Source organism: Halomonas sp. DP3Y7-2, from assembly GCF_019800795.1.
GTDB lineage: Bacteria > Pseudomonadota > Gammaproteobacteria > Pseudomonadales > Halomonadaceae > Halomonas > Halomonas litopenaei_A.
The window spans coordinates 1-55345 of record NZ_JAHVKJ010000014.1; the positions used below are offsets into that span (position 1 = coordinate 1).

The window sequence follows — 55345 nt, forward strand, 5'->3', positions numbered from 1 at the left end:
GGCTCGAACGGGCGAGGGATGTAAAGCCGCTTGCGGCGCCCCGAGCCCAGGCTCAAGGCCACGAAGTGGCCGCAGAGGCGTCAGGCATTTATTCAGAAGAACCCCGATTATCGAGAGATAGTCGGGGTTTTTCGCATGCATGGGGAGACCCGCTCTTTATTTGTGGGGCCGCACTGCGTGCGGTCCGGCCACTCGCAGGCTCGTGGCGTTCGCCACCCCTTGCAGCTTCGCTGCAAAAGCCAGGGTGGCTCACCCCCATGCAAGAGTTGCTGTAGCCACGGCGTCATCGGCAGGCATTTATTCAGAAGAACCCCGATTATCCAGAGATGGTCGGGGTTTCTTAATTTAAAAAGCCGCATGCATGGGCTCTTGATACGTTCAGCCGCTTTTTATGTGTGGGGCCACGCCGAATACCCCCTCGGCGTGGTCCGGCCTAGCTCTCCTCAGGGGCGGGCTCGTGGCGTTCGCCACCCCTTGCAGCTTCGCTGCAGCCCTTGTAAAGAGCTCGAGGTTGGCTCACCCCCATGCGACTCCCCTGTAGGGAACAGGGGAGAACCGCCGCAGGCGGGCCCTGAGGAATGAAGGGCGAGTCTCAGGGAGGAGGCGAGTAGAAACATGGATATCTAAGCGTCATCGTCAGGCATGTATCCAAAAGAAGCCCGGTCATCGAGAGATGACCGGGCTTCTTTATTATCAGGCAGACCGCGCTATAGGCGATAACGTTCTGGCACCAGCTGGCCTCTCTCGAAGGCGTTCAGGCTTTCCATGGTCGTGGAAGCAATCTCGGCAAGGGCTTCCTGGGTGAAAAAACCTTGGTGCCCGGTAACGACGACATTCGGGAAGCTGATCAGCCGGGCAAAGATATCGTCCAGTGGTATATCGTCGCTATGATCCTCAAAGAACATACCCGCCTCTTGCTCGTAGACGTCGAGCCCCAGGTAACCAAGCTTGCGCGTCTTCAAGGCATCGATACAGGCACGGCTATCGATCAGGGCACCGCGACTGGTGTTGATCAACATGACGCCGTCCTTCATGGCGGCGAACGCCGCCGCATCGATCAGGTGATGCGTCTCTGGCAACAAGGGGCAATGCAGGGAAACGATATCGCTCTCCTTCAGCAGTTGCTCCAGTGCCACTCGTTCGATGCCAGGGGGTACTGGATGTGCATCTGTCACCAACACACGGCAGCCGAAGCCTCTCAGGATGCGATCCAGTGCCTGACCGATCTGGCCGTAGCCGACGATGCCGACTGTCTTGCCCGACAGGTTGAAGCCGAGCAGGCCATTGAGGTCGAAGTTATCTTCCCTGACTCGATTGTAGGCCTTGTGAATCTTTCGGCTTAGCGAAAGCATCAGTGCCACACAGTGCTCTGCTACCGCTTCAGGACTGTAGGCGGGGACGCGACACACCTGAATATTGAGACGTTTCGCTGCCTCGAGGTCGATGTTGTTGAAGCCTGCACAGCGCAACGCCACAAGCCGAACGCCAACCACGGCGAGACGCTCCAGCACCGTGCGGCTCAGGTCATCATTGACGAACACGCAAACAGCGTCGAGTCCCTGGCAGAGGGTGACCGTGCGAGCGCTGAGGCGCTGCTCGAAGTGAACGAGCTCGACGGATGATGAAGGTGAGTCAGGAAAGAACGGTCGCTCGTAAGGCTGTGAACTGAAGAAACCTACCTTGATCATGCAGCGTCTACTCCCAGCGTTGGGTCATGAGTGTCGGTCAGGCGGTGGTCTCATAAAGCTCTATCGGTGTGCCGTCCGGGTCGCTCAGAAAGGTGAAGCGTGCGCCTGTAAACTCGTCGACTCTTACCGGTTCGGGAGTGGCCCCCCGTTCTTTCAGGATCTCAACGCAGGTATCCAGGTCATCCGTCGCAAAGGCTATGTGCCTCAGGCCACAGGCTTCAGGGTAACTTGGACGGGCCGGGGGAGAGGGAAAGGAGAAAAGCTCGAGTTGAATGTTGCCAGGCAACAGAAGATCCAGCTTGTAGCTATCGCGGTCACTGCGATATGCCTCATTCAAGACGTGTGCGTCGAGTACCTCGATATAGAAACGCTTGGCACATTCATAGTGGGCAGTGATCAGTGCCACATGGTGAAGACGACTCAAGGGTAGACGAGCGGTCATGGACAACCTCGGAACGGTGGGCGCCGTGACGGCGCCCTGTTCAACTCAGCGGCACAGAATTTCCAGCACTTCGACCAGGGAGTCCATCTCATCGTCGGTGCCGATGGAAATGCGCAAGTAATGGCGAAGGGCTTCGGTATTGAAGTGACGCACCAGCACGCCGCGCTCACGCAGGCCCAGAAAGAGCTGCGCTGCATCGTGCTCCGGGTGTGTGGCGAGGACAAAGTTGGTCTGTGAAGGCAGCACCTCGAAACCAAGCTGCGCCAGGCGCTGACGGGTGCGTTCCCGCGTGGTGATGACGGCTTGCCGAGTGGCTTCGAAATAGTCGGTATCTTCCAGTGCGGCGATCCCGACCGCGCTTGCCAGCGCGTCGACCGGATAGGAATTGAAGGAGTCCTTCACGCGAATCAGGCCTTCGATCAGTTCCGGGGAACCGACGGCATAGCCAAGCCTCAGTCCCGCGAGGCTGCGCGACTTGGAGAAGGTGCCTGTTACCAGCAAGTTGGGGTAGCGCTCCACGAGGGGCACCGCACTTTCTCCACCAAAGTCGACGTAGGCCTCGTCCACCAGCACGACCCGGTCCGTCACCTTCTCGAGCAAGGCGGCAATGGCCTCACGTCCGTGGCCATGTCCGGTGGGAGCGTTGGGGTTGGCGAAAATGACGCCACCGCTATCGCTGGCCAGCGCGTCCAGGTCAACGCTCCAGTCATCGTTCAAGGGAAAGGTGCGGCTGTCGATGCCGTACATGCGGCAATAGACAGGGTAAAAACTGTAGGAAATGTCCGGCATGGCCAGTGGCCGCTCTTGCCGGAAAAACGCCTGGAAGGCCAGCGCCAGTACTTCATCTGAACCATTGCCGGCGAACACGTGGTCAGCCGTAGTACCGAGCGCATGGGCCAGGGAGTCCCGCAAGGCACTCGAGGTAGGATCCGGGTAGCGTCTCAAGTGGTCTGGCGAAAACTCACGCAGCACACGCTCCACCCCAGGTGCGGGAGGGTAGGGATTCTCGTTGGTGTTGAGCTTGATCAGCTTCTCGCGGGGCTGCTCACCCGGTACGTAGGGGGTTAGCTCCCTGACGCTTGGACTCCACAACTTGCTCATGGTCTCTCGCTTGGCAGAGGTAGAAGGCGTGTTTACCACTTTGGTCATGGTGACCGCTGCCACCGCCCTGCGCAAGTCGCCGGCATGATACGCTGCGCTTGCTTAGCCATTCGCCGCCTAAGGGATTCCATGACTGCCCAGATCCTTGCCACCTTGCTGCCGGTCTTTTTGATATCTGGCGCCGGGACCCTCTATGGGCGCCTGCGCTCCCCCGATATTCGGAGCCTTAACACCCTTAACATGGAGCTTTTCGTTCCCATGCTGGTGTTTGTGGTGCTGGCAGATCGAAAGGCGCCGCTGGAAGAGTATGCGTGGCTGGCTCTGGCGGGCGCCATCATTGTGGTGGGGTCTGGCTTGCTGGTCTGGCCGATCGTCAAGTGGCTGAAACTCGACGCCAAGACGGTCGTGCCCCCGATGATGTTCAACAACTCGGGCAACATGGGCATACCTTTGCTCATTTTGGCATTTGGCGAGGAGGCGCTGCCGGCCGCGGTGGTGTTGTTTATCGTCGAGATGGTGCTGCATTTTTCACTGGGGCTGAAGATGCTCAGCCCGCATACGCCGCTCTGGCGTCTGATGAGAATGCCCATCGTGCTGGCCAGCCTGGCCGGGCTTGCGGTCAACCTGTCTGGCTTGGCGCTGCCAAGCTGGTTGCTGGAAGCCATGCACATGCTGGGCGGCGTCTGTATTCCGCTGCTGCTGTTCGCCTTGGGTGTGCGTATGCTGGATATCGACTTTGGAGACTGGAAAATCGGGCTGTTGGGCGCGCTGCTGTGCCCACTGTCAGGACTTGTGCTGGCATGGCCATTGATCGCACTGTTCGAGCTGGAAGGACTCAAGGCAGCGTCACTGTGGGTCTTTGCAGCACTACCGCCGGCGGTGCTCAATTATCTGGTGGCCGAGCAGTACCGCCAGCAGCCACATACCGTGGCGTCGCTGGTGCTGATCGGCAATCTGGGTAGCCTGATCGTCATGCCGATCGTACTGGGACTGATCTTTGCCCATGTGATGCCCCCAGTGTCCTAAGTGCAGGACAACACAGGGCTGTGCGCAGGGAAGCAGGGAGGTTATGCTGTCGTCAGGCTGCCGATTCGTCGGTTCCATGCTCAATGGTTAGGAGGACTTATATGCAACTCAGGACTTTGCTGGCGGGATCCGCCATGCTCGCCCTTTTGGCCGGCTGTGCGAGTGGCCCCAGCGATGACACTGCCGGTGGTGAAGCCATCCAGGCAACGTCTGCGACCTATCAGGGTACCCTGCCGTGCCGCAACTGCGACGGCATCGCCCTGACTGTCACCATGGACGGTGAAGAGCAAGGTGCTCCGGCACAGCGCACCTTCGATCTGACCGCTGCCTACCAGAACCACCCCCAGAATCCGCCGAACGAGAACTACTCCGGCAACTGGGATGTGTTGACCGGTACCGCAGACAACCCGGAAGCCACCGTTTACGAACTGGTGCCTAACGGAGAAGGTCAGACCTACTACTTCATGCGTGTCAATCCGCAGACGCTGGAGCTGATCGATCCGCAGCGTCGTCGTTTCCAGAACAATGACATGCTGCAGCTGACTCGCCAGCAGTAAGCGCGACGGCCAGTGACAAAAGGGCAGCCTTTGGCTGCCCTTTTGCGTGGTACGGTGCGGTTAAGCCAGCGCTGTCGCTTGAGAGTCGCCCTTGCGCTGATCACCTAGGCGGCGTCGCAAGCATCGGTCGGTCCCCTCGGCTCCCTATTACGACCTGTTTGGCAGGCCGTTGACCGTTGACGGCGAGCCCGCCAGAGAATGAGAGAGAACGTCTATGGCCAAGGCCAAGAGCGCCTTTGTATGCACTGAGTGCGGTGCCGAGTATCGCAAGTGGCAGGGCCAATGTTCCGCGTGTCAGGAGTGGAACACCCTGAGCGAGGTGCGCTTGTCGTCACCGGCCCGCAGCGGAACAAGCGCTGGTACAAGTGGCCGAGGCGGATATAGCGGCAGCCTGTCGACGGAGGTGATCGATCTTGCCAACGTCGACCTGTCCGAAGTGCCCAGACTGTCGTCCACCTTTGCCGAATTTGACCGGGTGCTGGGTGGCGGTCTGGTGCCCGGATCGGCCGTGCTGTTGGGCGGACACCCGGGGGCCGGCAAGTCGACGCTGCTACTGCAGACCGCCTGCAAGTTGGCCCAGCAGCGCAGCGTGCTGTATGTGACCGGCGAGGAATCGCTATCTCAGGTCGCCATGCGGGCCCACCGTCTGCAGCTGCCAACCCAAGGGCTCAAGATGCTGGCGGAGACCAGTATCGAGACCATTCTGGCGGTGGCAGAGCGTGAGCGTCCCGAGGTGCTGGTGATCGACTCTATCCAGACCATGCACCTTGAGGACATTTCGTCTGCGCCTGGTGGCGTTGCCCAGGTGCGTGAGTCCGCGGCGGCGCTCACGCGCTTTGCCAAGCAGTCGAACACGGTGCTGCTGCTGGTGGGGCACGTCACCAAGGATGGCACCCTGGCCGGGCCGAAGGTGCTTGAGCACATGATCGATGCCTCATTGTTGCTCGAAGGTGGCGCCGACTCGCGCTTTCGTACCTTGCGCGGCCAGAAGAACCGCTTTGGTGCGGTCAACGAGCTGGGCGTCTTTGCGATGCTGGAACATGGCATGAAAGAGGTGAAGAACCCCAGCGCCATCTTTCTGTCGCGTCAGCAGGAGCAGGCGGCGGGCAGTCTGGTCATGGTGGTATGGGAGGGTACCCGGCCCATCCTGGTGGAAGTACAGGCCTTGCTGGACGAGTCGGCACTGGGCAACCCGCGCCGCGTTGCGGTCGGGCTCGACGCCAATCGCCTGTCGATGCTGCTGGCGGTGCTGCACCGTCACGGCGGCCTGTTCACCGGGGATCAGGACGTGTTCCTCAATGTGGTCGGAGGCGTCAAGGTCCTGGAAACCAGCGCCGACCTGGCCGTCCTGCTGGCGGTGGTGTCCAGCCTGCAAGGGCGCGCGCTACCGCGGGAGCTGGTGGTGTTCGGCGAGGTGGGGCTGTCTGGGGAGATTCGTCCGGTGCCAAGTGGCCAGGAACGCATTGTCGAAGCTGCCAAGCATGGTTTTACCCGCGCCATCGTGCCGCGAGGAAACGCGCCCAAGACCTCTCCCCAGGGCATGGAAGTGGTGCCCGTGGACAAGCTATCCGACGCGCTGGAAGTGCTGTAGCCCGGCGGCTTGCACCAAAGACAGCTCGAATACATCGCGCAGGGTTGCCTAGGCGCCGCATCAGCACGTTCCCGCAGCGCCGCAAGGCAGGCCCTGAACCCGTGGCAGGCTTCCTCGTGGCGCAGATGACATGCCAGGGGCCAGCCACACGCAGGGCCGCGTTGTGCGGTTCGGCTGGTGTAGAATGGGCCTATCACTGCCAAGGAGGTTTACATGAGCGCCATCCGCTTGACCCAATACAGTCACGGTGCCGGCTGTGGCTGCAAGATCGCCCCTGACGTGCTCGATGGCATCCTGGCCAAGGCAGGCCCGGGGGCGAGTCACTCGCAGATGATCGTGGGCAACCAGGGGCGTGAGGATGCCGCTGTCTTCGACCTGGGGGATGGGCGTGGCATGATCAGTACCACCGACTTCTTCATGCCGATTGTCGATGACCCCTTCGATTTCGGGCGTATCGCCGCCACCAATGCCATCAGTGACGTCTACGCCATGGGCGGCGACCCGGTGATGGCGCTGGGCATCCTGGGCTGGCCGCTGGACAAGCTTGGGCCGGATATTGCCGGTGATGTCGTGGCGGGCGCTCAAGCCGTGTGTCGGGAGCTGGGCCTTGCCCTTGCCGGAGGACATTCCATTGATGCGCCTGAGCCCATCTTTGGCCTCTCCGTCAACGGGTTGGTAGATCTCAAGCACCTCAAGCTCAACAAGGGAGCCAAGCCGGGGGACCTGCTGTTTCTGACCAAGCCCCTGGGGGTTGGCATGCTGACCACCGCCGAGAAACAGGGCCTGTTGCAAAGTGGTCATCATGGCCTGGCGCGCGAGACCATGCTGGTCAGCAACAAGATTGGGGCGTCGCTGGCGCGTATCGAGGGCGTCAATGCGATGACGGATGTCACCGGCTTCGGCTTGGCAGGCCATCTCTCTGAGGTATGCGCGGCCAGTGGCGTAGCGGCTCGCATTGATTTCCGGCGGCTGCCTCGTCTGGCCGAGGCCGAAGCTTATCGCCGCCAGGGGGCCGTGCCCGGCGGCACCCGCCGCAACCGCGAAGCCCTGGGCGCCAGCTTGCCAGCGATGGACGAGGCACACTGGCAATGGTTGTGCGATCCGCAGACCTCCGGTGGCCTGTTGATCTCCGTACACCCCTCCTGGGAAGACGACGTGGAGCGCGTGGGTCGCGAGTTCGGCATCGAACTGGCCCCCTTCGGTGAGGTGGTCGAGGCCCGTGGCGACGCCTTGATCGAGGTGCGCGGATGACACTGCCGCAGGTACCGGCAGATCTCGGACTGCTGGTCGAGGGAAGAACCTTGATCGACGTGCGGGCGCCGGTCGAGTTTGCCCAGGGGAGCCTGCCTGGCGCGGTCAACCTGCCGTTGATGAATAACGACGAGCGCCACCGGGTCGGAATTGCCTACAAGGAATCTGGCCAGGATGCGGCCATCGCGTTGGGTGAGCGCCTGGTGTCCGGCGAGGTCAAGCAAGCCCGCATCGATGCCTGGCGGAACCAGCTGGCGTCCACGCCGGACGCCATCATCTATTGCTTTCGCGGTGGGCTTCGCTCCCAGATCGCGCAGCGCTGGCTGATGGAGTCAGGGATTGAGCGCCCGCGCATCGAAGGCGGTTGGAAGGCCATGCGCCAGGGACTGTGCGCGCGTATCGACGAGGCCGCCAGTCAACCGATGCTGGTCGTGGGCGGGCTGACCGGATGTGCCAAGACCGCCATCGTCCAGGCGCTGGACAATGGGCTGGACCTTGAAGGGTGTGCCCGCCACAAGGGCTCTGCGTTTGGCCGGCATCCCTTGATCGCACCCAGCCAGATCGACTTCGAACATGACATGGGGCGGCGCCTTCTCTCGTTGCACGGCCCTATGGTGCTGGAAGATGAGTCGCGCCACATCGGTGCCGCCAACATACCCTTGACGTTCTGGCGAGGCATGGAAGTGGCACCGCGGATCCGGGTGGAGATGCCCCTGGACTGGCGGCTGAATCAGATCCACAAGGACTACATCGACGACCTGTGGACGGTTTACCGCCAGCAGTTCGGCGAAGTGCTGGGCTGGAAACTGATGCGCAAGCAGCTGTCTTCGGCCCTCGGGCGGCTCAAGAAACGCCTGGGAAGCGCCCGCCTGGCCAGGCTCGAGCGCTTGCAGGCGCTGGCGTTTCGCGAGCACCAAGCCGGCAATCGCCAGGCCCATGAGGCTTGGCTGGCGCCCCTGCTGACCGAGTACTACGATCCGATGTACCGCTACCAGCTTGAAAAGCACGGGGAGCGAGAGTTCCTGCACGTTGGCGATTGGGACAGTTGCCTCGACTTCGCCCGCCACTGGAGCCAGCAGCGGGCAGCGGCAAGCTGAAGGTGCTTCAACCGGCCGGCGCGCTGCGCAACCACTGGCTGAGCAGGCGATCCAGCAGCGGTGCCAGTGTATCGAGCCGCTGGGTGGCGTCCACGATATCCTGGCCTGAGGGTGACGCGGGAGGTGGCTCAGCCCCTTCCGGCGGTGGAATCTGGGACAGCAGCGCCTGCAGGCTCTCGCTATGGTGATGCAGATGGCAGGCGAGTCCTACGACGCGGCCCGCGTCCCAGGAAAATCCCAGCACGGGGCTCGACGCCGTGCCGCCTAGGGGCAAGGCATCGTCGGGTAGGCCAAAGACTTGGCGGTGCCATAGCAGAGCGGAAAAATCGTCGGGTAGGTCGAAGGGGCTGTCATCGGCGAGGTGAACGACGTGCCAGCCGATCTCGGCACGGGTGCCCCGGCCCACCGGTGCGCCCAGTGCCGCAGCGATACGCCGGGCCCCGCTACCCAGGCCAAGCAAGGGTTTCTGGCCGTCCAGCGCCTGGTCGATCAGCTTGCGTTCAGCCTTGAGCCATGGCGCAGAGGTCCGTTCCTCCAGGTCATCGAGAATGATCAGGGCATCGCAATCGCCGGGGCGTGGGACCAGTTCTCCGTCGTAGAGATGGAAGATGGTGAAGCTGTGTCCCATGCTGGTCAGCCAGTCGCCGATGCGTGCGGGGCCCAGGTGTGGATGGTGCTGCAGCAGATGAAGGTGCATGGGGCCTCGCTCCAGTGCCGGGCCGAATCCTTCGGCCCTCGATGAAAATGCAACCAGAACCAAAGGTTACATGAATCCGAACGTTCGAGAACAGATCCTCACGATCATCAGTGAGATTCCCCCTGGTCGGGTGACCAGTTACGGTCGGATTGCTGCCATGACCGATGGCGCGACCGCCCGCATGGTGGCGAGGGCGCTGCGCGACCTGCCTTCCGGGCATGGCTTGCCCTGGTTCAGGGTCGTTACCGCGTCGCGTAAGCTGGCAGACCATGGGGGCGCAGACGAGCAACGCAATCGATTGATGGACGAAGGGGTGGCGTTTGATGCCCGCGGACGCATTGCCCAGGATCGGTTCTGGCCATAGCCTGGAGCCGTAAGCCCCAGCAGTGACGTTCAGCCGTGAGCCCCAGCGATAAATTAGCGTCAACATTCCCAGGCCATGACGTCGAGACGCGACGTCAGCCGTCGAACTCTCGAGATTGAGGCCATACAGGAGCCGTCATGGCGAAACCAGGATTTCACCAGCGCTTGCAAGCGCTGTCCCTCCGACAGCAGCAGGGCTTCATGGCCGCGCTGACCGAGCGCATGTTGCCCAACTATGCGCTCTATGCCGATACCAGTGGCCACGGAGATATTTCCGGCATGCGCGTGATTCTGGACCTGGTCTGGGAGCAGTTGACCGTCAAGGACGCGCGGATCGACTTCGACCGTCAGGCCGAAAAGCTGGCGGAGCTTGAACCGCCGGCGGATGACGACAGCTTTGGTGCGCGGCGTGCACTGGATGCCGTGGTGGCACTGTCGGCGATACTCGACACCATGCGGGGTGATGCTCCGGACGCCGTGCTTGAGGTGAGCCGGGTGTCGCGCGCCGCGGTGCGTGGGTTTATCGAGCTGACGGAAGGCGAAGATGATGCCGAGCGCTTGGCGCAGGTGGTCAAGACGCATCCGCTGATGGAAGACGAAAACGATTTTCAGGATGCCGCGTTGGAGGAGGCCGAAGCAGAGCCCTCCAAGAAACAGATGAAAGTATTGAAGAAGTTGGGCCGCAATGGCGGTGTCAGCAATCTCGGGCTGACGCTGGACTGAGCCTGTCGGCGGTCCAGGCAGACCGCCTCTTGCATGTCGCCCCCGCCAGTGACTACCTGACGGGGGCGACATGCTTAGGGCACCTTGTAGCACTTATCTTGCCGTGCCCCTTAGAGGCTATCTCGCGGGCCGGCTGTTGGCAGGCCACGCCAGGCCTGTACCGGGCGAGGAGGCACCTAGAGGCGCATGGTGATGCCTCTGTCGGCCATGTAGCGCTTTGCCTCAGGGATGGTGTACTCGGCAAAGTGGAAGATACTGGCGGCGAGCACAGCGTCGGCATGACCTTCGCTGACGCCCTCGACCAGGTGATCCAGATTGCCGACGCCACCGGAAGCAATGACCGGCACGGCCACGGCGTCGCTGATCGCGCGGGTCACGCCCAGGTCGAAGCCAGCCTTGGTGCCATCCCGGTCCATGCTGGTAAGCAGCAGTTCACCGGCGCCGTACTCCACCATCTTCTTTGCCCACTCGACCGCATCCAGACCTGTCGGCCGGCGACCGCCGTGGGTGAAGATCTCCCAGCGGGCGGGTTCGCCGTCGGCGCTGACCCGCTTGGCATCGATGGCCACGACGATGCACTGGCTGCCGAAGCGCTCTGCGGCTTCCCTCACGAAGTCGGGATTGGTCACCGCCGCAGTATTGATCGAGACCTTGTCGGCACCAGCGTTGAGCATGGTGCGGATATCGTCACAGGTGCGAATGCCACCACCCACGGTAAGCGGGATAAAGACTTCGCCAGCGATGCGCTCGACCATGTCGACGGTGGTATCGCGATCCTCGTGGCTGGCGGTGATGTCGAGGAAGGTGATCTCGTCGGCGCCCTGCTGGTTGTAGCGCTGGGCCACTTCCACCGGGTCGCCGGCGTCACGAATGCCGACAAAGTTGACGCCCTTGACCACGCGTCCGGCATCAACGTCGAGACACGGAATGATGCGCTTGGAAAGTGCCATGGAGCCTCCTCAGACCTGGGTCAGTTCGTCGCACAGGCGCTGGCCTTCAGCCACATCCAGACTGCCTTCGTAGATGGCGCGGCCGGTAATGGCACCAAGGATACCTGGCTCGCCTGCCGCGATCAGGGCACGCAGGTCATCCAGGTTGGTGACACCGCCCGAGGCGATGACCGGGATACCACCATCTCGCGCCAGGGCGGCGGTGGCTTCCACGTTGACGCCATTCATCATGCCGTCGCGCGCAATATCGGTGTAGACAATGCTGGAGACGCCGTCGTCGGCAAAGCGCTTGGCCAGGTCCACGGCCAGCACTTCCGATACCTCAGCCCAGCCATCGGTCGCCACGCGTCCATCATGGGCGTCGAGGCCGACGATGATGTGGCCAGGGAAGGCGCGGCACATCTGCGTGACGAAGTCCGGTTCCTTGACCGCCTTGGTGCCGATGATGACCTGGGAAACGCCAGCGGTCAGATAATGCTCGATGGTCTCCGCACTGCGGATACCCCCGCCGATCTGGATAGGCAGGTCGGGATAGCGCCGCGCAATGGCGGTGACGGCTTCGCCGTTGACCGGACGTCCCTCAAAGGCGCCATTGAGATCGACCAGATGCAGACGGCGCGCGCCAGCCTCGACCCAACGGGCGGCCATGGCGACCGGATCGTCACCGTAGGTGGTGGCCTCATCCATGCGGCCTTGCTTGAGACGGACGCACTGCCCATCCTTGAGATCGATGGCGGGAATTACCAGCATGTTGTGTCCTCGGGGGGGGTGCCTAAAGTGTGCCTAGAGTGTGCCTAGAGTGTGCCTGTAGAGCTGCGTGAGACGAAGACCAGGGGAGCGCGTGCCGCCATGCCACCACAAACGCTGTGGGCGGGGTGGTTGGGCGGTGCCGAATCGCGACCCGGTCAGGGCGTCCATTGCACAAAGTTCTCGAGCAGCCTCAGGCCGTCACGAGCGCTCTTTTCGGGATGGAATTGCACCGCAAAGGTCGCGTCACGGCCGACGGCCACGTGCGCGCTGACGTTGCCGTACTCCGTGGTGCCGAATACCTGCTCGTCCTGCTCTGCGGCGACATAGTAGCTATGCACGAAGTAAAAGTGTGCGCCGGGCTCGATACCGTTCCACAGCGGGTGGGCGTTAGGCTGCTGGACCAGGTTCCATCCCATGTGCGGCACCTTGAGGCGAGCCCCTTGGGTGTCCTGCATGTCCAGCGGGAACTTGCGGACCTGACCGGACAGAAAGCCCAGGCAGTCGACGCCACCATTCTCGTCGCTGTGGTCCATCAGCATCTGCTGGCCCACACAGATACCCAGCAGAGGCTTCGACTGGTTAGCCAACAGCTCCCGTACCAGTCCGCTCAGCTCGGTCCGTTCAAGCTCTCCCATGCAGTCGCGGATGGCGCCTTGGCCTGGCAGTACGACGCGAGTCGCCCCCTGGATCGAGCGGGCATCGCGGGTCACCAGCACATTTTCGTGGGTGACGTGTTCCAGTGCCTTGGCGACAGAATGGAGATTGCCCATCCCGTAGTCGATGACGGCAATGGTCATGAAGCGCTCCTTGATGGTTGGCCCCGAGGCGCCTCCGTCGGAGATCACCTCAGATGTTGTGATTCTGGCGGAGTTGGCCGCAGGCGACCGAGTTACAGGCTACCCTTGGTAGAAGGCATCTTGCCCGCCATGCGAGGGTCTTCGGCAGCGGCCATGCGCAACGCTCTACCAAACGCCTTGAAGATGGTCTCGGCCTGGTGATGGGCATTGAAGCCTTTCAGGTTGTCGATGTGCAGGGTGACCTGGGCATGGTTGACGAAGCCCTGGAAGAATTCCCAGAACAGCTGGGTGTCGAAGCGGCCAATGTTGGCGCGGGTGAAGTCGACATTCATGAACAGGCCTGAGCGGCCGGAGAAGTCGATGACCACGCGAGACAGGGCTTCATCCAGTGGCACATAAGCGTGGCCGTAACGGTAGATACCGCGCTTGTCGCCGATGGCCTTGGCGAATGCCTGTCCCAGTGTGATGCCAAGATCCTCGACGGTATGGTGGTCGTCGATGTGCAGGTCACCGGTGACGTCGATGTCCAGGTCGACCATGCCGTGGCGAGCCACCTGGTCGAGCATGTGATCGAGGAAGGGAACGCCGCTTTCACCCTTGAGGTTGCCTTCGCCATCCAGGTTGAGGGTGACGCTGATCTGGGTTTCCTTGGTGTCACGGCTGACCGTGGCAATACGCTCGGACATGTCGTCTCCTGCGCTCGCGCGCATGTCGAATATGAGGCCTTGATTCAGGGCGGGCCGCTCGCGGTGCGAGGCGCACAAGGCTGCCATTATAGTGAATCCGCGCCCCCATCCGCTACAATGCCACCATTCCAGTGGCGGCTTGCGCCGCCCTCCGGCCAAGGGAGACAGCTTATGCCGGTGACTCTCTATCGCGTCGACCGGGATGTCTGGGACGCCGATGAACAGGTGAGGATCGACCTGACTCGAATTTATGCCGATGCGCCAGAAGACCGCATCCAGCTACCCCCGGGGACTTACGTTACCGGTCAGCTTGAGCGAGGCTTCTTCTGGACGGCTCGTTTCAACGAGCGGCTGCTGGGGGCAGTGGCCGTCAGCCAAGGCGATGACCGCTGGCATATGCGTGACCTGTGTGTGCGCAAGACGACGCGTCGGCGTGGCGTGGGCTCGCGATTGCTGGCTTTGATCAGCGCAGCCGCCAACCAAGAAGGCATGAAGCTCAGCGTGGCGGCGTCCCAATTGACGCTGGCCGACCAGATGCTGCTCAAGCGCCTGGGGTATCAACTGACGCGTAGCGGTGATGATTTTCAACTCGACCTGCCCACGGGAGAAAGCGGCACATGAAACGTCTTGTAAGAACCCTTCTGGCGGTCGTCGGCGTCCTTGCGCTGGTGACGGTGGGAGCGGTGGTTTACGTCACCACCTTCTTCAATCCGGAAGACATGAAGCCGCGGCTGGTGGCGGTGGTGCAGGAGCATACCGGGCTGGATCTGTCGCTCGAAGGCCCGCTGGAGTGGTCCTTCTATCCACGTATTGGCGTCAGTGTGGCTCAGGCAGAGGCGCGCCTGGCCGACCAGCCTGATGATGCGCCGGCCTTCGCCGCATTTTCTCGGGCATCGGTCAGCCTGGCGTTTACCCCTTTGCTGCGTGGCGAAATCGCCATCGATGGTCTGACGCTGGATGGCCTGACGCTGAACCTTGAACGTGATGCCGAAGGCACGGGCAACTGGGAAGCACTGCTTGAGCGTCTGGAAGACAAGGGACAGGACGCCGAAAAGGCGCTCGCCCCGGCCAGCGCGGGTCCCAATCCCAGCGACGATGGAGGGTTGTCCGTTGCCCTGAACATCGCCAGTGTCGAAGTCACCAATGGTCAGCTGTCCCTGGTGGATCAGCTGGCGCAGCGTGAATGGCAGGCCGACAAGCTCACCATCAATGGCAGCAACGTCAATCCTGATACTGCCTTCCCCCTCAGTTCGACCTTCCAGCTGCGCGTCTACGGCCTGGTTGACGGCCAGCACAATGAAGAGGGTGACGCCATCGCCAGTCTGCAGAGTGACGTCTCGCTCGACGCTGACGTCAACCTGGGACTGGCCGACAGTCGCCATGTGCTGACCGATCTTACCCTGGAGACCAGCACGCTGGTGGAAGGAGCAGCGGAACCCCAGGAAGCCACCCTGAGCAGTGAGGAGCTGGTGCTCAACCTGAGCGAACAGCGCGTTCACATGGCACCTAGCCAGCTCGATGCCAGCCTGCTGACTCCCTCCTTGGGGGAAAAACGTGTCGCGCTGGCGCTGGCCTTTCAGCTCGAATCTGATCTCGCTGCAGGGACGGCGCAAGTCAGGGACATTGCCCTGACCGGGCCTGACAGTCTATCGATCAAGGGCAATCTCAACGTGACTGGCCTGAATGACGCTCCGCGCTATGACGGTCAGGTCCGTCTCGCGCCGCTGTCGCTGCATCCCTGGCTGGCGCGGATGGGCGCCATGCCGCGCATGACCAGTGACGAGGCTCTCACCGAAGTCGCCTTGACCAGTCCGGTGGAAGGCACCCTGGAAGGTCTATCCCTTAGCGGACTGACGCTGGTGCTGGATGACAACACCTACTCAGGCAGTCTGTCAGCCGACTTTGACGGGTCACGCCTTGAGGCCGATCTGGATGGCGATCGACTGAACGCCGACAACTACCTGCCACCACCGCAGCAGGACACGGCGGCTAGCGGCCTGCCGGGCATCAGCGCTGCGCTGGCGCAGGAGGAAGCGCCTGCCATTGTGCCCGCCAGCTTCCTGGCGCAGTTGGACGAGCGCATTTCCCTGTCGTTGGGTCAGCTTGTGCTTGGTGGACAGCAATATCAGGACGTTAGCCTGGAAATGGAAGGGGAGGGCGGCGTTCATCGGCTCACCGAGTTTGCGGCAGGCTTTCATGAGGGCCGCCTGAAGGCGACCGGGTCGCTGGATGCCAGCGGCGACACCCTTGCCTGGCAGCTGGCGCCGGTCATCGAGAGCGTGCGTCTGGAATCGTTGTTGACCTCGCTCGGCCAGCAGCCGGCGCCGGTCAGTGGCTCTCTGGTCGCCAGCGGTGAGCTGACCACCCGGGGGAATGCGCGCCATGAGCTGACTCGCCACCTCAACGGCACGCTGGATACGCGGATCAACGACGGCAGCATTCCACGCGCCAATGTGTCGCGTCAGCTGTGTACCGCGGTGGCCCGTCTCGAAGGTGAGCAGACCACCCGTGAATGGAGTGAAAACACCCGCTTCGACAACATCAGCGCGCGCTTTGTCATTCGTGATGGCGTCGCCCACAACGATGACCTGCTGATTACCCTGCCGGGCATCGAAGTCGCGGGTGGCGGACGCCTGGACCTCGGCGCGCAAACCTTTGACGCTGACGGCGCGGCACGTTTCGTAGATACCGCTGACGCCGCCTGCAGCGTGAATCGGCGTCTCGAGAAGGTGCCCTTTCCGGTGCACTGTGAAGGCTCACTGGAAGACGACAGCAGCCAATGGTGCCGCTTTGACATGGCGGCATTCCAGAGCAACCTGGGCAACCTGGTCGCTGACGAAGCCAAGGCTCGCCTGAATGAAGAAGTCGAGGATCGGGTGGGCAAGGAGCTCGAGCGACTCGACGAGCGCATCGGTGAAAAAGCTGGCCAGGAACTTCGTGACGCAGTCCGTGGTCTATTTAATTGAGCATCAAGCAAGCCAGTCTCTGCGCCGACCACCGTGTCGGCGCTTTTTTTCGTGTGTATCCTGGTTTGTGATCACTAACTATCTGGTTTTATGAAATATTATACAGAAGCCCCCGGGCGCCCCGATGATCGACAGCAGCATCAGGAGGCCGCGGTGGCGCAACCAGTGCTGACCGGAACGGCCTTTGCTGAACGCCTGCTGGCATGGTTTGACCGGCATGGACGGCATGATCTGCCATGGCAGGAGAATCGCACGGCATATTCCGTGTGGGTCTCGGAAATCATGCTGCAGCAGACCCAGGTGGCCACTGTTATTCCCTATTTCGAGCGCTTCATGCAGCGGTTTCCTGATGTGCAGTCGTTGGCAGAGGCCTCTCAGGATGAGGTGCTCCACCTATGGACCGGGCTTGGGTATTACGCAAGAGGCCGGAATCTGCATAAAGCTGCCAGAGAGGTGGTGGAACAGCATGGCGGAGAGTTTCCGGTCGACAGCGTCGACGCCATGGCAGCACTGCCCGGCATAGGGCGGTCGACGGCTGGCGCGGTCATCGCCCAGAGCACCGGACGGCGTGCGGTCATTCTGGACGGTAACGTCAAACGCGTGCTGACCCGCCTGCATGCGGTGGAAGGTTGGCCTGGTCGACCTGCCGTGGAGCGACAGCTGTGGACGCTGGCCGACCACTACACACCAACCAAGCGGGTGGTGGACTTTACCCAGGGCATGATGGACCTGGGCGCGACGCTGTGTCGTCGTGGCCAACCTGAGTGTGAGCGTTGCCCCTTCAACGATGTCTGTGTGGCGCGAGCGCGCAACGAGCAAAAGCGTTTCCCCGAGTCCAAGCCGAAGAAGCGTGTTCCGCTGCGTCAGACCCGAATGCTGGTATTGCGTGACCGGCGTGGTCGTATTCTGTTGGAGCAGCGACCTTCCCAGGGGCTGTGGGGCGGGCTGTGGAGCTTGCCGCAGTTCGACAGCGATGACGAGATCGATACATGGCTCGCCCTGCAGATGGGGCATGCACAAAGGCAGGCGCCGTGGCAGAGCTTTGTACATGTGTTTAGCCACTTCCGGCTCGAGATCACGCCTGTACCAGCGCAAGTAGAGGCGGCGGATCAGGTCGCCGAGGGGCGCATGTGGTACGACCCGGAGGCGCCGGAGTCAGTTGGACTGGCGGCGCCGGTGAAAAAGCTGCTGGAAACGCTGGCGCCCTTTACTCTGCGCCCACCAGGGCCGGAGAGGGCTTAAGCGAGGCCGGCCTGGGCTGCTATGCTCGGGCCAGCTAGCGACCGCTTCATCTATTTGGCGCTTCAGCAGACGCTGCACCCACAGGAGAGAGTCATGAGCCAGACCGTATTCTGCCGCAAGTATCAGAAAGAACTCGACGCCCTGCCGTTTCCGCCCCTGCCGGGCAAGAAGGGCCAGGAGATCCAGGCCAGCATTTCGCGTCAGGCCTGGGAGGAGTGGCAGGCGCTGCAGACCCGCCTGATCAACGAGAAGCACCTCAACATGATGGAGCCCAGCAGCCGCGAGTACCTGATGGAGCAGATGGAACGCTTCTTCGACAATCAGGAAACCGACCGCGCAGAGGGCTACGTCCCGCGTGATATCTAGGCTTCAGCCTGCTTCGGTCGTGGTCGCCATCATTTTGAAAGAAAAGGGGTTGACGGAAAACGGAGGAATTGGTTTAATACGTCGCGTTGGCAAGGGGCCAGATAGCTCAGTTGGTAGAGCAGGGGATTGAAAATCCCCGTGTCGGCGGTTCGATTCCGTCTCTGGCCACCAACTCTGCTGGGGTATCGCCAAGTGGTAAGGCACCGGTTTTTGGTATCGGCATGCGCAGGTTCGAATCCTGCTACCCCAGCCACGCCAACCCCGTTTCGGGTGAAGCGCTGAAAGGCGAATCATCAGAGCAGCAAGCGACCGTTAGGTCGACCCGAGCCGGCATAGCTCAGTTGGTAGAGCAACTGACTTGTAATCAGTAGGTCCCGGGTTCGACTCCTGGTGCCGGCACCATCTAAAAGATGGTTGGAAATCAAAAGCTTGTTGCAACATCAAAACCGCCCCTCGAGGCGGTTTTTTTGTGTCTGCGTAACATCAGGCATGCTCAGACAAGGTTAAGTTGCTAGATCTTTTTCACGGTTTCGAAGAGCTTGGCTATTCCAAGAACGCCCGAATCCTCAATATCTGAAAATGTTCGCCACCTCCTTCGTTTTTCACTGGACGCATATTGTTCTGCGCGTTCGCTCGTTCCTAAGTCTAAGTCGAGCTGCTCCTCATGCGTCGGATCATTGGGTGATGCAAGGCAAATTCGGATGCATGAGGAAGATATCTTCGAGGTGTGGATGCACTCCCAGTCACTATCGATATCTGGAGGTAGAGAATCTAGCTCAATCATTTCTGTTTGCTCCTTCTGGGTGGCTGACAAAAGGTATGCTCAGATCATACACGTCGAGCATAGCAGCTGAACGATGGCCGCTGGCCTCTTGCTTGTCTTGATTGATGACCAAGGGCCCCGGCAACTTCCGCAATCTCTTCCTGTACTCGCCCAATGGCAAGAAGGACGGCGTCCAGGTCATCCCGGTTTCGGAGGTCGCAGCCAAGGACGACTTCTGGAACATCAAGAACATCACCCGGGATGACCAGCTCGCCGGGCACCGCATTCCACCGCAGCTGATGGGGATCATCCCGCAGAACACCGGTGGATTCGGTGACGTTGAAAAGGCCGCCCGGGTATTCGTGGCCAACGAGCTCGAGCCCCTTCAGGCGGCCATGCGCGAGGTCAACGAGTGGGCAGGTGAAGAGATCGTGAGCTTCCGAAGCTACTCGCTGGATGGTGCCGAAGATAGGGGCCTTGATCCCTCACGGTAGCACTCGGCCCCTTCAACAAGCTCGTCCTTCAGATACCGCCACCCTCTGACCAGGGTGGCTTTTTTCATCTCGGTTTAAATGCCTGATTCGAGATGTTCCTGCCCTTCGCCACGCAGGGCATATCACAGCTTGGTGTGGGCGTCTGGTGGTCAGCGCGTCATCACCATTGAGTGAAACAGCTGGTGGTTATAGGCGGCCTTCGAGCCTTCTGACCACCCTGCAGCGCCCCCTGGCGCGCCGTCGACACCCCGCCCCGCCTGCGCTCTAAACGTGCTGGTTTTTATGCATCTGTGCGATAGGTACGGGCCCGCAGCGCTACTGGGAGGATGCAAGGATGGAGAGTAAGATTTTTGTTGCATTTCTATGCAAACGAAAAGGGGAAAAATGCCCGCCAATGGTAGCGTGACACAATCAGCGAAGATATGCTTGAAGACGCATACTGTGAAGCGGATGTGGAGTTGGTTGGATTTCTCCAGCACCAAGCTTTCAAGAAGGCTCGGTTAGCACAAAGCTTCGTGCTGGATAAAGAAGTTTCAGAGTTCATTGCACGCAGGAAAGTTCAAAGACAAATAGAACAATTTTTTTCATGCCAAGGTTTCTCAAGTAAGAAAAAGACCGTAGGGAAGATTATGCAATTAGTTAATCTAATAATTGACCGGATTATAATCCATCAAGTCTATCAAAGAGATCCGGATGGGAATAAAGTAGAGCCTTTGCAAAGTCACGAGTATACAAGGTTTGACGATAATGCAATGGAAGAGTTCAAGAAAAGAGTGCGTGATGCTCTTGGCGATGGCTCAAAAGCTGTACAGATGCAGATAGTAAATCAAGGTGATGGTGACTTGCCGAGAATTGTAGATAGCATCATTTCTCAAGAGGATGATACTTTTTCTGTATCGTCATATGATATTGCAAGAAAATTAACTGATTCGCAGCAGAGAAAAAATATACCTGGCGGGATATTGGTTATATTTACAGGGAAATATGGGCATCCTCAAAAGAGGTTCCTTGGGATTATTAAGGCTGAAATTCACAGTGCTTATGAGAAAAAAGAAAACCCAACAACTAAAGAAATTTCTTTGAAATTTGTTGAAGAAGTGTTGTTAACTCCAGGGACAAGGCTCTATAAAACTGCCGCCCTTTTTGAAAAAGAGAATTATAGCGACCAGAATGATGATCTTAACGATAACTGGAGCGTAATGGTATCTGATTATCAAATCAGCCAGGCAGATGGAAAAGCTGCTGCACAATACTTCTATTCAGACTTCTTAGGGTTTGGATATCCGGCAACTAGCGCTAGAACTACAAAAATGTTCTATGAGAAAACTAGAGAGTTCATTGATAGTTTGGGAATATCACCAGAAAATAGAAATGATCTCTATAATGCATTGACCACTTATCTTAAGGTTGACAATTCTTCAACAATAAACCCAGGGGATTTTGCATCAAACTATTTTGACATTGATACTCAAGATGCGTTCAATGCTCATATGGAGGAGTCCGGTATACCGACGACATCTTTCACAAAGGATATTGCTCACATAGAAAGCAATCTTAAATACAGAAAAGTCAATTTTAGTAAAAATGTGAAAATCACTGCTCCATCTGCTATTTTCAAGAATTATGTTATGATTGAAGAGATAGATGGCGAGCCTGATGAAACGGGTACTGCTCAGGCTTGGACCAAAGTCATAATAAAAGATAGGATTACGAAACAAGAATGAACGAGCCGGAATTCAGGGAACGCTGGGATGAAGAGAAGCCTATTTATGAGGCTTGGGGTGGTTATATTGTCGAAAAAATAAAAGAAAAAATAAAATCGAGTGGAGAAGATTTGGGAACCTTTTTTAAGGTTCCCCCCGGTTACAGGCTTAAAGACGATAGCTCTCTAGTTGATAAAGCTTTTTATCGCCCTGGGAAAAATTACTCCAATCCATACGACGATATAGAAGACAAAGTCGGAGCTCGATTTATAGTTCTCCTGCTTGATGATATTGATAAAATTTGCGATATTCTTGATGAAGAGGATGCATGGGTCTCTGATCCGTGTAAACACTTCGCCGATGAAAGAGATAAAGATCCACTTTTATTTACGTATCAATCTGTTCATTATATTCTTCGGCCAAAAGAAGAGCTTGAATTTTCGGGTATTACAATACCTGATTCTATTCCGTGTGAAGTGCAGATAAGAACATTGTTGCAGCATGCGCATGCTGAGCTAACTCATGATGCCATTTATAAGGCTAAAAGAACTGTTCAACCTGAGGTGCATAGAACAGTAGCAAAAAGTATGGCATTGATTGAAACAACCGATGGTTTCTTTTCTGAAGTTACGAGAAAATTACATCGGGGTCCGTTAGAGAGCTATTCCATCATAGATAGGTTAGATGGAATCTATCAGAGTGTTACCGGAATAAAACCACATCAGCAAAAATCTTCAATTGTGATCTGGGATGAATTTGAGCAGTTTATCGATGATGATTTGATAGATAGTATTAGTGGTTTTTTAAAAAAGCATGACTACATTCCTGGTATAATAGTATCGCGCTATAATTACCATAATATATATCAGCAAAGCACCGTGCTGTTTTTATTTTGGATGTTAAAGAATAAGAGGGCAAGGCTATTGAAGGATTGGCCTTTATCAACAGATATATTAGACAACTTGGCAAATGATATAGGAGTTAGTACTTTCAATGAGTGATATCGATTTTATTTAGAGGTCAACTGGTGTCTACGGCCCTCACGTCTTTTCGTAAGTCACCTTTGACTATATAGAAGCTGCATAGCTGTTCGCCATAACCTCATGATTTTCTTTAACATTGCAGATGGTTTTACGTAGCTGTTATTTCTGTAACGTCATGATGTTATTGTAAAAATCACTTTACTTGTAATCAGTAGGTCCCGGGTTCGACTCCTGGTGCCGGCACCATCTAAAAGATGGTTGGAAATCAAAAGCTTGTTGCAACATCAAAACCGCCCCTTGAGGCGGTTTTTTTGTGGATCAAAGAAATTCGACTCTCTATCCCCAGTTAACCTTGAGCGCGTTGTCGTGTAGCTCCCACAACGTGGCGACTGCTGCGGGTAGCGCGATTGGTAAGTGCACTGGGAGGCCGCTTATCGACCCTGCATACCCGTCGCTGACGCCACCGGCATGCAGGGTGCTGTGACCCGTCCACTGCGCACATTCAGTCCCGTGTCAGTGGGTGGTGGGGGCGTCAGCGGGTGGCGACCACGACTCTGCCTTTGATCTGGCCGTCGATCAGCCGTTCTGCCGCGTCAACCGCCTGTGACAGGGGGATTTCGGTGGCGATCTGCTCCAGGCTGTCATTGGACAGCAGTTCGGCAAGTCGCTGCCAGGCGGCCATGCGTACCGCCTTGGGCTGCATCACGCTGTCGATGCCGGCCAGGGTGACGCCGCGCAGAATGAAGGGCATGACCGTACCGGGCAGGTCCATGCCCTGGGCCAGGCCGCAGCAGGTGACGGTGCCGCCATAGCGGGTGGAGGCCACCACATTGCTCAGGGTGTGACTGCCAACGCTATCGATGGCACCCGCCCAGCGTTCCTTCTGCAAGGGCTTGCCTGGTTGCGTGAGCTCCTGGCGATCGATAATCGTGCGGGCCCCGAGGGACGTCAGGTACTCTGCCTCGTGGGGTTTGCCGGTGGCGGCGACCACCTGGTAGCCCAGCTTGGCCAGCAGAGACACCGCAAAACTGCCGACGCCACCGCTGGCGCCCGTCACCAGGACCTCGCCCTGGTCGGGGGTGACGCCATGACGCTCCAGCGCCATGACCGACAACATGGCGGTGTAACCCGCGGTGCCGATCGCCATCGCACTTTTGGTCGAGAAGGCCGTGGGAAGTGGAATCAGCCAGTCACCGTTCAGACGAGCCTTCTCCGCCAGCCCGCCCCAGTGAGTTTCGCCGACTCCCCAGCCGTTCAGCACTACCTGGTCCCCCACCGCAAACTCCCCATGGGACGATGATGTCACCGTGCCGGCCAGGTCGATCCCCGGCACCATGGGAAAGCTGCGGACGACCGGGCCCTTGCCGGTAATGGCCAGGCCGTCCTTGTAGTTCAGCGTACTGTAGTCCACCGCGACGGTAACATCGCCTTCAGGCAGGTCCTGTTCGTGGATGGATTCAATGGCAACCTGCTGGTTGTCGTCTTCCTTGCGGATCACGATGGCCTTGAACATGGCTGGCTCCTTTTTAGACTGACTGTCTATGAAATGTCGCGGGAAGGTCCCGCAGGATGCATGGCAGCGGCTTCAGGATGCCGCTCATGAGCGTCAGGGTGCTGGCGAAGTGGGCTGCAGCCCGGCGAGGAAGTGTGACGTGAAGACGTCGATGGGGCGTGGGCCGCGCTCGAGTCTTGCGCGCATGATGGCACCCTCCCACCCAATCCAGAAGGCTTCGGCGAGCAGCATGCAGTTGCTGTCGCCGGCGATATCACCGCGTTGGCGGGCCTCCTCCAGGCACGCGGCAAGGCGCTGCTGCCAGTCTGCCAAGGTCTCGATCAGCCACTCGCGATAGTGGCTGGGCAGCCCGGCCGCCTCCTGGCCGAGGTTGCCGACCAGGCAGCCGCGACGATACCCATGGCGCGCCATGCCGGCTTTGGCGTCCTCGGCAAAGGCCCGCAGTCGGGCAAGGGGGGGCTGGGAAGCATCCTCCAGGTGGCGCTCGAGCTTGCCCGAAAAGTAGCTGGCATAGCGCTCCATGACCGCCTGGCCGAAGGCTTCCTTGCTGGCGAAATAGTGGTAGAAGGACCCCTTTGGCACGCCGGCGCGCTTGAGTATTCCCTCCAGGCCAGCGCCCAGGTAGCCATGTTCTGTCAGCGTCTCGAGGCCGCTGGCGATCAGGGCGGCCCGGGCATCGCCTTCCTGGGTGCCGATGCGGTAGTCGGTCTTGGGTGGACGCCCTCGGCGCTTGCTGTCTGCGTGAGTCATGAAAAGATTTTAGACCAGACGTCTATAAAATCAATTGCCACCAAGGTCGAGGCCTCCCTGACGGCATGTCTGACGTCGGCAGGCGATGCAGGTCGACAGCATCGGATACGGCGGGCGTCAGCAGGACGCTTTGTGGGGGGACAACATGCGAATGGCCAGCGCCCGGAGGGGGGCGCTGGCCATGGGGATATCGCCTATGTCAGGCGTTGGTTCAGGCCTGGGCTGACAGGCTCTCCACGGGGGCACGAGACTCGCTGGATTTACGCATCAAGCTGATGACCACGAAAATGGCCGAGTTGACGACCAACCCACAGAATCCCGGATGCCAGCCGAATGGCGCGTCCACGCCAAATTGCAGCAGCAGGGTGATCACTGCGCCGACACTGAGCCCGATAAAGGCCGCTGTCTGGGACGCACGCCGCCAGAAAAGAGCCCCCAGCAGCATCGGCAGTAGCTGCACAATGATGCCGTAGGCGCCAAGCAGCAGGCTCACCAGTGAGCCAGGATTGGCCAGCGCCAGGAGATAGGCCAGCAGTGAGATCACAATGACGCCATAGCGGGTCATCGACAGCGCCTGTTGCTCGGGCAGGGCGCGCATGCGTGGTGCGAACTGGACGACGTCTCTGACCAGAATGGTGGCGGAGGTATGAGCCAGGTTGGCCGCCGTGGACATGGCGGCGGCCAGCGCGCCGGATAGCGCCAGTCCGATGACCCAGGCCGGCAGGTCAGCCAGCTCCACGACGATGGTCAACAGCACCTGGTCTGGGGATTCCAGCGGCGTATCCGCCAGCAGCACGATACCGGCAAAGCCAATGATCAGCAGCGGCACCAGCAGATAGCTGTAAAGCGGATACAGCACGAACACCCGCTTGAGCGTCCTGACGTCCCGCGCGCTGTAAAACTTCATGAAGATGTGTGGCCACATCACGCAGCCCAGCGCGCTGACCAGTACAGCGGTCGAGAAGGCACCCCAGCCCATTCCGGTAGCGCCCGGCATGGTCAGATACTCCGGTGCCTGATCCTTGATCTGTTGGAACATCTCGCCGACGCCGCCGAAGAACTGCTCGGCTGTCGTCAGTCCGAGGGCCCAGGCGATGACGACCATCATCAAGCCCTGCATCAGGTTGGTCCAGCCGATGCCCTGAAGGCCGCTGGCGTAGACATAGGCGGCCACCACCCCGCATGCCAGCAGGCTGCCGAGCCAGAAGGGGATGGTGCCCGAGGTCGCGGCCTCGAACAGCAGGCCAGCACCGGCGATTTGAATCGTCAGATAGGGAATCATCGCCAGCACACTGACCACACCAATGACCAGTCCCAGCAGGTTTTTCGGCGTGGGATAGCAGGCAGACAGGAACTCGGCCTGAGTCAGGAACCCGTGGCGCCGACCCAGTCGAGAGATGTGCGGTGCAATCAGCCACCAGACAATGACCGCCAGGGTCAGGTAGGCGATGATATAGAACGCCGGAGCGCCCTTGCTGTAGGCCCAGCCGGGAGCGCCGAGAAATGCAAAGGCAGAGAAGATCTCTGCGCCGAGGATGAAGAACAGCACCAGCAGGCCCATATGGCGGCCGCCCGCCACATATCCTTCCAGCGATGAGGTCTGACCGCGACGAGCGCGCAGGCCGACCAGCAGGACCACCACCAGGTAGCCCACAGTCATCGCGGTGATCAGCATCGAATCACTCATGATCCACCTCCTTCTCGGCGTCCTTGCGATAGGCGATCACCAGGCCGACGAAGAGTGCGAAGACCCAGGCGACGTACCAGAACATGAAGAAGGGCATACCCAGGATGATGGGGTCGATGCGATTGGCGATAAGAGCCCCTGGCCAGACCATGGCCAGGGTGCAAAGCACGAAGTAGAGCAGCAGGCCTTTCGACGGCATGCCTGTGGAGTGTTTCATGAGAGACCTCTTGTTGTGGATTGTGGTCGTGGAAGCTTTTGCCAGCTGATATCCCTGCGGGCGTCAGCTGTGATCGGCCAGCTGTGACTGGCCAGCGGCGATCGGGTCAGGAGGCCTTGGCCAGTCCTTCGAGCGCGATGGCGACCAGCAGTTGGCTGCCGGTAGGAATGACGGCGTCGTTGAAGTCGTAGCGAGCGTTGTGCAACGGCGGAGTGTCCGGCGTGTCGGCGCTGCCCAGGAAGAAGTAGGCACCAGGGCACTGCTCCAGCATGAAGGCGAAATCCTCACCCCCCAGGCTTGGGGCTACCTCTTTCTCCAGCGCCGATTCACCGAGCACCCCGCGGGCCGTATCGATGACATGCTGAGTGGCCTCGGGGTGATTGATGGTGGCGGGGAAAATGCGCTGATGGTCGACCTCGATCTGGCCCCCGTAGGTGGCTGCGACACCGTCGCAAGTACGGGCGATGGCGTCGGCAATGCGGTCCTGTGTGGCCAGGTCGAGGGTGCGGACGGTGCCGCTCAGGCGGACCTCATCGGGAATGATGGCGAAGCCATCGAGTTCTCCGCCCTTGATCCCGCACAGGCTAAGGGCGGCAGGCGACAGCGGGTCGGCATCTCGCGATACCACACTGTGCAATGCCTGAATGAGGGCTCCGGCCATGCGCACCGGGTCGATGGAGAGATGAGGGTTCACGCCACCATGGCCGCCCTTGCCACGGACGCAAATGTCGAGGCGGTCGGTCGCAGCCATGATCGGGCCGGGGCGGATCGCGACTTGGCCTCTGGGCAGGGCGGGCCAGTTGTGCAGGCCGTAGATCGCGTCCATGGGGTAGCGCTCGAACAGGCCGTCCTTGACCATTTCGCGTCCGCCACCCAGGCCCTCTTCTGCCGGCTGAAAGACCAGGTAGACGATGCCGGAAAAGTCGCGGTGGCGAGCCAGGTAACGCGCGGCACCAATCAGCATGGTGGTATGACCATCATGCCCACAGGCGTGCATGATGCCGGGTACTTCGGAGGCATGAGCGTGGTCGCTGGCCTCCTGGATCGGCAGCGCATCCATGTCCGCACGCAGCCCGATGCGACGCCCGTTGTCCGCCGCCAGGCCCTTGATGGTGGCGACCACACCCGTACCGCCCAGACCCTTTTCGTAGGGAATATCCAGGCGTTCAAGCTCTTCACAGACCCGCGCCGAGGTGGCGTGCTCCTTGAACCCGAGCTCGGGGTGGCGGTGAAAATGATGGCGTAGTTCCGTCAGGCTTTGCAGTTGATCGTCGAAGAACGAGGTGTCGATAGTCAGGGTCATGGGATGCCGCAGATGTGTGAATGATGTTCATCATCATGGTCGGCGGCTTTTTATAGATAAAATATTATTATTTTTCTATTACCATGCTTTTATTGTATGGATGCCGGGTGTCTGGCATGCCCCAGGGGGCGTCGGCGCCGGTGGCTGGGCCACGAGGAGGCGAGCATGGACTTCAAGCAATTGCGCTATTTCCTGGCGGTGGTCGAGGAGGGCTCGATCTCCCGCGCTGCCCGGGAGATTCCGCTGGCCCAGCCTGCCCTGACGCGGCAACTCAGGCTGCTGGAGGAGTCGGTAGGGGCAACGTTACTGGAGCGTTCGCGTCACGGTGTCAGCCTCACGGCAGCCGGCAGTGCGTTTCACCGAGAGGCGAGGCGGCTAATACGGGAGTTCGAGACGGCCAAGCACGATGCGCGGCGTATCGCCGATGGCCAGCTTGGTCAGCTGCGCTTGGGAGTGACGGTCATGCACCTGTGGGTGCCGCAGATTGTCAGGCTGCTCAATCAGTTTCGTCAGAGCTACCCAGATGTCAGCCTGAAGGTGCAGTCACTGCTGTCTGCCCCACAGGTGGAGGCGCTTCGGCATCATCAGCTGGATGCAGGCATGCTGTTCTTCCCCCCACAGGACGATGATCAGCTCGATAGCCACTGCCTGTATGAAGATCGACTGGTGCTGGTCGTGAGCAAAGGTTCCCGGCTGGCGCGGCACCCGCCGAAGACACTGGCTGAACTGACCGGCGAGGATTTCATCTGGTTCGAGCGAAGCGCGACGCCGGTCTACCACGACAAACTCATCCATGCGTTTCAGCGGCGCGGCTTTACCCCGCATGTGGTTCAGGAAGGGACCGACAATGCGACCATGCTATGCCTGGTGGCGGCGGGTATGGGCTGTACCATCATGCCGGAGATGACCATGACGGGGGCGCCGGAGGGCGTCGTCAGCATCGCGCTGGATGACCTCGACATGGTCTTGCCATTGATGCTGGTGTGGCGGCGAGACGCCAGCCTGCCGGCGGTGCGTCGGCTGATCGACGTTGCCGAATCCCTGGCACTGAGTCGTTGATTACCGCTCAGCTCCTTCCTCTGCCGGCGGGAACGTTGGCGCACAACAGCAGGCCTGGGATCTGCAGCAGACGGCGTCCGCGTCACGGGGACGCCGTCCTATCCCGCTGGGTCGCTGCCCGGTGAGCGTCAGAGCACCATTGCCGCGATCCAGGCAAAGACCAGCATACCGAGGTTGCAGTGCAGGAAGGTGGGGATGACGCTGTCCCGAATATGGTCGTGCTGGCCGTCGGCGTTCAAGCCGGCCGTGGCCCCAAGGGTAATGGTGGACGCAGGCGAGCCGGCATCGCCGAGGGCGGTAGAAGCGCCCAGCAGGGCAATGGCCGCCAGCGGGTCAAAGCCCAGCGTCAGCGCCAGCGGCAGATAGATCGGGGCCAGGATGGGCACGCTGGCAAAGGAATCGCCAAAGCCGATGGTAATGAACAGACCGACGATCAGCATGACCGCAGCGCCCACCGCCATGTTGCCGCCAATCAACGCTGCCGAGGCGCTGACCAGGGCGTCGATTTCCCCCGTCGCGGTCAGTACGCCGGCGAAGCCTGAGGCGATGGTGATGATGACGGCGATCTGAGCCATCATTCGCAGCCCATCGGTGAACACGTCGTCCTGCTCCTGCCAGCGGAAGATGCCGCCAAGGGTCAGAATCAGGAAGCCCACCATGGCTCCGATCAGCAGTGAATCAAAGCTAAGCTGAAAGACCAGCGCCACGGCCAGCGCCGCCAGCGTGATAATGAGCTGAAGGGGCTTCAGCCGCGTGGGGGCGGTCGGCCGGGTGATCGCGACGGCGGCGTCAGGAGTGGCGTAGTCCCGCGGCCTGCGGTAGCTGATGAAGACTGCCACCAGCAGCCCTGCGACCAGTCCCAACACGGGTAAGGCCATGGCCTTGGGCGCCATGTCGGCGGTCGCTGTCAGGCCGTGTGCAGCGCCCACGCTGTTGACGTTGGCCAGCAGGATCTCGTTGAGGAAGATGGCGCCAAATCCGGTGGGTAGCAGCAGGTAGCTGGCGCTGATAGAGCACGCCAGAATGCAGGCTACGGCGCGGCGGTCGACCTTGAGACGGTCCAGCACACCAAGCAGCGGTGGGATCAAGATCGGGATAAAGGCGATATGCACCGGCACCAGATTCTGGGACATCAGCGAGGCCACGATGAATAGCCCGAACAGCGTCCATTTGACGCTGCGTCGAGTGCCTTCCTCGTGACTGCCAAGTCGCGAGGAAATGGCATCGGCCAGCAGCTCCAGCAGGCCACTGCGGGACAGCGCAACGGCGAAGGCGCCGATCATCACATAGGTCAGACCGACCTGAGCGCCTACCAGCAGATTGTCGTTGAACGCGCCGATGGCGTCGGTCATCGGCATCCCCGCATGCAGTGCGCCGAGCATGGCCGCACTGATCAAGGCAATGGCCACTGGAATCCTCAGCAGGCAAAGGATGATCATGCTGAGAATGGTCAGCACCACCGCGTTGATGTGATAGCCGACTGCCAGGCTGATGCCGTACAGCGCGGCGCACACCACGAGGATAGGAAGCGCCTGGGCGCGGCTGTCTTGACGGCGCGCTGAGGCCGCCGGAATTGCGTTGTCGGGCATGATGTCTCCGGCTCAATCTGAGCCATGTGTCCAGGTGGTTTCGGGGCGGCCAGTGAGGGGTGTGACGCGGGTTTGGCGCTGCTCACCTCTCAGTGTGCTGGCAGCGGCAAACGTCACTGGCGCCAAGATCATACCTCAAGACACCGCTCGCCAGGCGTCTAACCCTGCAAGCCCCCTGTCATGTCAGGTGCTATTTCAGGTACTTGCCAGACCGGTGATTCACCATGCCAATAAAAAGCGCCGCCCTGATGGGGCGGCGCAACATCGCCAGGACGCGGTGGCGTGTCAATGTCTCAGGCCATGGCCGCCGCTGGGCTGGGCATGGGCTGAGGGGGAGGTGGTGTCGTCGCCATGAGCGCCCGTTCCAGGTCCATGGCCTTGCACTTGTAGGCGGTACAGTTGGCGCAGTGCACGCTGTCACCGTCGTCGCGACCAACAGGAAGAGTGAACCGGCTGTGACCGCAGATGCTGCAGTTGAGGTCTAGAGCAACGGTAATCATGCGCTGCACTCCTGTGCGACAGCACTGCAGTGTTGGCCATGTTGCTCTCTGCGGATGGCCATCATCAGGCTGCGAGACTTGTTGAGAAATCGCAGATAGTCCGGTGTCTGACGCTGCTCCCAATCGGCAACGGTGGCGTGGAACTCGTCACACTCGACGCAGCGGAGTTCATCCCAGTCATTGTGCTGCGAAGCGGATGCCGGAATAAGGGTGGCCTGGTCATGGCCGCACAGTGTGCATGTGATGGGGTAGTACATCTGGCGCCCTCCTTGGCGCGTCGTCTTTCATCGCTCCTTGCGAGGTGACGCCGCAAGCGGTGGCTCGCTGCCTTGCTGGCCTACCCCTTGCGGCGTCATGTACAAGGTTGTCATGCATTTCTATTTTGTGCAAGTTGTGTATAGCTTATGCACAGTTCGCTTTCGCTGTGGCGCCGCCGACGTTTCTTTCGACGCAGCATGATGACGCCTCTTTGTGACGTTTTGATGGATAGGGTGAGGGGAAAGCGTCGGGTAGAAAAATACTTGTACGAAATATTTATCTGGTCTAGTTTTTGTACATGCTGTTGTTATATACCGCCTCGGTGTTCTGAGTGGTGCATAGGCCTTGGTTCACAGGGCTCTGGTTTACGGGGCTCTGGTTTAAGGGGCCGGGTTTAAGGAGCCGGGCTTATGGAACCGGGTTTATGGAACGCAGGTTGAGAAGCCTTGGTGAGTAGGGCTCCGGTGCCACGAGCCGACAGGTCCACCGAAGGCATGATGTCAGGAGGAAGGAGCATGAAGGCAAAGGGACTTTTGGCCGCCGGGTTGCTGTTCAGCGCCTCGGCAGTGTGCACCAGCGCAGCTGCGGCTGAGGATGACACGCTGTGGCAGGTGATTCAGGACGATGAGCGCCTGACGACCTTTGCTACTGCGGTGGAGGCGTCCAACCTGGACGAGCGCATGAGCGAGGAAGGGGAGATGACGGTCTTCGCGGCGACCCAGGAAGCCTTCGACGCGCTGCCCGAAGGCCGCCTCGACGATTGGCTGAGCGACGACAAGACCCAGCATCGTCGTCTGGTCGAAGTTGTTTCCTATCATCTCGTGGATGGCGCGTGGCAGCCAGGCGACAGCGATGTCGTCACCACCCTGCAGGGCACCGAAATGTCGGTCGAGGAGCAGGGTGGTGATTGGCAAGTAGGCAACGCGTCGCTGGTAGAGCGTGACATTCAGGCAAGCAATGGTGTCATCCACATCATTGACGCCGTGCTGATTCCGGAGTGAGTTCTGGACTGACTAATAGGTTTCGATCGAATCCTGTCCCGTCTTGCCGCCCTTCAGGGCGGCTTTTTTTGTCATGAACAGGCGTAGGGAAACACTGCATGAATTCCGCCGCTTCGCTGCGTTACGCGCTGCTCGATCTCCTCACCTATACCGCATAGGCTCCGGGATCAGCGCTGCGTGGGCCTTGCGCCGCTAGGCTGATGTGTTCAGCGCTCCCTTAGCGAGGGCTTTCTGTGCGCCAGTAACGGCGTGTCAGGCGTACCAGCAGGGCCAGAGTCAGGGCCGCATAGACGGCGGCCATGACATCATCCGCGACAATGCCCAGGCCGCCGCCGATGCCTTCGATCTCCCGCACGGGGGATAGCTTGGAAATATCGAACAGACGAAACAGCAGGTATCCGAGCGGCAGCATGATCCGTCGGCGGTGGCGCGAGAAGGCCAGAACTACCAGCGGCAGGGCTACCCACTCATCCAGCACGATCTGGGAGAGATCGCCGCCTCCCAGCCACAGCGAGGCAAAGTGGCAGATGGGAACGGCGGTCAGGATCAGCAACAGCGCGATCGCAAGCCGTCGTGCCGGCGGCAGCCGCAGCAAGTACCAGGCCACGGGAATGCCGATCAAGGTTCCGACGGTTCCGGGGGCCCAGGGCGAGTGGCCTAGCCCGAAGCCTGTGGCGATCCAGATCAGCAGGTCCTGCATGACACCTCTCCAGCAGTGCGCCCCAGGGAATCGTCAGGCGCCTAGACGCCGATAGTGGCGATTGGCGAGCAGGAACGCAATGCGAACATCCCAGTGTGGTGTAACGCTCAGGCTCCAAGTGCTAGCGGCTCGGGCCGTGCCGCCTCAGCTGGCCAGCGGCTCGTCCATGCTGTCGCTGTTGTCTCCATGACCCTCGGCGCTGGCGTCTGGGTCACTGGCGATGGGCAAGACATCGACTTCGACCTCAAGCTGTTGCCGGCCGCCACCGGTCACGACGCCCTTGATCGGCGCTACGTCGTCATAGTCTCGGCCCCAACCCAGCAGCAAGTGACGCTCGCCAACGCGCACACCGTTGGTGGGGTCGAGGTCCAGCCAGCCCCACCCCGGTATCAGCACCGCGAACCAGGCATGTGAGGCGTCTGCCCCTAGCAAGCGAGGCTGCCCAGGAGGCGGACTGGTCTCCAGGTAGCCGCTGACGTAACGAGCGGCCAGGCCGATAGAGCGCAAGGCGGCGATCGCAAGATGGGCAAAATCCTGGCAGACCCCGCGACGCTCTACCAGTACCTGCGACGGCGTGGTTTCCAGGTTGCTGAACTGACTGTCGTAGTAGAACTCGTCATAGATACGGCGATTAAGGGCATCCACACACTCCACCAGGTCGCCGCCAGGGGGAAAGCAGGCCTCCACCCACGCCGCCAGCAGTGGACGACGCTCGATATAGGCCGAGTTTTCGAGAAATGGCTGAGCTTCCCAGTAGCTCGTGGTGCCAGGTGTTGCCAGCAGGTCGCGGCAGGTTTCCCAGGACATGGCATTGGCAGGGGGCTGGGGCCGTGGGGAGGTGGTGATCCGCGCTTCCAGGGTCACTTCCAGCACCTGGTGCGGCGTGTCGATGGCAAACAGGTTGATACGGTTGCCAAAGGCATCGCAGCGTTGCTGGTGCAGCGGAGTCAGGGGCGATGTGGACAGGCGCGCGAAGGCCACCTGTTGCCAGCCCAGCACGCGAGGGGACAGACAGGCTTCGTTCTCGCTGAGCGTCACGATCTCGCTATAGCGATAGCGGGTGGTATGGCGCAGGTAATAGTTCATCTTGCAGTGCCCGAGCGAGGGCCTGATACCCGCATGACGCAGCGCCGGCTGGCAGGCACGTCATGGCCAAGGATGGACCGTCCTGCGGTCCCGGCATACGAGGACATGATGAGTGCGATGTGTCTCCTGATGACGAAGGGATACAGCACCCGTGGCGCTGTGATCAAGATGTACCCCAGGCTGGGCATCGGCTCAAGTCCGCCGTATGCCCGTTGAGCTGCACTGTAACCTTATACCCTCAGAACCTCATCCCTCAGGACCCCTGGCAAGTATCCGCAGGTGGGTCCATGAGCTTGGCTCGCTTTCCTGACCAAGCTCTCCAGACCAAACTCTCGTGGCCAAACCATCCACACCCCTTTGGCGGCGACAAAGCATCCACATCCTGTTGAGGTTGGGGAGGCCGGCGTCAGCCCGTCGTGACGCACTGTCCTGGTGCGCGCGTCGGCAGAAGTGCCCCGAGGACGAGCCAGCAGCCTGCCAGGGGCGTGACGCATGCGTCGCCATGTGTCCGTTGCGGTGCCGATTGTCCCGGCGGCTAACTTACCTGTGTCCGATACGGCAGATTTTCTGTGTTCTGGTACAGACCTTGCTATACAGCAGGTAGGGGACCCCGATATGTCGATGGGATGTACGCCAGTCTGGTGCATCACGATCCGGTGCAGGATGCCCCGGTGGACGAAGGCATAGCAGGGTAGACCGCTGTTGATAACAAGAGGGTGTGCCGATGAGCCATGTGGATTGGCAGCAGTACAACTGCGCTGGGTTCTACGATGAACTGGTGGCCATGCCCGGGATGCCGCGGGACGCGGCCAAGATGCTGTGCGACGTGCTGGAGGGATTTGCGCCGGATGAGCTGGCTGAGCGCAAGACGGCGGCAGAGATTGCCATCAGAACCATGGGCATCACCTTCACGGTGTACTCGGAAGGCAGCATGATCGATCGGGCCTGGCCCTTCGATATCGTACCCAGGATCATTCCCGCCGATGAATGGCGGCGTACCGAAGCCGGCCTGAAGCAGCGCGTCGAGGCGCTCAACCTGTTTATCGACGACCTCTACCATGACCAGAAGGTCATCAAGGATGGGGTCTTGCCCGCCGATGTGCTGGCGCAGTCGGTCAACTTTCGTCCCCAGTGTGTCGGTATCGACCCGCCCCACGGCGTCTGGGCACACATTTGTGGGTCCGACCTGGTGCGCGGTGGGGACGGCACGATCTACGTGCTGGAAGATAACCTGCGAATCCCCTCCGGCGTCTCGTACATGCTCGAGAACCGCAACGTGACCAAGCGCGTGCTGCCGGAGCTGTTTGCCTCGGGAAAGATTCTTCCCGTGGACGATTATGTGCCCCAGCTTTACGACATGCTGGCCGGCATGTCGCCTCGTCCCTGGGACGACCCGCAAGTGGTGGTGCTGACGCCGGGGATCTACAACTCTGCCTACTACGAGCATGCCTATCTGGCGCAGCAGATGGGGGTGCAGCTGGTCCAGGGCTCTGACCTTGTCGTCGATGATGACGATGTGGTCTACATGCGCACGGTACAGGGGCTAACCCGGGTAGACGTCATCTATCGGCGTATCGATGATGCCTTCCTCGACCCGGAGGCCTTCCGTGCCGACTCTGTATTGGGGGTGCCGGGACTGATGCGGGCCTGGCGCAGCGGCAAGGTGGCACTGGCCAATGCCCCCGGGGCCGGGGTGGCCGATGACAAGGTCGTTTATGCCTTCGTGCCGCAGCTGATCAAGTACTACCTGGACCAGGATGCCTTGCTGCCGAACGTACCGAGCTACCTCTGCATGCTTGAGGAGGATCGGCGCTACGTGCTGGAGCACCTGCATGAACTGGTGGTAAAGCCGGCCAACGAGTCAGGCGGCTACGGCATGCTGATGGGGCCTCAGGCCTCCCAGGCGGAACGCGACGCCTTCGCCAAGTTGATCCAGCAGGACCCGCGCAACTACATGGCCCAGCCCATGCTCAACCTGTCGACCACGCCGACCCTGTTCGACGGTCGGCCTGAGCCTCGCCACGTCGATCTTCGGCCCTTCATCCTGTCTGGCCAGGATGGTGCCTATGTCACCACCGGCGGCTTGACCCGTGTTGCGCTGGTAAAGGGGTCGCTGGTGGTCAACTCGTCCCAGGGCGGGGGCAGCAAGGACACCTGGATCGTCGAGACGGGGGAGGACTGAGACCATGCTGATGCTTTCAAGAGTCGCCGAGAACCTGTACTGGATGGCCCGCTATATCGAACGGGCCGAGGACACCGCGCGCCTGATCAATGTCTCCAGCCACCTGATGCTCGACATGCCCTATCGGCAGCCGCTGGGATGGGCGGCGATGGTCGATATCACCGGAGGCGGGGAGCTTTTTGCCACCCTTTACGATGAGCCCAATGATCGCAACGTCATCCAGTTTCTGTGTGCTGACCGGCGCTACTCCGGGTCGATTCTGTCCGCCCTGGCTCAGGCCCGGGAAAACCTGAGGACTACCCGGGACGTGGTGCCCCGGGAAGTCTGGGAAGAGATCAACCAGCTCTACATGAATGCCAGCGCCCAGGCTGATGCCGGGTTGGGACCTGGCCGTCGCGAGGTCTTTCTCAAACTGGTGATTCGTGGCTGCCAGACGCTGATTGGCCTTATCGAAGGGACCCTGAGCTACGGCGGTCCGCGGACCTTCATGATGTTGGGGCGCCAGCTGGAGCGTGCCGACATGATCACCCGCATCATTGATGTGCGTTCGGCCAACCTGCTGCAGCGAGACAGTGATGAGATTCGGCCCTTCGAGCACTTGCAGTGGATGAGTGTGCTGAAGTCACTGACCGCCTACCAGATGTATCGCCAGCACGTGCGTTGTCGAGTAAGAGCCACTGACGTACTGCGTTTTCTGGTGCAGGACGGCAAGTTTCCACGCTCGGTGTCGCGCAGTCTGAAGGACAGCATGCGTGCGCTGCGCTCGCTGCCGCGGCATGACAGGGCATTGGCCACCGCGACGCTGGTTCACGCCGATGTGGCCGAGGCCGACGTGCTGGCGCTGGTTCGTTCTCCCGAGGCGCTGCACGAGTTCATCGACACCCTGCAGCAGGGCGTTGCAGAGCTGCATGCCGCCATTGCCCGCACGTACTTTCCGACGCTGGATGACCTGGAAGAAGTGGCGCTGGCGACGGTGGCCAACGAGGAATAGCGGGACGTCGCGAACGGTAGCTACGCCATGCGCCGACCCGCTGTCGGCGCCATGGCGGTCGCTCGCTACCGGCTCTGATCGATATGTTCCCCATCAGCAATGTTGGTCTTCATGGCCTTACAATGGCCATTTCATGTGGTGCTGATCGATGACGAAGACGTGCCGATGCCGACCTCCAAGATGGTCGTGAGGATGGCGATGGGGCTCCGGCCCCTCCCAGCCCTCATGCTCATGCTGATGGTGCTCGTCATGGTAATGCAGATGGGTATGCGCCACCGGGTCGTGGTCATGCTCGAGGGTCTGCGGGTCCCGTGCCGGCCAGGCTCGGGTCGCGAGCGCCGTCGATAGCAGCGCGATTACCCCCAGTAAGGCGAAGGTCTCGGTCAGCCCCACCTTGGCCCCGACCCAGCCGGCCAGCGGATAGGCCACGAGCCAGCAGCCATGTGATAGCGAGAACTGTGCGGCGAACAACGCCGGACGGTCCTCTGGGTGGCACGACTGCTTGAGCAGGCGCCCAGTGGGGGTCATTACCAAAGAGGCGCCGGCGCCCAGTAGGAACCATAGCGCCACAAGGCCGACGAAGTCGGGAGCGAGCAGACCGAGGAACAGGCTCACCGTCATCATTACAGCGCCCGTGAGCATGATCGGCCGCTCCCTCATGCGTTCTAGCACCTTTGGCAGCAGCAGAGCCACCAGAATCGAACCACCTCCCACCGCCGCGAAGGCCATAGCCACCGCTTGCTCGCCCAGGCCCAGAGAGGAGCGGACGTAAACCACTGTATTGACGACCTGCATGGCTCCAGCGGCTGATACCACCATATTCAGGGCCAGCACCCCGCGCAGCCGAGGCGTCTTTAGATAAAGCCGCATACCATGGGAGACCTTGCGCCAAACGCTCGGCGTCTCTTCCTCTACCACCTGGGGCGACGGCAGTACTACCGAGATGACTAGGCCGGCCGAGACCAGGAAGGCCAGACCGTTGAGCAAGAACAACACATCGAAGCCCATCACCATCAGCAGCGCTGCGGCTGCCATGGGGCTGAGCAGGTTCTCTAGGTCGTAGGCGAGTCGCGACAGTGATAGCGCTTGGGTGTATTCCCCCTCGTCTTCGAGGAGATCTGGGATCGTTGCCTGGAAGACCGGAGTAAAGCCCGCGGAGGCGCCATTGAGCAGGAAAATCAGTACGTAGATCTGCCAGATCTCGGTGACGAAGGGCAGCGTACAGACCACTGAGGCTCTCAATAGGTCCAGGCATACCAGTAAGGCACGGCGCGGAAGACGCGAAGCATAGGCCCCAACTAGGGGCGCAATGCCCACGTAAGCCACCATCTTGATCGCTAGCGCTGTACCCAGCACGGTCCCAGCCTGCCCCGCGGCCAGTTCATAGGCCAACAGCGCCAGGGCCACCGTCGTCAGTCCGGTACCGGCAAGGGCGGTAATCTGGGCCAGGAACAGGTGACGGTAACGGCGGTGACTCAGCACCTTGATCATGCAGTTCTCCTTGTGATGAGAGAGACGTTACAGGTAGCGCACAATCGTCTTGAAGTCGTCGACTCGGGCCCGCTCCCCCGGTGCCTGGGGGGCAATCGCTTCATCCAAACAGTGGTCAATATGATCCTGAATGAGGGTCCGCTTAGCCTGTTGGATCGCCTTCTCCACGGCATGTAGCTGCTGGGCCACTTCCAGGCAAGAGCGCTCTTCCTCGATCATGCGGGTCACGCTCTCCAAGTGCCCGCCCGCTCGCTTCAGGCGTTTGATGATGTCGGGATGTGACTGGTGGGTATGCGATGTCATGATCCGTTCCTCGTTGGTGTTTATATCCCCCTGGGGGGGGATGTTAGACTCCTGAACGCTGTCGTGACAATGTCCCATGAAGACAAGGTCACATGGTGCATCATCTCGGCTTTCGCCTTGGAGCTAGTCTGCCTCTATGTTCAACCGCCTGTGCCAACACCTCGGTCATTTGTTCCTGTTGCTGCTGATCGCGCAGGGGCTGGTTATGTCCGGCATCGGCGAAACTCGCGCACACGGACCGGTCGACGCAGTGGCCGTCGAGCACAACCTCCAGGAAGAACTCCAGATAATGCATGGGCATGCGCACCGCCACGTGCATGCGTCGACCGACCGACAGCCGCTGTCCCATGACGGTGGAAGCCACTTCCATGAGACGGCGGATAGGATCATGGACAGGATTGTCATGGCACTCCTGCCCCCCAGCACCATCCGGCAGCAACAGCGGGATGGCAGCCCGCTTCGTCGAGCCTTCAGGCTCGAGCGCCCTCCACGGCCGGTCATGGCGGCATGACCGGGGTCGCCTGTCAGGCGACCTTAATTCGATACCTAAACCGTGGAGAGTTTCATGTTCCCCTCATTGATGAGGGGCGAGTGCGGTGTGCCTGATAAGGCCCGACACTACGCCCTGACCCTGTTCGCTCTGCTGGTATTGCTCCTAGGAGCCAGCGGCGATGCCCTCGCCCATGCCGTCGCGGAAGGCGACAAGGGCTATATCCAAGAGATCTACGGCATCCACCTGATGTCGTTCATCTACCTCGGCGCCAAGCACATGGTGACGGGGTATGACCACATTCTGTTTCTGCTAGGGGTGATCTTTTTCCTCTACCGGATGCAGCACATCGCCATCTACGTCAGCCTATTCGCGCTGGGGCATTCCACGACGATGCTCCTCGGGGTGTATTTCAACATCGGCCTCAACAGCTATCTGATCGATGCCATCATCGGGCTCTCCGTCGTCTACAAGACGTTGGACAACCTCGGCGCCTACCAGCGCTGGTTCGGTTTCCAGCCCAACACTAAGGCGGCGACGCTGGTCTTCGGCTTCTTCCACGGCTTCGGCCTTTCGACCAAGATCATCGAGTACGAAATCTCGCCGAACGGCCTAGTCCCCAACCTGCTGGCGTTCAACGTCGGCGTGGAAATCGGCCAGCTGCTGGCCCTTGGGGCCATCCTTATCGTGATGGGGTTCTGGCGACGCACCCCGGGCTTCCTGAGCCATGCCTACACCGCCAATGTCGCCATGATGTGCGCCGGTTTTGTACTGATCGGCTATCAGCTCACCGGCCTGTTCGCCACCTGATTTCAAGGAGTTCGAGATGTACAACACCGATATGCCTAACCGCGCCGAATTGCCCTCTACTGGGCAGTTGATCCGCTCTACCATGCTTGCCGCAGTGGGTGCCACCGTATTGCTAATCACCGTCGTGCTGCCTGCGGAGTACGCCATCGACCCGACCGGCATGGGACGCCTACTGGGGCTGACCGACATGGGGGAAATCAAGCAGCAGCTGGCCGAGGAGGCTGAACTGGACCGGATAAATGCCACGGCGGCACCTCAGCCAGAGGCCCCGGCCGCAGCCATGCCGAAGCAGGAGGCTCAGGAGGCCGCCGCCGCCGAGACCGCGTCTGTCGCCGCTGAGGCTGAAGCCCCGGCACCCGAGCCGGCCGTTACTTGGCGCGATGAGGTGCAGTTCACCCTGACACCGGGCGAAGGGACGGAATACAAACTGACCATGGAGAAAGGTGCCGTAGCCCGCTTTGTCTGGGAATCCGAGGGTGGCCCGATCAACTTCGATACTCATGGCGACGGTAGCGGCAATGCCATCAGCTATGAGAAAGGGCGCGGTGTGGCAAAGGATGAGGGGAGTCTAGAAGCCGCCTTCACGGGTAACCATGGCTGGTTTTTTCGCAACCGCAATGACAATGAAGTGACCATCGAGCTTCGCCTGGACGGAGATTACGGTGAGTTAAAGCGGATGCTCTGATAGTTGGGTTCTTCCTTCGCCATCCTGACCCTCTCTGAATGAGGGTCAGGAATCGAGCCACTTATCCTCTTTCTGCTTAACGCAGACTGTCATCGGCTATACTAGTGCAAGGGCTAGACAGCTCGTCCAAAGGGGGCTGCGTCTGCATGGCGGGCAGACAGCACCATCTCGTGGACGTAGCGCAGCTTGGCGGCAATGGTTGGTGTAATCACTTCCGGGACCAGGTCGAGCAGCCCCATCTCGCGGTTCATTTCATTGAAGCCCAGGCTCAAGCGACCAAAGGTGTAGAGCATGGCGTCCAGGTCCTCGTCAAAGCCGGTGGGGGTGATGCCGAAGTGTCCGGCGGTATCGAGGATCGCCACCATGTCGAGGTAGAAGCCGAAGGTCTCGGCGAAATCCTCCCAGGGGTGCATGGTGGCGTAGGCGGACAGGTGGTGCTCTCGCCAGTCTGCAGGTGGGCCCTGCTGGTAGTGGCGCTCGAGGGCGTCGCTGTAGCTGGGGTGGCGATGGTCACCAAAGACGGCGATGCAGGCGTCTTCGTCTCTGCCCTTGATCAGCAGCTCCCAATAGTAGTGACCGATCTCGTGTCGGAAATGCCCGATCAGCGTCCGATGAGCCTCATTGAAGTCGGTGCGCAGGCGTTCGCGTTCGACATCATCGGCCTCCTTGACGTTGATGGTGATGTGACCGCCGGCGTGCCCGGTAAACACCGGCATGCCTTCTTCGCTGCTGTGCCATCCTCCTTCCACCGGTACTTCGTCCGCCAGGAACGAAAAGGATAATGGCGGGTCTGCCTTGTCTGGGCTGACCTCATGGGGAAGCCCCAACAGATCAAGGGTATAGAACAGGCGTCGCTTGGCACTCTCGAGCTTGGCCCAGCGCTCGCGATGGCCTTCGATGGACAGGTCCGGAATGGCCCGGTTGTGGCGGCAGCAGTCACACAGGGTTATCCCCTGGTCGGCCTCCTGGGCCGTGAGCATGCGATTGCACACCCCTTCCACTGCATAGTTATGACACTTGACCAGCAGGGTGCCACAGCCGTCGTCGACACAGCGGTAGCGCCCGTCAGCTTGCCGCTCCATGGCGACCAGCGCATTGCATCCCGGACACCAGCCCACCTCCGTCGCGCAGACCAGGCATTGGGTGTTATCGAAGAACAGCCGATTGTCGCAGCGGTGACAGGGGTAGTGGCGCATTAAGGCGTCCTCGATCAACGGCAATACATCAGTTGCCGCTAGTATAGCCAGCCTAGTGGTCAGCGCTGTGTTGAGTGTGCTCAACGGATGGTCAGACCTGTTCCGCCACGCCAGGCTGGCTCGCTCACCAGCATCAGCCGAAGCGTTGAGACGGCTCTTGGCATAAACGCGCCAGGAAGTTTGCCTGGTCCTCGGCGAGGCGGGGTTGCCAGGGGTCCTCGTAGATCGCGAAGTGGCCGGTGTCGTAGGTCTTGAGGGTGACCCGGTCCTTGAGGCTGTAGACCAGTCGGTAGCCGGGGGCAATCGGCGTCACGCTATCGCGGAGGCAAAGTTGCAGCAGCAGCGGACAGGACAGCCGGTGGGCGACCTTGACGGGCCGATAGAGTCCCAGCGCCAGCAGCGCACGCGGGGCAATGCGGTTGTCGAAATCGTCACCGGCGAAGCACTGAATGCCTTCCAGCGCATCGGGTGCGGTGAGTGCGGCCAGCGTGCCCGGCTCACCTGCCAGCGGGATATAGTGCGGGGACCGCCCGAGGCTGCCGCGTATCAAGTCGGCAAGGCCCGCGCCGGTCATGCGCAGGAAGGTCCCGATCCCTTCGTCCTTCAGCTTCACCAGTGATGAGGCCCGGCCGTCCAGCATAGGATTCATGGCGATGACGGCGGCGATATCCCGACGCCGTGCCGCCAGCTGGAGGACGTGGGCGGAGGAAAATGACGTCCCCCATAGCACCAGCGGACGGAGCGGTTCGAGGCTGCGGGCGTGATCGATGGCAGCCAGGTAATCCTGCTGCTGGCGGCGAATGCCGAGCAGCTGGCGTGGCTCCCCAGCGGAGCGTCCGAAATGGCGATAGTCGAAGGCGAGCACGCTGTGGCCCGCCTGCTGGAGCGCCATGGCGTAGGGCATCAAGCCGCCCTCGACGGTGCCGCCAAGGCCATGGGCCATGACCACCAGGGCACCGCTGTCCGGCGTTGCTGACGCCGACGGTAGCCACCAGCCGTGGCAACGGGTGCCTTGGCTAGAAAATTCCACCTGGCGAATGGGCTCTGGGTGTCTGTTGCTATCGCTCATGGCGTGGCCTTGTCTCTCACCGCGTGGCCCGGTATTCCGGGGTGGTGGGGAGCGAGCTCCAGGGTCATGTAGACGCTGTTAGGATCGACGATATAGTCGGCGAAGGGCGCGCAGGTGACGAAGCCATGCTGTGCATAGAAGCGCCGGGCCGGGGCAAACCCAGGCTGGGAGCCCGTCTCAAGGCTCAAGCGTCGGTAGCCGCGCTGACGAGCTGCCGCTATCAGGTGTTCGAGCATCCGCGTGGCGATGCCACGTCTCAGTTGATCCGCAGCGGTGCGCATTGACTTGATCTCGCCATGATCGTGGCCAATCGCCTTCAGCGCCACGCAGCCGACAAGTCGATCCTGCTCCCACAGCCCCCACAGGGTGACGTCATCGCCCTTCAATTCGTCCAGGCTAAGTGCGTGCCGGCTCTCCGGAGGAGAGTCTGGCGCCAGGCGCTTCAGGTCTCGGCGGTGGGCGCGAATCATGGCCACCATGTCGGGGTGAGTCAGATCATCTTGCTTGAACTGAAACATAAGGATCCTCGAGAACGCTGGCGCCTGGCTGGGCCAGCCACAGGGGCATGGACCGCAGTCTACAGGGCTGGCCACTGTCCGGCGAGACGGACACCTCTGTTGGTGCGAGTGGGCAATCGAGTCAAGCGTGTCAGGGCATCGTGGCAGGAGACGTCCACTGGCATGACGACCTTTTTTTCGCCAGGTTATGTGCCATAACGTCGTCGTTTTGAAGGGCGGCGTTCCCGGTCAATGACGTCGATCGACGAAGCATAGATATATGCGCGTTATGTAATCTTATGTTGCGGTGAATTAAGGCCCGCTTAAGGTTGGCGGTCCATGCTGTCCCTCCTGCACTTGCTGATGGAGAGGCCAAGATGGCGCCCGTTACCTTGTCGGTACTGATCCCCGCCCACAATGAGTCGGCCAATCTGCCCGGCCTGCTCGACGAAATTGCCCAAGCCCTGGCGGACCATGACCACGAAGTGATTGTGGTGGACGATGGTTCGGATGATGACAGTTGGACGGTACTGGTCAGCCGGGCTAACCGACAGCCGACGCTTAGACCGCTGCGTCATCACAGCAGTGCGGGCCAGAGCACGGCGCTGTGGCAGGCCGCCCGACATGCGCGGGGGGAGTGGTTGGCCACGCTGGATGGCGATGGTCAGAACGATCCCGCCGATATTCCTGCGTTGTTGCAGGTCGCCATTGCCGAACGAGCCGACCTTGTCGGCGGCCATCGAGTCCGTCGCCAGGATAGCTCCCTGAAGCTGTTTTCCTCGAAGGTGGCCAACGCGGTTCGCGCCCGTTTGCTGGGTGACGGCTACCCCGATAGCGGCTGTGGCATCAAGGTCATCCGTCGAGCAGCATTCGCCTCCTTGCCCTACTTCGATCATATGCACCGCTTCCTCCCTGCCCTGATCACCAGCCAGGGCGGTCGCTGCCTGGCTCGGCCGGTCCATCACCGGCCCCGTGGTCAGGGAGCTTCCCACTACGGTCTCGGCAATCGGCTATGGGTAGGCATCGTCGATATGCTCGGGGTCATGTGGCTTCAGCGACGCAGTCGCCTGCCGGTGGACTGCCGCTGCGTGGACAATGCCCTGGACCTGCCTCGGGTCAGCGATAGTACAGCGCTTCCATCTCACTTCATCGCGACTCAAGCGACCAATGACCAATCAGTGCCTGCTGTGCCGACGCTGGAGCCGATGCGATGACCTGGAACCTATGGTTGCTGATCGGCTTTCTTGGCCAGGCGCTGTTCTCCGCTCGCTTTATCGTGCAGTGGATTGCCAGCGAGAAAGCGCGGCGCAGTGTCATGCCTGTGGCTTTCTGGTTCCTAAGCCTGGGGGGCGGGGCCACGTTGCTTGCCTATGCAATCCACCGTCGCGACCCGGTGTTCATCATGGGGCAGGGCGCGGGCCTGTTTATCTATTTACGCAATCTAATGCTGATGCGCAATGCGTCCCAGCGTGACCGTAACGTTCGCCAGGCGGCGTAGTCGCCGAGCGGGCCCTGGTGGTGTGTCTGTGCTCTGCTCAAGGCCAGCGTGCCTGATCAGAACCCTGTTGAGGAAAGCAGCATGTTCGTAGTGGGATTACCCCGTCGCCCCGGCTGGGGCTGGTGGCTGGGCCTTGTCGTCTTTGCCGTGGCGCTGTTGGCCCTGGGCCTTGGCTGGCGGGATCCGTGGCCCGCCGATGAACCACGTTTTGCGCTCAACGCGGTGGAAATGCTGGTCACCGGTGAGTTCTGGATTCCTCATCGGGGCGGAGAGCTGTATGCCGACAAACCCCCGATCTTCATGTGGGCCAGCGCCTTCTTCATCTGGCTGACCGGATCCATGCGTATCGGCTTCATGCTGCCCTCGCTGTTGGCGGGGCTCGGCACCCTGGGGCTTATCGTGGATCTGTGTCGTCGCCTGCATGGCCCCCGAGTGGGGCTGCTGGCGGGTATCGCGACGCTGGCCACGTTGCAGTTCGTGCTTCAAGCCAAGACCGCTCAGATCGACATGCTGCTGACATTTTTCACCACGCTGGGCGCCTACGGCATGCTGCGTCACGCCTTGCTGGGCCCCGCCCGGGGCTGGTGGCGGGCAGGCTTCGTCGCCATGGGGGCTGGCATCCTGACCAAAGGCGTGGGCTTTCTGCCGCTGGCGCTGTTGCCCGTCTGGGGCGTGATCAGTTGGTGCGGTCGTCACCAGGGACAGGCCAGGGTCACGCCACTGCGCCTGCGCGACCTGGTGGAAGGCCTGGCGTGCCTGCTGGCGGTGGTGCTGGCCTGGGGGCTGCCGATGATCCTTATCACGTCGTTGTCCGATGATCCGGCGCTGGCGGCCTACCGCGACAACATCCTGTTCAAGCAGACCGGCGAGCGCTATGCCGATGCCTGGGCCCACCTGCGGCCCTGGTATTACTACATCGTGCAGGTGCTGCCCTGGGCCTGGATGCCATTGGTGCTGACCTTGCCCTGGGCGCTGCCGAACTGGTGGCGCCGAGTGAAGCGCGGCGATGCCAAGGTACTGCTGCCACTGACAGCCGTCATCCTGATCGTGGTGTTCTTCTCGCTTTCACCGGGCAAGCGAGGCGTCTATATGCTGCCGACGCTGCCGTTGATGGTCATGGCATTGGCCCCGTTGCTGCCGGCCCTGGTCCGGCGAAAGGGACCTAATCGAGCCGGCTTCGGTGGCCTGGTGTTTTTCGCCCTCTTGCTGGCGACGGCGGGCGTCCTGGGATTGGTGGGCTTCGCTCCGCTGGAGCGCCTGGCCCATCGCTACGGTGTGACACCGTGGTGGGAGTGGCTGGCGCTGGGCGCTATCGCTCTTGCTCTGGCGCTGGCCCTGAAGCCACGCCGTGGAATGACGGCCATCACGCTGTTCTTCTTCTGCCTGTGGGGGTGGTGGAGCACCTTTGGCTATGCCTGGATGGATCCGGAGCGCTCTCCCCGTGACATGATGGCTCGCGTCTCTCAGGAGGTGGGGCCCAACGGAGAGGTTGCACTGTTGAACTTCGATGAAGAAATCCTGCTGCATGCGCGGTCTCGCAGCGTGCATTTCGGTGACATGACGCCGCTGGAGAAAGAAGTGCCGACAGCCATGGCCTGGTTAGCCGAGGCCCCCGAACAACGCTGGATGCTGGTGGTGGACAAGGATCTGGAGGCGCTGAGCTGTGGGGATCTTGGCCAGGCCGTCGAACTGGGCCACCAGAATCGTCATGACTGGCTGCTGTTGCCGGGGACTGCCTTCGCTGGCTGTCCAGCGGATCGCTTTGCTGCTCCCATCTACCTGGCGCCGACCTCGGTGCCCGCCAATGGCGCCGGCAGATATTTCGGTGACGCCAGCCGCTAGGCAAGCACTGTGCGGGTGACTGCGCGGACGAGCTAGGGTAGCGAACAATACTTAAACCAACCTTATGCAAAAGTTGCATTTAGAGGGTTGCATGGAGAGCGATGGGTGGGTAGCTTGTGGCAGGGGGCAGACGGCCCCCTGCAAGCGGCGCAGACCCGATGAGGTGGGCTTCTCATTGTCATGCCTCGCTGGCTGCGTCGCTGGTACGAGTTCGAATCTGAAAGCTGATCAATACCAATGGAGGGTGATCGGATGGAAGTGCAGACGTCGTCCAATCCGCAAACAGTCAACCGTCGTGGCGGCATGGCGCATCGCGCGCGTCAGAGCCAACATGACGGACAGCGTCACGCTCGCCGTGGCGCCCATCTCAAGCAGCAGCAGACACATAGCGCTAACCAGGCCTCTTATCAGGCGTTGGACCGGAGTGGTGCAGGCTATCCGACCCGGCTCCCTCAGCCGATGCAGAGCCTCTGGGTGGACCGTCGCGGCCCTGTGATCAAGGGAAGCGCCGAACAAGGGCCTCTGAGCCAGCAGCAGTTGGATGAATTCGAGAACAAGGGATTTCTGTTCGAGCCGAATTTCATTTCCGGTGATGAGCTCGCCTTGCTGCGCGAGGAATTGAAGGTACTGCTCGAAAACGATGCGTTCCGTGGCAAGGATTACAGCGTCGTGGAACCGAGCGGCAAGGAAATCCGCTCGCTGTTTGCCGTGCATTACCTGTCCGAGGTGTTTGCGCGGCTGGCCAATAATGAACGCCTGGTCGGCCGGGCTCGTCAGATTCTGGGTGGCGAGACCTATGTGCACCAGTCGCGGATCAACTACAAGCCAGGGTTTGAAGGCAAGGGCTTCAACTGGCACTCGGACTTCGAGACCTGGCACGCCGAGGACGGCATGCCCGAGATGAATGCGGTCAGCGCCTCGATCGTGTTGACCGACAATCACGAGTTCAATGGGCCCTTGATGCTGATTCCCGGCTCGCATCGTGTGTTTGTTCCGTGCATCGGCGAGACGCCGGACAACAACCACGAGACGTCGTTGAAGAAGCAGGAGGTGGGTGTCCCCAGCCAGGAGGCGTTGCGGCAGCTGATCGAGCGCAACGGCATCGAGGCACCCAAGGGCAGCGCCGGCGGCCTGTTGCTGTTCGATTGCAATACCCTGCACGGATCCAACGCCAATATGTCGCCGGATCCCCGCAGCAACGCGTTCTTCGTCTACAACCGAGTGGACAATCGCTGCGGCGAGCCCTTTGCCGCCAAAGGCCGTCGCCCTGACTTCCTGGCCCACGAGCCGGAGGGTCGATTCGAGCCCTGAGGTTCTGCCGCCTCAGCCGCCTTGGCATCCTTGAGTGAGACGGGTGACAGTGGTCGCGGGAGCAGCAAAAGCTGGGATAGACTCGAGAGGCGCGCCAATGGCGCGCCTTTTTTGCGAGTGTCGCGGCAGGTTGCCGCCTGCTCGTGACCTCTCTACTGACCTCAGGAGCCTGTCATGTCTCTCGTCCCGAGCTTTGTCGATGGCGACACCTTTTCACAGCCGCTTGGCAAGGTGGTTTGCGTCGGTCGTAACTACGCAGAACACGCCAGGGAGCTCGATAATCCTGTGCCCGACGCCCCGATATTGTTCATCAAGCCGGCGACCAGTGTCGTGCCGCTTGAGGATGACGTGAAGGGGCCGTTCGAGCGCAGCGATGTGCACTTCGAGACGGAGCTGGCGCTGCTGATTGGCGAGACGCTGCGTGACGCCACCCCGGAGCAGGCAGAAGCTGCGGTGGTGGGCGTGGGTCTGGCGTTGGACCTGACGCTGCGTGACGTGCAGTCCGCACTGAAGAAGAAGGGGCATCCATGGGAGATCGCCAAGGGCTTTGACGGCGCTTGCCCGCTGTCACGCTTTATCCCGATCGACGCGCCGATGGATTGGTCTGCCATCGAATTCAGCCTGGACATGAACGGCGAACGTCGCCAGCACGGCATGGCGAGCCAGATGCTGTTCCCGATTCCCGCGCTATTGGCCGAAATGAGCCAGCACTTTACCCTGGCCCCCGGTGACGTGGTGCTGACCGGCACCCCCGCTGGCGTCGGCAAGCTGGAAAAGGGGGCCTCTCTGGCCTTTGAACTGTCTCTGCCCAACGGCCAGAGCCATCAGCTCCAGACCAAGGTGGTGGGCTAGGCGGCACAGGCTCGCCCAAGGCTGATAAGAGCTAAAGAGCGCAGATCAGAGCTAAGTAGCGCTGATCAGCGCGAGCTCAGGCCGGCGACGCCCAGCCCTGCAGATCCGACGGTGGGCCTTGTCCGCAGGTAGCGGGTTCAGTCCAGCGGGGGCGGTATCAGGACCAGGTTGCCGACGTGGTGTTTTTCGAGGAAGCTCTTCTGGGCCTCGACGATGTCCTGCAAAGGAAAGATACCGGCCAGCAGCGGGCGAATCTCGCCGCGCTCGATGTAGCCGATCAGGTTGGAGAAGACGGGCTCATCCCAGGCGGTGGAACCGATCAAGCGGATATCCTTGAGATACAACTTGCGCATGTCGAGTTCCACCACTGGCCCGGCGATGGCCCCGGAAGACACATAGCGCCCACCTCGATCAAGCACCTCGAGAACGCCGCCAAAGCCTTGGCCCGCCACATTGTCCACCGCCACGTCGATGGCGGATTCTCCCAGCGCCGATACCAGGTCATCATGACGATCAAGCAGGCGATCGGCCCCCAAGGCCTGGATCGCCGGATGCTTGGCATGGCTGGCCACCGCAGTGACGTGGGCGCCACGACGCTTGGCCAACTGCACGACCGCTGAGCCAACGCCACCGGAGGCACCGGTCACCAGCAGCCTGTCGCCTGCCGTGACCCCTGCACGATGCAGCATGTTTTCGGCGGTGCCATAGGCACAGGGGATGGTGGCAAGCTCTGCATCGCGCCAATCGCAGTCGACGGCAAACACCTCACTGGCGGGCACCTTGACGAACTGTGCAAACGCGCCATCGAAGTCCGATGCCATCCACACCGAATCCCAGTGCTCGAAGCCCTTGGTGCGCATGCAGGCTCGCACCAGCACGCGCCTGCCGATCAGCTCGGTGGCGTCGACGTCTTCTCCCAGGGCGACCACCTCGCCGCAGCAATCGGTACCCTGAATCAGTGGGAAGGGCGTTGCCCCATTCCAGCCACCGTCGTCGCTATTGCCTGAATCGTCGTCCTGGGCGCTGTCCGAGGACGCCTGGGTATCGCTCGTGACGCTGGACGAATACCAACCCAGGCGGGTATTGATCTCGGTATTGTTGATGCCGGCGGCCAGGACCCGCAGCAGCACCTCTCCAGGCCCCGGCTCCGGGGTGGCCACGCGCTGGTAGCTCAGCTTGTCGTAGCCGCCATTGCCCAGGGTGACGACGGCCAGCATGGTTGGCGGTGGAGTGAAGGAAGAGGAAGGGGAGCTGGAATCGGTAGGGCGTGAGGTATCGATGACGGCATCCTCCTGGTGGCTTGTGGCACGGCGCATATGCTCTATCTCGCCATGGCTGACGGCTGGGTGCAAGTGCTACGCAAGGTAGCGCGCCCGCAGACACGAAGGGTGTCGGCGGGCGCGGCAACAGGCGGTGGGCGCGGGGCTTGTCTGGTCTGGACTGGCTGGCACCCAGTGGCAAGGGAAGGCTTACTCCAGATAGGTGTAGCCGTCGAGCCCCTCCGACAGGTCATCCAGGAAGTGACGCTGCTCGCGTGGATCCAGATTACTGCGGGTGAGCTGCACGCGCAGGCGTTCGCGCAGCACGTCAGCGTTGAAGTTGACGTAGCCCAGCACGTCGGACACCCGGTCACCCCACTGCAGGTTGGTCAAGCGCCAGCCGCCGTCGCGATCCAGTGAGGCATCCACCGCATCGGTATCACCGAACAGGTTATGCAGATCGCCCAGAATTTCCTGGTAGGCGCCCACCATGAAGAAGCCGAGCAAGCGCTCATCCCCCTCATGCCACTCGGGCAAGGGCAGGGTGGTCTCTACCCCCTGGCCATCCACGTAACTGTCGATGCGTCCGTCACTGTCACAGGTGATGTCCTGAATGACGCCGCGACGGCTGGGTTCGCGGTCCAGTCCGCACAGCGGCAGCACCGGGAAGATCTGCTTGATGCCCCAGACATCGGGCATCGACTGAAACAGCGAGAAGTTGACGAACAGCTTGTCCGCGAGCTTCTCGGCGAGTTCATCAAGGATCTCGCGATGGGCGCGATTGCGGGGGTCCAGCTGTGAACGTAGGGCGGCACAGGCGGCAAAGTAGACGCCCTCGCCTTCGGCCCGCGCTGCCAGGTCGGCGGCTCCCAGCACGAAACGATCATGCAGATCGCCCATGTCCTGAATCAGGTCGTGCCAGGCTTCCATCAGGCCGCGCGGCTCGGGCTCACGCTGCAGAAAGTCCAGCGTACGCCAGAGCGCTTCCACTTCGGGGTCGTCGCTCCGGCGTTCGCTGGGTGGCTGGGTGTCCACGCTCTCTTCGCCGATCACGTTGGTGATCAGGACAGCGTGGTGCGCGGTCAGCGCTCGGCCCGACTCGCTGATCAGGTGCGGCTGAGGCAGGTCCTCTGCGCTACATACCTGATTGAAGGCATAGACCACGTTGCGGGCGTACTCGAGCATGGAGTAGTTGATCGAGCAGAAATTGCGCGAGTGGGTGCCTTCGTAGTCGACACCCAGTCCGCCGCCCACGTCCACCGTATCCACCGGGGCACCCAGCTGGTGCAGGTACTGGTAGAAACGGGCACATTCACGCAGGCCGCGCTGAATATCACCGATATTGGCGATCTGGGATCCCAGGTGGAAGTGCACCAGCTGCAGGCTGTCGAGGCGGCCTGCCTCGCTCAGGCGCTCGACCACCGCCAGGATCTGGCCAGCGGTCAGGCCGAACTTGGACTTCTCTCCGCCGGTATCCTGCCACTTGCCACGTCCCACGGATGACAGCCGAGCACGCAGCCCGATGCGTGGCGTCACGCCCAGGCGTTCGGCCTCTTCCAGAATCATCGGTAGCTCGGACAGCTTTTCCACGACCAGGTAGACCCGGTGGCCGAGCTTCTCGCCCATCAACGCCAGACGAATGTACTCGCGGTCCTTGTAGCCATTGCACACGATCAGCGACGGGCCATCCCCTGACAGGGCCAGCACCGCCAAGAGCTCTGGCTTGCTGCCTGCTTCCAGGCCCACGCGGTCGCGCCCGCGCTCGTTGGTGGCGAGAATTTCCTCGACCACGCGACGCTGCTGATTGACCTTGATCGGGTAGACCGCGGTGTAGCCGCTGGTGAAGTTTTCCTCTGCCATGGCCTGATCAAAGGCCGCGCACAGCTGCTCGACCCGGTCATGCAGAATATCGGTAAAGCGGATCAGCACCGGCAGGCGCAGGCCGGCCTTGCGTACCTGCTCGACCAGGCCGATCAGGGGCAGGCTGGGGCCCGGTTCGACCTCGCCGAGGGGCCGCACCAGCGCTTGCCCGGCTTCATCCACGTCGAAGTAGCCACTGCCCCACTGGTCAATGTTCCAGGTACGGCGGGCGCGTTGCACGGCTGCATCAGGTTGCGGCTTCTGGCTCACAAGCGAACCTCGGTGTCGGGCAGGGGAAGAGCGCCATGCTCCAGGCGCGAGCGCAGGATGCGCCGGAACTGCTCTGGGTCATGGGGCGTCAGGTCATGGGCCGGCGGGTCCACATACACCACCAGCAGGCGCGACAGCCAATAGCGCAACGCCGTCAGGCGCAGCATCAGCGGCCAGAGCGCGCGCTCCTGGGCGGTCAAGGGGCGCTCGGCGAGGTAGGCCTCCAGCAGCGCATCGTGGCGCTGCTGGTCGAGATGGCCATCGCCATCGGTGGCCCAGTCATTGATGACAATGGCCAGGTCGAACAGCAGGTCACCGGTGCAACCATTGTAGAAGTCGATGATGCCGCCCAGCTGCTCGCCGTCGAACAGCGTGTTATCGCGGAACAGGTCACCGTGCAGCGCGCCCTGGGGCAAAGGCTGCTCGAGGGTTTCCAGGGCCGCCTGGTAGGCATCCACTTCATCCTGCATCAGCGCCTGGTCTGCGGGTGACAGATAGACCAGCACCTTGTGATGCATGGCGCTCAGCCAGTGAATGTCACGAGGGTTGGGGCGGTGTCCGCTGAAATGACGCGAGACGCGGTGCATTTCGCCCAGGGCCTGTCCCAGTGCCCGGCATTGAGCGGGATTGGGGGCCTTGGGGTGGCTGCCCGGCAGGCGCGGGAAAAGCAGCGCAGGGCGACCCGCCAGCTCGTGCAATGCGACGCCGTCGCGGTCGTGAATAGGGCCAGCGACGGGGATGCGATGCTCGTCGAGGAAGTCCAGCAGCTCGACGAAGAATGGCAGTTCTTCGTGTTCACCCTGCTCGAACAGAGTTAGCACCAGTTCTCGCCTGTCGGTGGTGACAAAGAAGGTGCTGTTTTCGGTGCCTGCGGGCACCCCTTGCAGCCTTGTCAGTTCGCCGACGTCAAAACGGCTGAGAAAGCCTGAGACCTGTGAGTCTTCAAGCGGAGTGAATACGGCCATGGATCGTCTCGCCCGGGGTTGCCAAGGCGCCTATTGTAGCGACTTGGCAACGAGTTGCACGTGATCGAGAAACGTAATCTCAGCGGAATGACAGTGCCCCTTGGGGCAAGTGCCCGGCAGAGGGCCTGGGGCGCGCAGGGCGCTGACAGCAAACGTGCAAGGTGAGCACAACGGGCGGGCAGCGAAGGCGGAGCGACGACGCTCGTCGATTCGCCCCGGCCAGGCTATTGGACCCTGCTTGGCTATTGGACCCAGCTGGGCACGTCGACGCTATCGCTGGTCTGGCGCTGGAAGTTGCCGTCGCCATTGCGGTCCACCAGGAAGTAGGTGCTGCCACCCTTGGGCTCCACCTTGATGGCATACAGCTTGCCGTTGACTCGGTACTCGCTCAGGGTCTGGCCGGCTTCCTGGCGTACGCTGACATCCGGCTGCACCTGCGCCACAGCGGGTGCCGCTGTCGCCAGTAGCGTCAGGGCCAGCAGGCTAGCGCTGGTGAGGCGTTGAATCATCATGGTAAGCCTCCTGATGACAGTTCATCGTCAAACGGTTTGGTAGAACGGTGTTCGATAAGACCATGATACGTGTCGCAGGGTTCCCCGGCAAAGGCGTTGTGGTCGCGCCGCAGCGGGCAGACGCTGGTGCCAGGGTGGAGCGACGCTCTGGACTTCACTCGGCGAAAAGCGACCGGCAAAAGACGCACGGGATGCGTATCATGTGTGGCAACGTAGACATTCTTTCTTACAGGGACGCCGATCCATGGCCTCTAGCCCCATCGTTCTCGTCGACGGTTCCTCCTATCTTTACCGTGCCTTTCACGCCCTGCCGCCACTGACCACCTCCGAAGGTCAGCCTACCGGCGCCATCAAGGGCGTGATCAACATGCTCAAGCGCCTGATCAAGGACTATCCGGACAGTCCCATGGCGGTGGTCTTCGATGCGCCCGGCAAGACCTTTCGTGATGAGCTGTACGATCAGTACAAGGCGCAGCGGCCGCCGATGCCGGATGACCTGCGCGCTCAGGTCGAGCCGCTGCACGACTGTGTCAGGGCGCTGGGCTTGCCGCTGCTATGCATCAAGGGGGTCGAGGCAGATGATGTCATTGGCACCCTGGCCCGGATGGCGACGGACGCCGGCCGCGACGCCGTGATCTCTACCGGCGACAAGGACATGGCGCAGCTGGTCAATGGCCATATCACGCTGGTCAACACCATGAAGGACGAAACCCTGGATGTGGCCGGGGTGAAGGACAAGTTTGGTCTGCCGCCGGAGTTGATCATCGACTACCTGGCATTGATGGGCGACAAGGTCGACAACATCCCCGGAGTGCCGGGGGTTGGCGAAAAGACCGCTATCGGCCTGCTGCAGGGCATGGAAGGCGGGCTGGATGTGATCTATGGCGACCTCGACAAGGTCAAGACCCTGTCATTTCGTGGCGCCAAGACGTTGCCCAAGAAGCTCAAGGAACATCGCGATCAGGCCTACCTGTCGTACACGCTGGCCACGATCAAGACCGACTGCGAGCTGGAGCTCGGCCTCGATGACCTGGCCATCGCTGCGCCGGACCGTGAGGCGCTGAAGACGCTTTACCAGCGCCTGGAGTTCAAGAACTGGCTGGCGGAGTTGCTGGCCGGTCAGGACGAGGGCGTGGACGACGTGGCGGGTGGCACGGCCACCCCGGCGGGGAGCGATGACGCCGAGGATGGCAAGGTCGCCGCGGGGGACACGCGGGAGGATCACGTGATTCTCGAGCAGGCCGAGCTGGACGCCTGGCTCCAGCGGCTGGCCGACGCCGAGGCCTTCTGTTTCGATCTGGAAACCACCAGCCTCAACTATATGGAGGCCGAGATCGTCGGTATTGGCCTTGCCCTGGCCCCG

At 60.9% G+C, this 55345-nt stretch carries 54 protein-coding genes and 3 tRNA genes (1 of these 57 cut by a window edge); 30 read left to right on the forward strand and 27 right to left on the reverse strand.

All coding sequences use genetic code 11. From position 1 onward, the window contains the following. Positions 1-707: 707 nt before the first annotated feature. Genes KUV45_RS19040 through hisC form a run of 3 tightly spaced genes read right to left on the reverse strand, consistent with a single transcriptional unit; the run spans position 708 to position 3231 of the window. Positions 708-1688, reverse strand: a complete 981-nt coding sequence (locus tag KUV45_RS19040) for a 2-hydroxyacid dehydrogenase (RefSeq protein WP_261316050.1) — start codon at positions 1686-1688, stop codon at positions 708-710. Between the two features lie 37 nt (positions 1689-1725). Next, positions 1726-2130, reverse strand: coding sequence for a VOC family protein (locus KUV45_RS19045; protein ID WP_206940775.1), 405 nt, complete (start codon positions 2128-2130; stop codon positions 1726-1728). 45 nt (positions 2131-2175) lie between these two features. Beyond that, positions 2176-3231, reverse strand: a complete 1056-nt coding sequence (hisC, locus tag KUV45_RS19050) for a histidinol-phosphate transaminase (protein WP_222163900.1) — start codon at positions 3229-3231, stop codon at positions 2176-2178. Between the two features lie 129 nt (positions 3232-3360). Between hisC and KUV45_RS19055 the strand changes: the two genes are divergently transcribed. The 5 genes from KUV45_RS19055 to mnmH all read left to right on the forward strand — a co-directional run bounded on the left by KUV45_RS19055 (position 3361) and on the right by mnmH (position 8753). Next, positions 3361-4257: an AEC family transporter gene (locus KUV45_RS19055; protein WP_206940771.1), complete on the forward strand. Its 897-nt coding sequence runs from the start codon at positions 3361-3363 to the stop codon at positions 4255-4257. A 101-nt stretch (positions 4258-4358) separates the two neighbouring features. Then, positions 4359-4814, forward strand: a complete 456-nt coding sequence (locus tag KUV45_RS19060) for a copper resistance protein NlpE N-terminal domain-containing protein (protein WP_206940769.1) — start codon at positions 4359-4361, stop codon at positions 4812-4814. Between the two features lie 214 nt (positions 4815-5028). After that, positions 5029-6405, forward strand: a complete 1377-nt coding sequence (gene radA / locus KUV45_RS19065) for a DNA repair protein RadA (RefSeq protein ID WP_206940767.1) — start codon at positions 5029-5031, stop codon at positions 6403-6405. A 213-nt stretch (positions 6406-6618) separates the two neighbouring features. After that, entirely contained in the window at positions 6619-7656 is a 1038-nt protein-coding gene (gene selD / locus KUV45_RS19070) for a selenide, water dikinase SelD (RefSeq protein WP_206940765.1), read from the forward strand. Next, positions 7653-8753, forward strand: coding sequence for a tRNA 2-selenouridine(34) synthase MnmH (mnmH, locus tag KUV45_RS19075; protein WP_222163901.1), 1101 nt, complete (start codon positions 7653-7655; stop codon positions 8751-8753). Before selD ends, mnmH begins: the two co-directional genes overlap by 4 nt. Before the next feature lie 7 nt (positions 8754-8760). Here mnmH and KUV45_RS19080 read toward each other — a convergent pair whose 3' ends face one another. Further along, entirely contained in the window at positions 8761-9450 is a 690-nt protein-coding gene (locus KUV45_RS19080; protein WP_222163902.1) for a type 1 glutamine amidotransferase, read from the reverse strand. Between the two features lie 70 nt (positions 9451-9520). Here KUV45_RS19080 and KUV45_RS19085 point away from each other — a divergent pair, with 70 nt between their 5' ends. Next, the gene (locus KUV45_RS19085) at positions 9521-9814 is read left to right on the forward strand and encodes an MGMT family protein (RefSeq protein ID WP_206940759.1); all 294 of its coding nucleotides are present in this window, start codon (positions 9521-9523) and stop codon (positions 9812-9814) included. 137 nt (positions 9815-9951) lie between these two features. Next, a complete protein-coding gene (locus KUV45_RS19090; RefSeq protein WP_222163903.1) occupies positions 9952-10536 on the forward strand; it encodes a YjaG family protein in 585 nt (194 codons plus the stop codon). 176 nt (positions 10537-10712) lie between these two features. Here the strand turns inward: KUV45_RS19090 and hisF are convergent, their stop codons facing one another. The 4 genes from hisF to hisB form a co-directional block, all read right to left on the reverse strand. Beyond that, positions 10713-11486: an imidazole glycerol phosphate synthase subunit HisF gene (gene hisF / locus KUV45_RS19095; protein WP_222163904.1), complete on the reverse strand. Its 774-nt coding sequence runs from the start codon at positions 11484-11486 to the stop codon at positions 10713-10715. A 9-nt stretch (positions 11487-11495) separates the two neighbouring features. After that, the gene (gene hisA / locus KUV45_RS19100; protein WP_206940753.1) at positions 11496-12236 is read right to left on the reverse strand and encodes a 1-(5-phosphoribosyl)-5-[(5-phosphoribosylamino)methylideneamino]imidazole-4-carboxamide isomerase; all 741 of its coding nucleotides are present in this window, start codon (positions 12234-12236) and stop codon (positions 11496-11498) included. Between the two features lie 155 nt (positions 12237-12391). Continuing rightward, on the reverse strand, positions 12392-13033 hold the full coding sequence (gene hisH, locus KUV45_RS19105) for an imidazole glycerol phosphate synthase subunit HisH (protein ID WP_206940752.1): 642 nt from the start codon (positions 13031-13033) through the stop codon (positions 12392-12394). A 92-nt stretch (positions 13034-13125) separates the two neighbouring features. After that, on the reverse strand, positions 13126-13719 hold the full coding sequence (hisB, locus tag KUV45_RS19110; RefSeq protein ID WP_222163905.1) for an imidazoleglycerol-phosphate dehydratase HisB: 594 nt from the start codon (positions 13717-13719) through the stop codon (positions 13126-13128). Positions 13720-13890: 171 nt separating this feature from the next. Between hisB and KUV45_RS19115 the strand changes: the two genes are divergently transcribed. The 10 genes from KUV45_RS19115 to KUV45_RS19160 all read left to right on the forward strand — a co-directional run bounded on the left by KUV45_RS19115 (position 13891) and on the right by KUV45_RS19160 (position 22254). Further along, complete coding sequence (locus KUV45_RS19115) at positions 13891-14340, forward strand: acetyl-CoA sensor PanZ family protein (protein WP_206940748.1); 450 nt, start codon at positions 13891-13893, stop codon at positions 14338-14340. Then, positions 14337-16685, forward strand: a complete 2349-nt coding sequence (locus KUV45_RS19120) for an AsmA family protein (protein ID WP_222163906.1) — start codon at positions 14337-14339, stop codon at positions 16683-16685. The genes KUV45_RS19115 and KUV45_RS19120 overlap by 4 nt, the downstream gene beginning before the upstream one ends. A 90-nt stretch (positions 16686-16775) precedes the next feature. Continuing rightward, positions 16776-17927, forward strand: coding sequence for an A/G-specific adenine glycosylase (gene mutY, locus KUV45_RS19125; protein WP_222163907.1), 1152 nt, complete (start codon positions 16776-16778; stop codon positions 17925-17927). 93 nt (positions 17928-18020) lie between these two features. Continuing rightward, positions 18021-18293 carry an oxidative damage protection protein gene (locus KUV45_RS19130; RefSeq protein WP_206940742.1) on the forward strand — a complete coding sequence of 91 codons (273 nt, stop codon included), beginning with the start codon at positions 18021-18023 and terminating at the stop codon, positions 18291-18293. 95 nt (positions 18294-18388) lie between these two features. Beyond that, positions 18389-18464 (forward strand) — tRNA-Phe (locus KUV45_RS19135). Positions 18465-18471: 7 nt separating this feature from the next. Further along, positions 18472-18546: transfer RNA gene (locus tag KUV45_RS19140), tRNA-Gln, on the forward strand. 73 nt (positions 18547-18619) lie between these two features. After that, positions 18620-18695, forward strand: a tRNA-Thr gene (locus KUV45_RS19145). A 486-nt stretch (positions 18696-19181) separates the two neighbouring features. Further along, on the forward strand, positions 19182-19550 hold the full coding sequence (locus tag KUV45_RS19150; protein WP_222163909.1) for a hypothetical protein: 369 nt from the start codon (positions 19182-19184) through the stop codon (positions 19548-19550). 422 nt (positions 19551-19972) lie between these two features. Further along, on the forward strand, positions 19973-21274 hold the full coding sequence (locus tag KUV45_RS19155; RefSeq protein ID WP_222163910.1) for a nucleoid-associated protein: 1302 nt from the start codon (positions 19973-19975) through the stop codon (positions 21272-21274). Then, positions 21271-22254 (forward strand): GTP pyrophosphokinase family protein, encoded by a 984-nt coding sequence (locus tag KUV45_RS19160; protein ID WP_222163911.1) that lies wholly within the window; start codon positions 21271-21273, stop codon positions 22252-22254. Before KUV45_RS19155 ends, KUV45_RS19160 begins: the two co-directional genes overlap by 4 nt. Positions 22255-22768: 514 nt before the next feature. On the opposite strand, the gene KUV45_RS19165 is transcribed toward KUV45_RS19160, so the two are convergent. The 5 genes from KUV45_RS19165 to KUV45_RS19185 all read right to left on the reverse strand — a co-directional run bounded on the left by KUV45_RS19165 (position 22769) and on the right by KUV45_RS19185 (position 27706). Continuing rightward, positions 22769-23749 (reverse strand): MDR family oxidoreductase, encoded by a 981-nt coding sequence (locus KUV45_RS19165; protein ID WP_222163912.1) that lies wholly within the window; start codon positions 23747-23749, stop codon positions 22769-22771. A 93-nt stretch (positions 23750-23842) separates the two neighbouring features. Further along, entirely contained in the window at positions 23843-24499 is a 657-nt protein-coding gene (locus KUV45_RS19170) for a TetR/AcrR family transcriptional regulator (RefSeq protein WP_222163913.1), read from the reverse strand. A gap of 211 nt (positions 24500-24710) precedes the next feature. Next, positions 24711-26186 (reverse strand): sodium:solute symporter, encoded by a 1476-nt coding sequence (locus KUV45_RS19175; RefSeq protein WP_224852137.1) that lies wholly within the window; start codon positions 26184-26186, stop codon positions 24711-24713. After that, entirely contained in the window at positions 26179-26403 is a 225-nt protein-coding gene (locus KUV45_RS19180; protein WP_224852136.1) for a DUF3311 domain-containing protein, read from the reverse strand. Before KUV45_RS19180 ends, KUV45_RS19175 begins: the two co-directional genes overlap by 8 nt. Before the next feature lie 106 nt (positions 26404-26509). Next, a complete protein-coding gene (locus tag KUV45_RS19185; protein WP_222163914.1) occupies positions 26510-27706 on the reverse strand; it encodes a M20 aminoacylase family protein in 1197 nt (398 codons plus the stop codon). A 165-nt stretch (positions 27707-27871) separates the two neighbouring features. On the opposite strand from KUV45_RS19185, the gene KUV45_RS19190 reads away from it, so the two are divergent. After that, positions 27872-28765, forward strand: coding sequence for a LysR family transcriptional regulator (locus tag KUV45_RS19190; RefSeq protein WP_222163915.1), 894 nt, complete (start codon positions 27872-27874; stop codon positions 28763-28765). Positions 28766-28893: 128 nt separating this feature from the next. Here the strand turns inward: KUV45_RS19190 and KUV45_RS19195 are convergent, their stop codons facing one another. The 3 genes from KUV45_RS19195 to KUV45_RS19205 all read right to left on the reverse strand — a co-directional run bounded on the left by KUV45_RS19195 (position 28894) and on the right by KUV45_RS19205 (position 31111). Continuing rightward, positions 28894-30354: a Na+/H+ antiporter family protein gene (locus KUV45_RS19195; RefSeq protein ID WP_261316051.1), complete on the reverse strand. Its 1461-nt coding sequence runs from the start codon at positions 30352-30354 to the stop codon at positions 28894-28896. A gap of 293 nt (positions 30355-30647) precedes the next feature. Beyond that, entirely contained in the window at positions 30648-30854 is a 207-nt protein-coding gene (locus tag KUV45_RS19200; RefSeq protein ID WP_206940733.1) for a hypothetical protein, read from the reverse strand. After that, the gene (locus tag KUV45_RS19205; RefSeq protein WP_222163916.1) at positions 30851-31111 is read right to left on the reverse strand and encodes a hypothetical protein; all 261 of its coding nucleotides are present in this window, start codon (positions 31109-31111) and stop codon (positions 30851-30853) included. Before KUV45_RS19205 ends, KUV45_RS19200 begins: the two co-directional genes overlap by 4 nt. 516 nt (positions 31112-31627) lie before the next feature. Here KUV45_RS19205 and KUV45_RS19210 point away from each other — a divergent pair. Beyond that, the gene (locus KUV45_RS19210) at positions 31628-32113 is read left to right on the forward strand and encodes a fasciclin domain-containing protein (RefSeq protein ID WP_222163917.1); all 486 of its coding nucleotides are present in this window, start codon (positions 31628-31630) and stop codon (positions 32111-32113) included. Between the two features lie 217 nt (positions 32114-32330). On the opposite strand, the gene KUV45_RS19215 is transcribed toward KUV45_RS19210, so the two are convergent. Together KUV45_RS19215 and KUV45_RS19220 are read right to left on the reverse strand one after the other, a co-directional pair. Further along, entirely contained in the window at positions 32331-32813 is a 483-nt protein-coding gene (locus KUV45_RS19215; RefSeq protein ID WP_222163918.1) for a phosphatidylglycerophosphatase A, read from the reverse strand. A gap of 144 nt (positions 32814-32957) precedes the next feature. Next, entirely contained in the window at positions 32958-33899 is a 942-nt protein-coding gene (locus KUV45_RS19220) for a transglutaminase family protein (RefSeq protein WP_222163919.1), read from the reverse strand. 724 nt (positions 33900-34623) lie between these two features. On the opposite strand from KUV45_RS19220, the gene KUV45_RS19225 reads away from it, so the two are divergent. Both KUV45_RS19225 and KUV45_RS19230 read left to right on the forward strand, forming a co-directional pair. Then, entirely contained in the window at positions 34624-36081 is a 1458-nt protein-coding gene (locus KUV45_RS19225; RefSeq protein WP_206940723.1) for a circularly permuted type 2 ATP-grasp protein, read from the forward strand. Positions 36082-36085: 4 nt separating this feature from the next. Then, positions 36086-37072 carry an alpha-E domain-containing protein gene (locus tag KUV45_RS19230; RefSeq protein WP_224852135.1) on the forward strand — a complete coding sequence of 329 codons (987 nt, stop codon included), beginning with the start codon at positions 36086-36088 and terminating at the stop codon, positions 37070-37072. 117 nt (positions 37073-37189) lie between these two features. Here the strand turns inward: KUV45_RS19230 and KUV45_RS19235 are convergent, their stop codons facing one another. Next, positions 37190-38563, reverse strand: coding sequence for an MFS transporter (locus tag KUV45_RS19235; protein WP_222163920.1), 1374 nt, complete (start codon positions 38561-38563; stop codon positions 37190-37192). A gap of 27 nt (positions 38564-38590) precedes the next feature. Further along, positions 38591-38866, reverse strand: a complete 276-nt coding sequence (locus tag KUV45_RS19240; protein WP_222163921.1) for a metal-sensing transcriptional repressor — start codon at positions 38864-38866, stop codon at positions 38591-38593. A gap of 136 nt (positions 38867-39002) precedes the next feature. On the opposite strand from KUV45_RS19240, the gene KUV45_RS19245 reads away from it, so the two are divergent. The 3 genes from KUV45_RS19245 to KUV45_RS19255 are packed head-to-tail and all read left to right on the forward strand — an operon-like array spanning position 39003 to position 40851. Continuing rightward, entirely contained in the window at positions 39003-39377 is a 375-nt protein-coding gene (locus KUV45_RS19245; protein WP_222163922.1) for a hypothetical protein, read from the forward strand. A 54-nt stretch (positions 39378-39431) separates the two neighbouring features. Beyond that, complete coding sequence (locus tag KUV45_RS19250; RefSeq protein ID WP_222163923.1) at positions 39432-40166, forward strand: HupE/UreJ family protein; 735 nt, start codon at positions 39432-39434, stop codon at positions 40164-40166. A gap of 16 nt (positions 40167-40182) precedes the next feature. Beyond that, positions 40183-40851 carry a hypothetical protein gene (locus KUV45_RS19255; RefSeq protein ID WP_222163924.1) on the forward strand — a complete coding sequence of 223 codons (669 nt, stop codon included), beginning with the start codon at positions 40183-40185 and terminating at the stop codon, positions 40849-40851. Positions 40852-40964: 113 nt separating this feature from the next. On the opposite strand, the gene KUV45_RS19260 is transcribed toward KUV45_RS19255, so the two are convergent. From KUV45_RS19260 to KUV45_RS19270, 3 genes are all read right to left on the reverse strand, one after another. Then, on the reverse strand, positions 40965-42047 hold the full coding sequence (locus KUV45_RS19260) for a putative zinc-binding metallopeptidase (RefSeq protein WP_222163925.1): 1083 nt from the start codon (positions 42045-42047) through the stop codon (positions 40965-40967). Positions 42048-42180: 133 nt separating this feature from the next. Then, positions 42181-43116, reverse strand: a complete 936-nt coding sequence (locus KUV45_RS19265) for an alpha/beta hydrolase (RefSeq protein ID WP_222163926.1) — start codon at positions 43114-43116, stop codon at positions 42181-42183. After that, positions 43113-43634, reverse strand: a complete 522-nt coding sequence (locus KUV45_RS19270; protein WP_222163927.1) for a GNAT family N-acetyltransferase — start codon at positions 43632-43634, stop codon at positions 43113-43115. Before KUV45_RS19270 ends, KUV45_RS19265 begins: the two co-directional genes overlap by 4 nt. Before the next feature lie 356 nt (positions 43635-43990). On the opposite strand from KUV45_RS19270, the gene KUV45_RS19275 reads away from it, so the two are divergent. From KUV45_RS19275 to KUV45_RS19295, 5 genes are all read left to right on the forward strand, one after another. Next, on the forward strand, positions 43991-44827 hold the full coding sequence (locus KUV45_RS19275; RefSeq protein WP_222163928.1) for a glycosyltransferase family 2 protein: 837 nt from the start codon (positions 43991-43993) through the stop codon (positions 44825-44827). Next, complete coding sequence (locus KUV45_RS19280) at positions 44824-45111, forward strand: lipid-A-disaccharide synthase N-terminal domain-containing protein (protein WP_222163929.1); 288 nt, start codon at positions 44824-44826, stop codon at positions 45109-45111. The genes KUV45_RS19275 and KUV45_RS19280 overlap by 4 nt, the downstream gene beginning before the upstream one ends. 81 nt (positions 45112-45192) lie before the next feature. Continuing rightward, the gene (locus KUV45_RS19285) at positions 45193-46953 is read left to right on the forward strand and encodes a glycosyltransferase family 39 protein (RefSeq protein ID WP_222163930.1); all 1761 of its coding nucleotides are present in this window, start codon (positions 45193-45195) and stop codon (positions 46951-46953) included. A gap of 459 nt (positions 46954-47412) precedes the next feature. Continuing rightward, positions 47413-48264, forward strand: a complete 852-nt coding sequence (gene thpD, locus KUV45_RS19290) for an ectoine hydroxylase (RefSeq protein WP_206940874.1) — start codon at positions 47413-47415, stop codon at positions 48262-48264. Between the two features lie 174 nt (positions 48265-48438). Next, on the forward strand, positions 48439-49116 hold the full coding sequence (locus tag KUV45_RS19295; RefSeq protein ID WP_222163931.1) for a fumarylacetoacetate hydrolase family protein: 678 nt from the start codon (positions 48439-48441) through the stop codon (positions 49114-49116). Between the two features lie 137 nt (positions 49117-49253). Here KUV45_RS19295 and KUV45_RS19300 read toward each other — a convergent pair whose 3' ends face one another. The 4 genes from KUV45_RS19300 to KUV45_RS19315 all read right to left on the reverse strand — a co-directional run bounded on the left by KUV45_RS19300 (position 49254) and on the right by KUV45_RS19315 (position 53982). Then, positions 49254-50432, reverse strand: a complete 1179-nt coding sequence (locus KUV45_RS19300) for an alcohol dehydrogenase family protein (protein ID WP_224852133.1) — start codon at positions 50430-50432, stop codon at positions 49254-49256. A gap of 153 nt (positions 50433-50585) precedes the next feature. Next, positions 50586-52505, reverse strand: a complete 1920-nt coding sequence (gene speA, locus KUV45_RS19305; RefSeq protein WP_206940708.1) for a biosynthetic arginine decarboxylase — start codon at positions 52503-52505, stop codon at positions 50586-50588. Beyond that, positions 52502-53470, reverse strand: coding sequence for a homoserine kinase (locus tag KUV45_RS19310; RefSeq protein ID WP_222163932.1), 969 nt, complete (start codon positions 53468-53470; stop codon positions 52502-52504). Before KUV45_RS19310 ends, speA begins: the two co-directional genes overlap by 4 nt. Positions 53471-53712: 242 nt before the next feature. Beyond that, the gene (locus tag KUV45_RS19315) at positions 53713-53982 is read right to left on the reverse strand and encodes a DUF2782 domain-containing protein (protein WP_222163933.1); all 270 of its coding nucleotides are present in this window, start codon (positions 53980-53982) and stop codon (positions 53713-53715) included. 244 nt (positions 53983-54226) lie between these two features. Between KUV45_RS19315 and polA the strand changes: the two genes are divergently transcribed. Then, positions 54227-55345 carry the 5' portion of a DNA polymerase I gene (polA, locus tag KUV45_RS19320; RefSeq protein ID WP_222163934.1) on the forward strand. It continues 1668 nt past the right edge of the window, so 1119 of the gene's 2787 nt are visible here — the first part of the coding sequence; its start codon is at positions 54227-54229; its stop codon lies off the right edge, out of view.

What these genes read in the sequence shown, in the direction of transcription:
- KUV45_RS19250 (WP_222163923.1), top strand. Translation starts at nt 39,432, where the DNA reads ATGTTCCCCTCATTGATGAGGGGCGAGTGCGGTGTGCCTGATAAGGCC.
- KUV45_RS19085 (WP_206940759.1), top strand. Translation starts at nt 9,521, where the DNA reads ATGAATCCGAACGTTCGAGAACAGATCCTCACGATCATCAGTGAGATT.
- KUV45_RS19060 (WP_206940769.1), top strand. Translation starts at nt 4,359, where the DNA reads ATGCAACTCAGGACTTTGCTGGCGGGATCCGCCATGCTCGCCCTTTTG.
- KUV45_RS19280 (WP_222163929.1), top strand. Translation starts at nt 44,824, where the DNA reads ATGACCTGGAACCTATGGTTGCTGATCGGCTTTCTTGGCCAGGCGCTG.
- KUV45_RS19115 (WP_206940748.1), top strand. Translation starts at nt 13,891, where the DNA reads ATGCCGGTGACTCTCTATCGCGTCGACCGGGATGTCTGGGACGCCGAT.
- KUV45_RS19170 (WP_222163913.1), bottom strand. Translation starts at nt 24,499, where the DNA reads ATGACTCACGCAGACAGCAAGCGCCGAGGGCGTCCACCCAAGACCGAC.
- hisA (WP_206940753.1), bottom strand. Translation starts at nt 12,236, where the DNA reads ATGCTGGTAATTCCCGCCATCGATCTCAAGGATGGGCAGTGCGTCCGT.
- KUV45_RS19190 (WP_222163915.1), top strand. Translation starts at nt 27,872, where the DNA reads ATGGACTTCAAGCAATTGCGCTATTTCCTGGCGGTGGTCGAGGAGGGC.
- KUV45_RS19260 (WP_222163925.1), bottom strand. Translation starts at nt 42,047, where the DNA reads ATGCGCCACTACCCCTGTCACCGCTGCGACAATCGGCTGTTCTTCGAT.
- KUV45_RS19175 (WP_224852137.1), bottom strand. Translation starts at nt 26,186, where the DNA reads ATGAGTGATTCGATGCTGATCACCGCGATGACTGTGGGCTACCTGGTG.
- KUV45_RS19160 (WP_222163911.1), top strand. Translation starts at nt 21,271, where the DNA reads ATGAACGAGCCGGAATTCAGGGAACGCTGGGATGAAGAGAAGCCTATT.
- KUV45_RS19045 (WP_206940775.1), bottom strand. Translation starts at nt 2,130, where the DNA reads ATGACCGCTCGTCTACCCTTGAGTCGTCTTCACCATGTGGCACTGATC.
- KUV45_RS19185 (WP_222163914.1), bottom strand. Translation starts at nt 27,706, where the DNA reads ATGACCCTGACTATCGACACCTCGTTCTTCGACGATCAACTGCAAAGC.
- KUV45_RS19210 (WP_222163917.1), top strand. Translation starts at nt 31,628, where the DNA reads ATGAAGGCAAAGGGACTTTTGGCCGCCGGGTTGCTGTTCAGCGCCTCG.
- KUV45_RS19165 (WP_222163912.1), bottom strand. Translation starts at nt 23,749, where the DNA reads ATGTTCAAGGCCATCGTGATCCGCAAGGAAGACGACAACCAGCAGGTT.
- KUV45_RS19225 (WP_206940723.1), top strand. Translation starts at nt 34,624, where the DNA reads ATGAGCCATGTGGATTGGCAGCAGTACAACTGCGCTGGGTTCTACGAT.
- KUV45_RS19055 (WP_206940771.1), top strand. Translation starts at nt 3,361, where the DNA reads ATGACTGCCCAGATCCTTGCCACCTTGCTGCCGGTCTTTTTGATATCT.
- KUV45_RS19255 (WP_222163924.1), top strand. Translation starts at nt 40,183, where the DNA reads ATGTACAACACCGATATGCCTAACCGCGCCGAATTGCCCTCTACTGGG.
- mutY (WP_222163907.1), top strand. Translation starts at nt 16,776, where the DNA reads ATGAAATATTATACAGAAGCCCCCGGGCGCCCCGATGATCGACAGCAG.
- KUV45_RS19230 (WP_224852135.1), top strand. Translation starts at nt 36,086, where the DNA reads ATGCTGATGCTTTCAAGAGTCGCCGAGAACCTGTACTGGATGGCCCGC.
- KUV45_RS19220 (WP_222163919.1), bottom strand. Translation starts at nt 33,899, where the DNA reads ATGAACTATTACCTGCGCCATACCACCCGCTATCGCTATAGCGAGATC.
- KUV45_RS19245 (WP_222163922.1), top strand. Translation starts at nt 39,003, where the DNA reads ATGTTCAACCGCCTGTGCCAACACCTCGGTCATTTGTTCCTGTTGCTG.
- thpD (WP_206940874.1), top strand. Translation starts at nt 47,413, where the DNA reads ATGCAGAGCCTCTGGGTGGACCGTCGCGGCCCTGTGATCAAGGGAAGC.
- KUV45_RS19310 (WP_222163932.1), bottom strand. Translation starts at nt 53,470, where the DNA reads ATGGCCGTATTCACTCCGCTTGAAGACTCACAGGTCTCAGGCTTTCTC.
- KUV45_RS19215 (WP_222163918.1), bottom strand. Translation starts at nt 32,813, where the DNA reads ATGCAGGACCTGCTGATCTGGATCGCCACAGGCTTCGGGCTAGGCCAC.
- KUV45_RS19080 (WP_222163902.1), bottom strand. Translation starts at nt 9,450, where the DNA reads ATGCACCTTCATCTGCTGCAGCACCATCCACACCTGGGCCCCGCACGC.
- KUV45_RS19155 (WP_222163910.1), top strand. Translation starts at nt 19,973, where the DNA reads ATGCTTGAAGACGCATACTGTGAAGCGGATGTGGAGTTGGTTGGATTT.
- KUV45_RS19040 (WP_261316050.1), bottom strand. Translation starts at nt 1,688, where the DNA reads ATGATCAAGGTAGGTTTCTTCAGTTCACAGCCTTACGAGCGACCGTTC.
- KUV45_RS19205 (WP_222163916.1), bottom strand. Translation starts at nt 31,111, where the DNA reads ATGTACTACCCCATCACATGCACACTGTGCGGCCATGACCAGGCCACC.
- KUV45_RS19275 (WP_222163928.1), top strand. Translation starts at nt 43,991, where the DNA reads ATGGCGCCCGTTACCTTGTCGGTACTGATCCCCGCCCACAATGAGTCG.
- KUV45_RS19315 (WP_222163933.1), bottom strand. Translation starts at nt 53,982, where the DNA reads ATGATGATTCAACGCCTCACCAGCGCTAGCCTGCTGGCCCTGACGCTA.
- KUV45_RS19130 (WP_206940742.1), top strand. Translation starts at nt 18,021, where the DNA reads ATGAGCCAGACCGTATTCTGCCGCAAGTATCAGAAAGAACTCGACGCC.
- selD (WP_206940765.1), top strand. Translation starts at nt 6,619, where the DNA reads ATGAGCGCCATCCGCTTGACCCAATACAGTCACGGTGCCGGCTGTGGC.
- KUV45_RS19285 (WP_222163930.1), top strand. Translation starts at nt 45,193, where the DNA reads ATGTTCGTAGTGGGATTACCCCGTCGCCCCGGCTGGGGCTGGTGGCTG.
- KUV45_RS19240 (WP_222163921.1), bottom strand. Translation starts at nt 38,866, where the DNA reads ATGACATCGCATACCCACCAGTCACATCCCGACATCATCAAACGCCTG.
- KUV45_RS19120 (WP_222163906.1), top strand. Translation starts at nt 14,337, where the DNA reads ATGAAACGTCTTGTAAGAACCCTTCTGGCGGTCGTCGGCGTCCTTGCG.
- mnmH (WP_222163901.1), top strand. Translation starts at nt 7,653, where the DNA reads ATGACACTGCCGCAGGTACCGGCAGATCTCGGACTGCTGGTCGAGGGA.
- KUV45_RS19195 (WP_261316051.1), bottom strand. Translation starts at nt 30,354, where the DNA reads ATGCCCGACAACGCAATTCCGGCGGCCTCAGCGCGCCGTCAAGACAGC.
- hisH (WP_206940752.1), bottom strand. Translation starts at nt 13,033, where the DNA reads ATGACCATTGCCGTCATCGACTACGGGATGGGCAATCTCCATTCTGTC.
- hisF (WP_222163904.1), bottom strand. Translation starts at nt 11,486, where the DNA reads ATGGCACTTTCCAAGCGCATCATTCCGTGTCTCGACGTTGATGCCGGA.
- KUV45_RS19300 (WP_224852133.1), bottom strand. Translation starts at nt 50,432, where the DNA reads ATGCGCCGTGCCACAAGCCACCAGGAGGATGCCGTCATCGATACCTCA.
- KUV45_RS19150 (WP_222163909.1), top strand. Translation starts at nt 19,182, where the DNA reads ATGACCAAGGGCCCCGGCAACTTCCGCAATCTCTTCCTGTACTCGCCC.
- KUV45_RS19090 (WP_222163903.1), top strand. Translation starts at nt 9,952, where the DNA reads ATGGCGAAACCAGGATTTCACCAGCGCTTGCAAGCGCTGTCCCTCCGA.
- KUV45_RS19265 (WP_222163926.1), bottom strand. Translation starts at nt 43,116, where the DNA reads ATGAGCGATAGCAACAGACACCCAGAGCCCATTCGCCAGGTGGAATTT.
- hisB (WP_222163905.1), bottom strand. Translation starts at nt 13,719, where the DNA reads ATGTCCGAGCGTATTGCCACGGTCAGCCGTGACACCAAGGAAACCCAG.
- radA (WP_206940767.1), top strand. Translation starts at nt 5,029, where the DNA reads ATGGCCAAGGCCAAGAGCGCCTTTGTATGCACTGAGTGCGGTGCCGAG.
- hisC (WP_222163900.1), bottom strand. Translation starts at nt 3,231, where the DNA reads ATGAGCAAGTTGTGGAGTCCAAGCGTCAGGGAGCTAACCCCCTACGTA.
- KUV45_RS19180 (WP_224852136.1), bottom strand. Translation starts at nt 26,403, where the DNA reads ATGAAACACTCCACAGGCATGCCGTCGAAAGGCCTGCTGCTCTACTTC.
- KUV45_RS19270 (WP_222163927.1), bottom strand. Translation starts at nt 43,634, where the DNA reads ATGTTTCAGTTCAAGCAAGATGATCTGACTCACCCCGACATGGTGGCC.
- KUV45_RS19295 (WP_222163931.1), top strand. Translation starts at nt 48,439, where the DNA reads ATGTCTCTCGTCCCGAGCTTTGTCGATGGCGACACCTTTTCACAGCCG.
- KUV45_RS19235 (WP_222163920.1), bottom strand. Translation starts at nt 38,563, where the DNA reads ATGATCAAGGTGCTGAGTCACCGCCGTTACCGTCACCTGTTCCTGGCC.
- KUV45_RS19200 (WP_206940733.1), bottom strand. Translation starts at nt 30,854, where the DNA reads ATGATTACCGTTGCTCTAGACCTCAACTGCAGCATCTGCGGTCACAGC.